Below are 57,671 nucleotides of genomic sequence, written 5' to 3'. Positions count from 1 at the left end.
GGAGCCACGCCGGGGCCATGGGCGATGGCAGGGCGCTCGGTCAGGGATGGGGCATACCGTTGGGGCGCGGCTCAGAGCTCGAAGTCGATGATGCCGCGGATGTTTTTACCCGCTTCGAGATCGCGATATCCCTGGTTGATGTCGTCGAGCCGGTAGCGGGTGGTGATCAATTCGTCGAGCTTGAGCGTGCCGGCGTCATACATGCGCAGCATCCTCACGATGTCGTATTGGGGATTTGACGACCCGAACAACGTGCCTTTGATCGTCTTCTCCATGAACACCATTTCCTGACCTGAGACGTGCACCGTGAGATTGGCGGCGTTCGAGACGCCTGTCACCACGACAGTCGAACCCTTGCCGATGATGCTGAACGCCGCGGAGATGGTTTCCTCATCCATGCGACCGATGAGCACCAGCGCCTGATCCGCGCCTTGACCCCAGGTCAGTTCGCTGACCTTGATCTGAGCTTCCTCCGCGGTTGCGAAGGTGTGAGTGGCGCCGAACTTGGATGCCGTCTCCCGCTTGAATGCAACAGGGTCCACGCACACGACGTACTTGGCCCCGGCAGCGATGGCCCCTTGCACGGCGTTGATGCCCAGGCCACCGACGCCGTAAATCACTGTGGTGTCACCGGGACGGACGTTGCCAGCGTTGACCGCGGTACCCCACCCCGTCGGCACACCGCAGCCGACGAGAACGGCACTTTGCAGGGGCAGCCAGTTGTCGACTTTGACCACCGAGAGTTGGGAGACAGTCGCGTACTCCGAGAAGGCGCCAAGCATGCAGAACGCACTGTAATCCGTGCCGTCCTTGTGCAGTCGAAATGTGCCGTCCGGCATGCAGCCTTCCAGGATGGTCATGCCGGCGTCACAGAGGTTCTGGCGTCCGGTGGAACAGTACCGACAGATTCCGCAACTGGGAATGAAGCTGCACACGACGTGGTCGCCGACGCCGACCTTGGTCACTCCTGGACCGACCTTTTCCACCACACCGGCGGCTTCATGTCCGCCCACCATGGGGTAGCGGACGTCGAGGTCGCCTTCGAGCATGTGCAGATCGGAGTGGCACAGGCCGGCGGCGGTGACCTTGAGCATGACCTCGCCCGGCCCCGGGTCGTCGACGTCAAGTTCCATGATCTCGAAGGGGGTGTGCGGTGCTTTGAGAACTGCTGCACGGGTTTTCATGGGGTTGCCTTTCTATTGTTGTTTGCTCTGACGTTTCAGTGGACGAACGTCCACACCGACTTGGTCTCCAGGAAGCCGTCCAGGCAGTCGGGGCCCAGGTCGCGTCCGTAGCCCGACTGTTTGAATCCGCCGAATGGGGCGGCCGGGTCGGTAAGTCCCCACCCGTTGACATAGACGGTGCCTGCGCTGAGTCGGCTGGCGGCCTTTTGTGCAGTGTTGATGTTGGTGGTCCAGACGCCGGCCGCCAGGCCGTACTCGCTGCCATTGGCACGTTCGATCGCCTCATCGAGGTCATCGAAGGGCAGGACTGTCACGACAGGGCCGAAAATCTCCTCGCGGACACACTCCATGTCGTCGCTGACGTTGTCGATGATGGTGGGCGGATAGAAGTGCCCGGTGAGTTGTCCGGGCACAGTCGCGGGTCGGTGGACCTTGGCGCCGGCGGCCTCTGCGCGCTCGACGTAGCCGCGGACGCGATCTAACTGGTCGGCGGTCACCAGTGGACCGAAGTCGACCGCGGGGTCAAGGCCGTGCCCGATGGTCAGGTCGGCGGCCAGGTCTCGCAGGCGGTTCACCACTTGCTCGTGGACGCTGCGCTGCACGAACAGGCGTGAGGGCGCGCTGCACGTCTGACCGGAGTGCCAGAAGATGCCGGCGGCGGACCCGTCGATGGCCTGGTCGAGGTCCGCGTCGGCGAAGATGATGTTGGCGCTCTTGCCGCCGAGTTCGAGGGTCACTCGCTTTACCTGATCAGCCGCCTGCGCGGCGATTCTCTTGCCCACCTTGGTCGACCCGGTAAAGGTGATCTTGGCGACGTCGGGGTGATCAACCAACGCCTGACCGGCGGCATCGCCAGTGCCGGGCACGACGTTGAGAACACCTGGCGGTAGGCCTGCCTCCGTGGCAAGCTCGGCCAGCCAGAGAGCAGAAAGCGGTGTCTCCTCGGAGGGTTTGAGCACCACGGTGCATCCCGCGGCCAACGCTGGCGCCAGTTTCCATCCGCACAGCAGCAGCGGGAAGTTCCACGCTGTGATTGCAGCTACAACACCGACAGGCTCGCGTTCCGTGCGAATGTGGATATCGGGGTGCGACACCGGAACTGTTGAACCCACAATCTTGGTGGGCCACCCGGCGAAGTAGTGAAACGCACGCGATGCGAACTCGACGTCGATCGCGCGGGCGGCGCTGCGGACCTTGCCTGCATCGAGGACTTCGAGTTCAGCGAAGTCCTCGGCGTGCTGGATGATCAGATCGCCGATGCGATGCAGGACGCGCCCCCGGTCCAGCGGGCTCATCTGTCGCCATGGCGATGTTGGGGCGAACGCCCGGCTGGCGGCCTGGACCGCGGCCGAAATATCGTCCACGCCCCCGCACGCCATGGTGGATATCCGGTTGCCTGTGGCCGGATCCAGGACCGCCATCGTCTGTCCGCTCAAGGCGCGGACGCGGGTCCCGTCGATGAACAAGTGCGGCTCGGTGTCGAGTCGGCCCTGTACGGCCGCCGAGTGAGCCGGTGCGAGGACTTGGGTCACGACAACTCCTTTGATACTTGATACATAATGGTGTGATGCACACTACACCCATGTGGGATTTGCGTCGAGAGGCGCGGACTGGATGGTCGGTCTAATACGTCTGCGCGACAAAGCAATAAGGTAAACACCCTTGCGGTAACTGCGTGCTGCGCCATATGCGTGGCCTTCCGCCCGGCGCGACCCAGCAGGGGCTACCATGCTGAATATTGATCAAATCTCACAGGGAGTGAATCAATGACCCGTTCGACAGACGGCACGCCGCCTCGTCAAGGTTCGCTCTTGAAGCCTGGAGCTGCATCTAACGCGGCGAAAGCCCGCGTTCCGCGCCGAAACATGAGCGGGGACGTGATCGATTTGATCCGTACCCTCATTTTCAACGGCACTTTGAGTCGCGGGCAGCGGTTGCCCCAGAACGATATTGCCGACGAACTGGGAGTGAGCCGACTTCCGGTTCGCGAGGCGCTGATTGCGCTGGAAAGTGAAGGGCTCATCGAGTCAGAACCCCATCGTGGTGCGTTCGTCGTCCCGATTCATCGCGAAGACATCGACGATCACTACAGGATTTACGGCATGGTTCAAGGGCTGGCGACACGACGAGCGGCACTGCGATTGACCCCCCCGACGCTGACCCGTCTTGAGGAGTTGCACCAGCAGATGCGTGATACCGAGGACGCCGAACTGGCACACGGTTTGAACTGGGAATTCCATTCCTTGATCAACCAGACTGGTGGCAGTCGCCGATTGCTGTCGGTGCTGCGCCAGATGGCGCGCAACCTTCCGCGTGAGGTGTACGAAGCGCCGCCGGCCGCGAGTCCCGAAGCAGTCCGCGGACACCAGCGGATACTGGACGCACTGCGTGACGGTGACGGTGACGCCGCCGACGACGCCTCTCGCCGCCATGTGCAAGCCGAAGGCGAGTACGTGATCGCCAAGCTGAAAGCCGACGGGGTCCTCGCTGACGAGGGCTATTGACCAGCAGATGCTTTCGGCGCTTGCGCAAGAACGGGACTGGGCGCGGACAAAGGGTTTCGCGGTGGCCAGCCACCCCATGGCCGGGCGCGCCGCGCCCACACAGAGGTTGGGCTGCGCCGGGCGTTCAATCAGTAGCTGCCGAGGTGGGCAACGGCGCCGCGCCGGGATGGGAAGCCGATTGATCGGTGGCCCCGCCATCATCGAAGAACTGTGCCGGACGGCGACTCAACAACGTTGTCGCCACCGCGCCTGCGACACACCAGATCGCAAGCCACGTGCAGATCGGCCAGGTCGCGCCGGTCCAGTCGAAGAACAAGGTTGCCGCGAACGGCGCCGTCCCACCGATGACACTCACTGACAACGCCTGGCTCAAGGCAACGCCACTAAGGCGAACATCGACGCGGAACCGCTCGGCCAGGAAAGCCGGCTGCGGCGCCTGCAGCGCCGCATGCGCCAGCCCCAACATCAGCGCGATGGCCAGAAACGCGCTCCCGCCGGACCGCATGTCGAGCAAGGCGAACATGGCATAGCCACCTACTGCCGCACAGGCACAGCCTACGAGAAGCACAGCTGCACGCGAGTATCGGTCACTGAGGTAACCCGCTACCGGAAGGGTCACCAGATACACCAACGAACCGCACAGCAGCGCGTTGAGCATCGTAGAGCGGCTCATCTCCAGAATGGACGTGCCATAGGACACCGTGTAGGCCGAGACCAGATAGAAAAGGATCCCGCCCGGGGCGATCACTGCTGCCGCCAACGCCACGTCGCGCCACTGATCGCGTAAAAGCGTACGAACAGGCCGCTTCTGTTGCCCCGAAGTGTCGCGTAGCGCAAGGAAGTCGGGCGTCTCCTCCACCCCAAGGCGCACGAACAAAGACACTACGAAGAGCACCGCGCTGAAAAGGAAAGGTAGGCGCCAGCCCCACGTTTCGAAATCGGTCCCCGAAATACGGTCACTGACGGCAACAGCTGCGGTGGACAGAAGCAATCCGCCCGGCACGCCCATCTGGACAGTGCTGCCATAGAAGCCCCGTCGGTGCGGAGGGGAATGCTCGACCAGCAACAGCGCCGCACCACCCCACTCACCACCCATGGCGATGCCCTGAACGAGTCTGAGCAAGACAAGTAATGCTGGTGCAGCCCAACCAATCTGATTGAACGTAGGTAGCGCACCGATCGCGACGGTGGCCGCCCCCATCAAAGCCAGGGATACCACCAGTGTCTTACGCCGTCCGATGCGGTCGCCCATGCCGCCGAATATCATGCTGCCCAGTGGACGTGCCAAGAAACCCACGGCGAAAGTCGCGAAGGATGCAAGAGTGCCCGCCAGTGGACTGTAGGAAGGGAAGAACAACGGCCCGAATACCAAGGCCGCGGCGGTGCCGTACAGGAAAAAGTCGTAGTACTCCAGTGCGGTCCCGGTGAAACCGGCCGCGACGACGCGCGTCATCTTCGTGCTCGATGAGTCGGCAGACATGCCGATACTGGCCTTCCGTCAGGTGCCTTTGGCGACCGAAAATACCGACGTTACGGGCACGGATGGTGGTCATTCCGGCGCCGCGATGTGGCCCGGACCACAGTAGTCTGACGTCATTCGGATCAAATATCAAGCTTTTGATTTCGTAGCCGTGCGTTGAGCGCCGGGACGAAGACCTGGTGGCTGCCGTGCGAAAATCGATGGATCAGCTGGTAAACCCGCCGCTGCGGGGTCTGCGAACTGAACTGAGGTCAGCCTGGAGCGATCGGATTACTTGAAGGGGGTTGACCAGCGGCGGCACCATTTGTACAGTAATGTATCAAATATCAATTAGGCTGACTCTGAGCGTTACCACGCGAGGTTGCAGCACCGAACACACGAGATCCGAGCCCCGGGGGTGAGCATGGGCGAAAAGCAACTTCGCAACGCGGCGTCTGTTGTCGGCGTCGGCACCACCGCATTTGGGAACCTGCCGGGTGTCAGTTCAGACGACTTAGGCTGCAACGCTTTGGCATCAGCGTTGACAGACGCTGGCCTGGAGGCTCGCGACGTCGACGGCCTGATCGCTATGCGCGTGAGTAGTTATGAATCAGTGGCCGCACGCATGGGCATCGAACCGCGATGGACAGCACAGCTACCAGCCGAAGGTCGCATGACCGGGGTGGCCATCCAGTTGGCCGTCGCTGCTATCGCCACAGGGTCGGCCTCGACAGTGGCGCTGGTCTATGGCAACAACGGCCGCAGCGGGGGGCACACCTACGGCGGTGGGGGACCGGCGGCCTCGGCAGCCGCGCAGGGATACGGCACCAACCCCTGTTTGACGTTGCCCTACGGCATCACCTCACCCGGCGCCTTCTACGCACTCATGTACCAGCGTTACTGCCAACGCCACTCAGTTGACCCTGACCAACTCGCAGCCGTGGCCCGGACATTTCGTGCCCACGCCGCATTGAACCCGGAAGCGGTTCTCACCGAGCCGATTTCGCTGACCGATTACCTGGATGCTCGTCAGATCGTCGCACCGTTGCGCATCTTTGACTACTGCCTGATCAACGACGGGGGAGTTGCCATGATCCTGACAAACAGGCAAAGAGCACGCGACTGCGCGCAGACACCGGTAGATGTTCTCGGTTTCGGTCAGCAAGGACAGGTGCGCGACTCTGACTTCCCGCCGGATGACTACTGGCGCGGCGCCATCGGTGCCGTGGGGCAGCGCGCCTACCAGATGGCCGACTGCGATCGCTCCGCTGTGGACGTACTGATGGCCTACGACAACTTCAGTCCGAACGTGCTGTTCACCCTCGAAGGCCTGGGATTCTGTGTACCCGGGCAAGCTCTTGAGTGGATCCAGAACGGCCGCATCGGCATCGGCGGCACACTGCCGGTGAATACCTCCGGGGGGCACCTGTCGGAAAGTTACATGCAAGGCTGGGCCCTCAACGTCGAGGCCGTCCGACAACTGCGCAACGGCTGCGGACAGCGCCAAGTCACGGGCGCACAGATCGCACAGTACGTCTGCGCTGCTCCTGTCGTGACCTCCATCATCTACGGAGCAGTGCGATGATGGCCCCGCGATCTTCGCTACACCAGCACTCAGAGGCGCTACACCACGGTGTGCTCCTGATAAGCAAATGTGCAGCGTGCCAACACCTCGAATTTCCCCCACGCGAGCGTTGCCGCACATGCGGAGATACCCAGCCACCGACGTGGGTGCCCAGCGCGGGCACCGGCCGGCTCTGGTCGTTCGCCGCCTTCCACAAGGAATACCTGGACGACTTTCATCTGCCGGCGCCCTACGTCGTCGCCATCGTCGCCCTGGATGAGGGTGTTCGGCTGTACGCCAACATCATCGACTCAACGATGACAGACCTTCAGGTGGACTCATCTGTGCGGTCCCGGTTCATCACCGACGCATCAGGCACCACTCACCTCACATTTATACAGTCGGATAAGGAAGTTCCATGACCGACAGCCTTCCCACCCGTGACGGGCCCCTCCAGGGGCTGCGTGTCATCGAAATCGCCGCGCTGGGGCCGGCACCTTTCGCAGCCATGATGCTCGCAGATTCCGGCGCCGAAGTCCTGCGGATCAATCGGCCCGGCCAGTCGACGGTAGCCGCGGGCATCCTCGGTCGAAGCAGGACAGCCTCACTCACACTGGACCTCAAGGACGCCGATGACCTGGCTACTGCGCACGAGGCGATCAAGCGAGCCGACGTCCTTATCGAAGGCTTCCGGCCAGGTGTCATGGAGCGACTCGGGCTAGGCCCCGATCCGTGCCTGGAGGCCAACCGCGGCCTGATCTACGCGCGCGTCACCGGCTGGGGTCAATCCGGCCCACTGGCGGCCGCTGCGGGCCACGACATCAACTACCTGGCGTTGACCGGCGCACTGCGCTCCATCGCCCGCCATGGCGAGACACCAATTCCCCCGCTGAACCTGGTTGGCGACTACGGGGGCGGAGGAATGCTGCTGCTCAACGGAATCCTCTCGGCTCTTTATGAGCGCCATCGAAGCGGCCGTGGGCAGGTCGTCGACGCTGCAATGATCGACGGTGCCACCTTGCTCATGTCCGGCATCTGGAACCGCCTGGGCACCGGAGAATGGGGTGGCGAACCCGGCACCAACAGCATCGACGGCGGATCGCACTTCTATAACGTCTACCGAACGGCCGACAATGAGTTCATGGCCGTCGGCAGCATCGAAGCCCCGTTCTACCGACGGTTGCTGCAGGGGCTCGGGTGTAACCCCGACACCATGCCTGACCAGCACGACCGGCAGTCCTGGCCGGCCATGAAGCGCAGATTCGCCGATATCTTCGCCACCCGCACACGCGCTCAATGGGTGGACGTCTTCGCTGAACTGGACGCCTGCGTGAGCCCCGTACTCAGCCTGCAGGAGGCTGCGCAGGACCCACACATGCGTGCCCGACAAACCGTGCTGGCCGGCGAACGGCTGGAACCGGCGCCCGCCCCGCGCTATAGCAGAACTCCGGCAGTGGCCTCTGACTCGGACGACGCCCCGGACCAGGCGCGCCGCACCATCGCACACTGGAACCCGACCGGCCCAACAGAGCACCAACGCACCCTCAACACCCGCCCTCTCCGGGGCCGTTCCCCGGTCTCGGTGCGATGCGGCGACGACGCCAGGACCCTGGCAGCCGGCATCGGCTTCACCGAGGGTCCCGTGTGGACTGCCGAAGCGCGACTGTTCGTCACCAGTTTGAGCAGAGGGGTCCTTTTCGAGGTCTACTTCGACGGGCGTGAGCCCACCGCTGTCGCCGAAACCGGTTCCGGGCCAAACGGCATGACCGTAGGCGAGGACGGCAGGCTATGGATCACCCAAAACGGCGGCACTGCTGTGCCTAGCCGTTCACAGCGTCACGTACCACCCTCGATTCAAGTCTGGGACCCTCGCCTGCACGACGCCCCCAAGGTCATGCACTGCGGCGATGTCCACGCACCGTCAGACTGCGCAGTCGGCCCCGACGGTGCTCTATGGTTCACCGACCCCACCGGGCACGGGTTCGGCCCAGACGCCCTGCCCGGACGGGTCTGGCGTTTCGAACCCGACACAGGTCACGCGTCGATCGTGCTCGATGATGTGTACTTCCCCAACGGCATCGCCTTTGGAACCGAAGCCAGCACTGTCTACATCAGCGAAACTGCTCGCGACCGGGTACGTCGTTACACCATCACTCCGCGCGGCGTGACACGAGACGTCACCGCACCGGAGCTGGCCGTGGCCACACCCGACGGGCTGGCAGTGGACGCCCTGGGCGGGATCTGGATAGCAGGCAGCAAGTCAGGCGCGGTGTCCCACTTCGACGCATCGGGTCGTCTGCTGCACAGGCTCGACATCGGTGCGAACACAATGCCCACCAGCGTGTGCTTCGCCGGCGCAGACCTGTCGACTCTGATCGTCACGGTCGCCAAGGGCGGTCGTGTCCTCGCGTTCCAGACCGACGTACCGGGATTGCCCGTGCCTGCAAGTACTGCACCTCTGACATCGGCGGCTATCGCACAACAGGAGGCACGATGACCACACCGCCTGCATCTGGCACCCTAGGTGACCTTTTGCGAGAGATGGCCCACCGCCATCCTGAACGCCCGGCAATATCATTCGAAGGACATGACCACTCCTTTGCTGAAGTGGACAGCACGGTCGACCGCTACGCCAAAGCCCTTCTCGCCAAGGGAATCCGGCGAGGAGACTCGGTGGCCGTGTTGGCAGGCAACCGCCCCAGCTGGCTTCACTCGGCACTGGCAGCCGCGCGCATCGGCGCGGTCACCGTACCGATCAATACCTGGTATCAGCAGGACGAACTGCAGTACGCGCTGCGCCATGGCGATGTCAAGGCCTTGCTGTTCCGCGACCGGCTGCGCGATGTGGATTACGCGCCGCTGGTGGCCAAAGCGATGACGTGGATGACCACGGACCTGCACCCTGACCCGACCAGCCCACGGCTACCGCTGCTGAGCCATGTTATCGAGCTCGGCGAACACCGCCTCACTGGCGCGACGCCGCTGACCGATTTCCTGAATGCCGGCACACAGATCACCGACGAGCAGCTGGCGGCGGCCACATCAATGGTTCAACCCGACGATCTGGCCTTCCTGATCTACACCAGCGGGAGCACAGCCAGACCAAAATGCGTGGCACTTGAACATCATCCGATGATTGTCAACACCTACAACATCGGTGAACGCCAGGCGCTGGACGCCGACGACCGCTCCTTTTTGGCAACGCCGCTGTTCTACGGACTCGGCGTGATCCAAGCGCTCGGGGCGACATGGACCCATGGTGCCTGCGTGGTGTTGATGGAAGCCTACGAACCGGGCCGAGCCCTGCAAATACTGGAACAAGAACGGTGCACCGCCTACTACGGGTTGGGGAACATGACACGCAGCCTGGTGGGTCACCCCGAGTGCAGAAACCGGGAGCTGTTCTTACGCAAGGGCGTACTGGGCTTGAGCACCGCCGATAGACAGCTGGCACGCACCGAACTGGGTATGGATCTAGGCACCAGCATCTACGGTCTGACCGAATCCTACGGGCTCTGCGCGCTCACCGACGCCCATGACGCAATCGAACTCAGCGACAACACCATCGGTACTGCTTTGCCCGGCTGGGACATCCGTATCGCCGACCCAGAGAATGATGCTTGGCTTCCCTCGGGCAGCGTGGGGCAAATCCTGATCCGAGGGCATGTCATGCGCGGCTACTACAAGGACCCCGACCGTACCGCGGCCGCCATGTCCGAAGACGGGTACTTCAAGACCGGTGATTTGGGCTGGCTCGACGATCGTGGCTATCTGCACTTCCACTCGCGACTTTCCGAGTTGATGAAGCCCGGCGGCATCAATGTCAGTCCGGTGGAGGTCGAGTTGTTGGCCGGGCAGGTCTCGGGGGTCCACGAAGTCCATGCAGTGGGGATTCCCGATCCCGTGCGCGGCGAAGCGATCGTCGTCTTTATCGACGCCGACCCCGACGAGGTCACACCCGAGGACGTCAGAACGCACATCCGCGAATGCGCCGCGAAATACAAGGCCCCTCACCATGTTTTGTATCGCTCCGGCACCGAACTGCCTCGCGTCGCCAGCGGCAAGGTGCCCAAGGCCGAGCTACGCGCCATTGCACTTGAAGAACTTGGGCTCGATGCGAACGGCATGCCCATCGACCTCCCGGCGACCTCCGGGGCAAACACAGGCAGCGAGGACCAATGAGTATCAGTGACATTACCGAAGAAGAGCAGTTCCTCGTGCGCGTCGTAGGGGACTTCATCGATCGTGACGTCAAGCCGACGGTCAATGAGATGGAACACCGCAACGAGTACCCCGAAAAGTTCATCGAACAGATGAAACAGATCGGGATCTATGGACTCGCCGTCCCCGAACGATTTGGCGGCACACCGGTATCGATGCCGTGCTACGTCCAGATCACTGAGCAACTTGCCCGTGGCTGGATGAGCCTGGCCGGCGCCATGGGCGGCCATACCGTCGTCGCCAAACTGCTGGCCGAGTTCGGCACCGAAGAACAACAGCAGCGATACCTGCCCCGGATGGCCACCGGTGAGCTGCGCGCGACCATGGCTTTGACCGAACCGGGCGGCGGGTCGGACTTGCAAGCCATGCACACCACGGCGCGCCGGTCCGGTGATCGCTACGTAGTCAACGGATCCAAGACCTGGATCAGCAACGCACGGCGATCTGGACTGATCGCGCTGATGGCCAAGACCGACCCCCACGCCGTTCCGGCACACCGTGGGATTTCAATCCTGTTGGTCGAACATGGCCCAGGGCTGACCGTGTCACGCGATCTTCCCAAGCTCGGATACAAAGGAGTGGAAAGCTGCGAAATCTCCTTCGACTCCTACGAAGTCAGCACCAATGCTGTTCTCGGCGGAGTCGAAGGCCACGGTTTCGCCCAGATGATGAAGGGTCTGGAAACCGGCCGTATCCAGGTCGCCGCGCGCGCTCTCGGGGTGGGACGCGCAGCCCTCGACGATGCACTGCGATACGCCCAAGAACGGGAGTCCTTCGGTAAGCCGATCTGGAAACACCAAGCCATCGGACATCAGCTCGCCGAGATGGCAACCAAGCTCACCGCGGCGCGACAACTGACATTGTTCGCCGCTGACCGCTATGACGCCGGCGCGCGCTGCGATCTTGAGGCCGGCATGGCCAAACTGTTCGCCTCAGAAACAGCGATGGAAGTCGCTCTGTCTGCCCTACGGATCCACGGCGGCTACGGCTACTCCACCGAATACGACATCGAGCGCTACTTCCGGGACGCTCCCCTGATGATCGTCGGGGAAGGCACCAACGAGATCCAAAAAAATGTCATTGCAGGCCAACTCGTGGAACGAGGAGGGATCTAGCCGATGAGCGACAGCAACCTGCCGCTGCGAGCCGATGTCATCAGCCTCGAACCTCCCGGGCTGCGCGGGCTGATATGCGGAGCCTGCGCTGAGCGGTCCTTTCCCGTGCGACAGCTATGCCCGCACTGTGGGTCGGAGTCGGTCGAGCAGATCCTCCTGTCGCAGTCAGGAACTGTGGTGAGCTGGACCGTCGTACATCAGGCGCCGCCACCGCTGGAAACGCCCTACACCCTGGTCACCGTCGATCTCGACGGTGTCCGCCTGCTCGGCGCGGCCACCACCGAGGTCAACATCGGCGCAACAGTGACCGTCGATCTGTTCCCGCTGAAGTCCGCACCGTCCGGTGAAGCGCTGTGGTGGTACCGGTTTCGATCAGAGAAGGAGAAGCGGTGACTGACGTCCATGTCGCCGGCGCCGGAATGGTGCGGTTCGGCAAATACCCGGCAGAAGTAACTCTGGAGAATCTCGCCACTGGTGCGGCGCGAGCGGCCATGGCAGACGCCGACGTGGGCGCTGGCGACATTCAGGCCGTCTATATGGGACACGTCTTCGGCGGCCCGGTGGCCGGACAGCGCACGGCAGTCCAGCTCGGCCTGGGAGGCCTGCCGGTGTCCAACCACGAGAACTACTGTGCCAGCGGCGCTACCGCCATCCGTGAGGCCTGGATTGCGATCAAGGCGGGCCTCTATGACACGGTCCTGGTCATCGGCGCCGAAAAGATGACTGACCGTGTTTCCGGGGGCGTCATGCCCGACCCCACCGACATCGATGCCATCAACGGGCTGGTGATGGCCGCCAACCATGGAATGAGCGCTCGGCGCTACATGAGCGACCACGGCGCCAGCCGCGAACAAATCGCCGCGGTCGCGGTGAAAAACCACGCCCACTCAGTGCATAACCCGTTCGCGCAGTACCAACACCCAATCAGCCTGCAGCAGGTCCTCGATGCCAGGATTATCGCCGAACCGCTCGGGCTGCTGGACTGCAGTCCGATCAGCGACGGTGCCGCCGCGGTGGTGCTCACCTCGACCACCGGATTAGCCAGTCGCGACCGCAGGTCTGCACCCCGCATCGCCGGGTGCGCTCTGGTCAGTGGCTCTGTTGTGCCCGCGCGAACCAGTATCAACGCCGAGGACGTCTCCCGCCGCGCGGCCCAGCAAGCGTGGGAAATATCCAGCGTCGGCCCAGAGGACATCGACATCGTCGAGATGCACGACTGCTTCACCATCGCCGAAATCGTTCGCCTTGAGGGTCTCGGGCTGGTGCCGCTCGGGCAGGGCGCCACCTGGACCGAACACGGCCACACCGCTATCGGAGGAAAAATGCCCGTTAATCCCAGCGGTGGGCTGCTCAGCCGTGGCCACCCGGTCGGGGCCACCGGTGTCGCGCAAGTCTGCGAGCTCACCTGGCAGTTGACCGATCGCGGGGGAGCACGCCAAGTGTCCGCGGCCAGTACCGCGCTTGCGTACTGCAAGGGCGGCACAGTCAGCGGCACCGACGGCGGTTCGGTGACCGTGGTGGTGATGACTCGATGACCGCGACTGCCATGGCCACCGTGGACTTGACCTCAGGCCCGCCAACCACGCAACCGCCGACTCCGACGCTTGTGCTGATCTATCGCGGCAGCGACAGACCCCACGGCATCAATCTCGAAACAAACGATACGGCGACTGTCGAGCCGTTGATGTCTGCATTTCACGCCGTCCAGCACCATTGGTCTTCGGTGATGGAGCACGCCGGTCGAATCATCGTCGTGGCCCCGGCGTCGACAGCGCTCGGCGATGCTGACAAGCCACTGGATGCAGCCGTAACCGGTGGGCTAATCAGTTTGATCCGTTCGCTGGCCATCGAGCTCGAGCGCCACCACGCCACCGCCAACACCATCCTGTTCGACACGGCACCAGACGAACCCGCGGTACAGGTGATGATCGCCGCGCTCACCCACGAGCAGGCACGGTCGATCACCGGTCAAGAAATCTTCGCAGGAGCTAGCCTCGGAAAGCTGCACCCATGACCACCATTACCAGTCACCCCGACGTGCGTTCCCGCCGTGCTCTGGTCACCGGAGCTGCCGGCGGAATCGGCCAGGGCATCGCCACGCACCTGGCCGAACTCGGCTACGCGCTGGCCTTGTCCGACGTCGCCGACGATGCTTTGCGCCTCGTCGCCGACCGCATCACCACTGACACCGGCACTCGTGTCGAGACGATGACCGCGAATCTGGCCGAGGCAGCCTCGGTGGGGCCGGCCGTCGATGCTGCCGCTGATCGGCTGGGAGGCCTTGATGTCGTCGTCAACTGCGCCGGTGTCCTCAAAGACGCGCGCGTGGCGAAAATGACCGCCGCCCAGTTCCGGCAGGTCCTGCAGATCAATCTCGTGGGCATGTTGAACACCACGGCCGCAGCGCTGCCCGCCCTGCGCGCGTCCGGCACAGGGCGCGTCGTCTCGCTCACCTCAAGGGCATGGCTCGGCAATTTCGGATCGGCCAACTACGCCGCGTCCAAAGGTGCGATCGCCGGCGTGAGCCGCAGCCTCGCCCTGCAGCTGGCCGCCGACGGCATCACAGTGAACTGCATCGCGCCTGGATTTATCGAAACCCCGATGTCGAAATCACTGCCTGACAACATCATCGAGCGGATCATGAAGTCGATTCCGGTGGGACGGGTCGGCCGGCCCGATGATGTGGCTCGCACGGTCGCCTACCTAGCCGGACCCGATGCCGGGTATGTGACCGGTCAGACCATCACCGTCTGTGGTGGTCGCAGCATCAGTGGATCACTGCGATGCATCGCCGAGTCGGTCGTGAGCCGCGAAAATGCGGTCCCGTGAAGACGCCACCTCGTCCCTGAGCTGCGCTACGTCCACGTCGACGAGCGCACGATTCCACTTCACGACCTGGCCCGCAACCAGTACAGCCTCCACATTGCGCGGGTCGGCGCCGAGAACAAGGGTGCCCACCGGATCGTTGAGCGGCATGTTGTTGACGTCTTCGGCCGCGACGATCAGGAGGTCGGCCTGCTTGCCAGGGGTCAAGGAACCGGCCACTTCCCCGAGGCCGTTGGCGTGTGCACCCTGCATGGTCGCGAAGTCCAGCACGTCGCGGGTGGTGATGCGTTGAGGTTCGGTGGCGCTGCCATACACCGCGTTGACAGCAAGCATTCGCTGGATCGCCAGGAGCGTGCGCATCTGGGTGAACATGTCACTGGGCAGAGCCACCTCGACATCGATGCTCAAAGCGGGCCGGATGCCCACACGCAAAGCCTCATCGACAGCGGGAATGGCCGACTCCAAACCGATCTGCGCGTCAGAGGTCGGTGCGAGCGATACTGTGGTTCCCGCCTCACCGATTGCGGACCACGCCTCCTCGCTCAAACCCGTGCAGTGGATCAAGGACAATCGATCGGTGAGAATGCCGGCGCCGCGCCAGTCCAGAATCGCCCGCGACGATCCTGCACCGAAAACAGCATCGATACTGACCCACAGGTCCAGATCGTCGGCAACCCGGGCAAGTTGCGCGCCGAAGGCGAGGTCAGGACCGGCGATCTCATCGGTGGCGAGGGCGGCAAGTCGCAGCGTCAGAAGTTGATCATCAGACGAGAAGTACTGCTCTCGCAAGCGTTTGACGTCGGCTGGCCACTGTCGGTCCCATTCTCCGAAGTGCGGTCCCATGGATGCGTGCACGGCCCGGATCCGGGCGTCGGTCAGGGCCGAGATAGCGGCATCAGAATGCTCGGCGGTCCGCGAATTGTGGGAAAAGTCGAGCATGCATGTAACGCCGCTGTCCAATGCAGTCAGGGCAGCCAGCTTGGTGCCGGTGTAGATATCGTCGGGTTCGTAGAGCGGGGCAAAGCCGCTCAGGGTGCTCGTGACGTATTCGCCCAGGTCGTTCACGTCGGGCATGAAGCGGCGAAGCTGGGTCTCCCAAGCGTGACGATGGGTGTCAACAAAGCCCGGGCATACCACTGCCGAGGAGGTGTCGATGACGACCGCATCAATGTCGGCGCCGCGGGAGCGTAGATCGTGACCGACGTCGATGATCTTGGAACCTTCGATGAGCACGTCGCCACGGAGAAAATCTCCGACGTCGGGGTCCATACTGACGACAGCCCCGCCGGTGAGCAAGATCCGCCGAAGCGGATCGTTCGCTGTGGCGGAAAGGGCGTCACCAATAGCTGATGCGTTCATGAATGTCAGTCCTTGTCTGCTCGAATGGAACTTCTGAGAGGTCGCCGGGCGATGTTGACAACGCTGCGCGAATTCAGCTGTTCTCCTCGCGGAACAGCACCAGATGCTCGTGGTAAAGGACACCGTCGCGAATGTCGCCCGTTGCCGTGAAGCCGGTGTCGTCGCGGTAGTCCAAGTGTGTCCCCGTCACCGTGTAGGTCCCGGTGTACGCACTAGCTTTGCCCCCGCGCGCCTCGTCGTATCGGCCGTTAGCAAGTAGCTCCTGGCGGATGTAACCGTCCGCAGTGACCCACATTCCGACGACGTCGGAAGGCGTGGTCGAGATGCCATCACTCATGGGGTCGTCCTATCTCGTGATCTTCTGTGTGGGGTTGCTAGAGACAACGCTACGAAGAATCAAGAAGCAGAGCCTGGGTGCGTGGCACCCACGTTCAGCGGGGCCCGATCGTGGCGGGCGCCGCAACAAATCAGTCAGTATTCTGGGGCGATGGCTGATGACAACCTGGGGGCTTTCTTGCGGGCCCGTCGCAATGCGGCTGCGGCGGATACCTATCCTTTCGCCACCTTGACGGCCCGTCGTGTCCCCGGCCTACGGCGCGAGGAGGTTGCGGAGTTGGCCGGGCTCAGCACCGACTACTACGTGCGACTGGAGCAGGGCCGTGAGAAGCATCCCTCCGAACAGGTTGTGGAAGCGTTAGCAACCGCACTCAAGCTGAACCAGCATCAAAGTGACCATCTGAGGCTTCTTGCCGGGCTTGCACCGCAAGCACTTCCGGCTGCAGAATCGGTGGATCCGACTCTTCGGCACATGCTGGATGCCTGGGACGGCGCGGCGGCCTTCATTTTGGACCCGATCCTGAATTTCACGTTGCTCAACCCGCTAGCAACGGCCCTATTCAGCTCATTCGCCGATCACAGGAACTTGGTTCGAAACGTCTTCCTGGACCCAGCGGGGAGACATTTTTTCGTCGACTGGAGACGTGCTGCCGAATCCTCTGTCGGATCGCTGCGCGCGACGATGCGCCAGCATCACAGCGCCCACGAACGCGACGCACTCATAGCGGAACTTTGCGCTGACGACGAGTTCGAGCGGATGTGGCAAAAGTACGACATCCGCCCGAAGACGCAAGAGACGAAGTTGCTCAGGCATGAGCGAGTGGGCGAGATTCTGATCAATTTTCACGCTTTCCAAGTGATGAGCGCGCCCGGGCAGCAGCTGGTCGTCTATCAACCCGAACCCGGCAGCGCGAGCGAGACGCGACTGCTAAGGCTGAGAGATGGGTCCCGTGAAGGCGACGCGAACCGCTCCGCCCGTGCAGAGGCTGAGGTGGCCTCTTGAGGCGGTTCAGCGCGGGCAACGCTCCTTGGACGCGCGTAAACTCGCCAGAATAAGGAGTGAGTCGTCGCTGAACGACCCCGGTGTCGGGACATATATCAACAACGCATTGCCAGGTTCGGCGGCGCTGCCAAGGATCACTTCATCGACCACAAGCGCACCCACGTCTCGGTGGCGGAAAACCCGCATTGAACGGTTGCGGGCGGTCCAATCCCGCTGAGTCCACATCATCCGAAAAGACCGACTGAGCCGCAGTAACTCGCTGACCAAACGGCTCGTGGCACCGTTGGTCGGTGCCTGCTGGTAGGCCTGACGCAGTCTCCCGATCGCGTCGCGCGCTTGGTCGCGCCAGGCGTCCGCGCACTGCACAGCAGCCGGGTCGAGAAACGTCATCCGCACCAAATTATCGCGAATGGTGAACTCTGAGAACAATTCACGCGCCATGTCATTGACTTCGAGAATATCGCCGATGCCGTTGACGATGATCGCGGGAGTGTTCGGCAGTCGATTGACCAAAGCGGCGATCGTGGTTGCGAACGCCGGTCGATCGAATGCGGAGCGCCCATAGGTCAGTTTCGCAGGGCCCATTGAGTCACCACTTGGTCAAGCAAAGCGAATGGCGATGCCTGGCTCGTCCAGGTCGACGACCGCAGTGCCCGGTTCCGCCGGCATCCCACAGCTAGGCGACAGCTATGCCGAGAGATCATTGCCATGGATCCACGATGCCTCGTCGAGAAGGTATGAACATGGCTGCAGCACACCCACCCTGGGCGCGGCCTGCCGTGTTATGTCTTTTCCGACCACTGACTACCGCAAACCTAAATTCGCACCGCAACGGTTGTTGCGCAAGGCCATCATCGGGTTGCAGCGAGACGCGACGGACTTTCCAATCCGTCACACCCGAGATTTACTACGACGAAGTCCCGGTTCTGTCGGACAGGTGCACTTGACAACCAAACGGTCGCAGCTACTCGCTGGAGTAGTCTGCGGTGGCCCAGCGGTCCGGTCGTACGGTAAAAAGCACGCTTGCAACGTCGCGCGTAGCAGCAATAAAGGCGCGTCCACCTTCGTCGCCGAGATAGCGGACGGCGATCGCCTCACGTACGTCATGAGGCGTTGGAACCGTACTGTCGACGACAGTGCCCTCCACGACCACGTACTGATACGGCGGCTCCTCACGTTGAACGACCAATGTCACCGACCCGGCCTGCTTGATCAGACGCGCCTTGCGAGATCCAGCCCCAGTGTTGATCCGGATGTAGCCGTCGTCGGTGTAGTCGTACCAGATCGGGACGCTCGCGGGGGGTCGTCCACCATCAGCTGCCACCGAGAGCACGCCAACATGCTTGTCTTGAAGGAACTTCCGTCGCTCTTGGTCAGTGAATGCCCGCATAATTGCACTCAACATCGAACTTTCTGATCGCTATTCCTCCTCCATTGCCTGCCTGATTGGGTTAGGTCCGTACATCTGTCCGATGTGAGTCGAACGCGTCTGGTATGGCCGGCCACCTCGGGGCGCATCGACCATCGGCCATCAATATGGCGTGCCGCGCATGTCCCTCCTCGCAGACCAGGCGCGACAACGCGGCCGGCGATCGGGGTCTGCTGCAAACCCGTTCGTCTACGTCTTCTCTTCTCCGCATTACCAAATTGCCAGGAAGCGAGGGACCTTGCCATGGACAGCTATTGCATAATCGAGACTTTCGCCAACGGCGGTCCGGGGTCGGCCACCCTGCCGCCGTGGTACCGAAGCTAGCATTCGCACGGGTCGTAGACATCTTCCGACACCGTCTCGGCAGCTGACCCGCCAGTGTCAAGGCAAGGAGATGGGGCCGTACGACCCCGCCATTATGGCAACTGACTGCCGCGGGTCGAGCCACCGGAGTTCCGGATCGCTGTCGCGATGAGATTGTGCACGAGGTCTGCTATGGCCGGATACGGCCCGGTGAAGCTGGCGTAGCGCGACTTGCAGGGACACATGCCTACGCATTGGAGGCGGTGTTAGCCGCCGCAGTGGCCCTCTAGGCAACCGAAATGAGTTTCGCGACTGAGCGCCACGCACCCCAGCGCGACTAGTTTCGTGCACCCGATGAGTGATACCCAGCTCGCAGAAGCAGCGCTGCCGGTTCTCCTAGCACGACGCTAACCAAGAACAACATTGATTCCCGGAACTCCGTACCGTGCCATGCCGCCCCGGTCGACGTTGCTCTGAGCCCCCCGCTGACTGATACGTGATGGGCCAACTCGTGCAAGAGCGTACTTTCACGGCCGAATTCTCTGCTCCTCAGCGGAATCGCAATTGTCGCGTCGCGTAGTTCGTAATGGGCCTTCGTTTGGCCGCGGCGCTCTCTCACGTGGACCGGACCGGCGTTGGGATACTTCTCGCGAATGTGCTCGATAGCCAGAACATCGTCAACGTACCGCTGCATCGAAGGTACGTCGGCGAAGAGCCTCTGCCTCGGAACGTGGAGTTGCGAACCGAAGAATTCTACGGTTCCGCCCCGGTCGAGTACCGCCGACCATTGATGCTCAGCGCCGTAGACGGCGGATGCGCTCATTTATGACGCCTGGCCGCGGTGAGGGACGAGACATTGCCCGGATCGGTGTCGGTTTCCTCGCTTGCCGCGCTGGCGACAACTGCATCCAGCCGGGCACGCGCAGCGGTGTACAAAGCTTGGAGTGCGGCAACTGTCCGTGCAAGGTCTCGGGCTGCACCTTCCCAATGGATGGCGCGCTCCTTCAAGTCCCGGTTCTCCTCCACGAGCTTCTCGACCTGGTCTTCGAGCGCTATCTCTCGGGAGGAGCGATGGTCTCGCGCTATCTGCTCCCGCTCGGCCACGCAGTCCAAGAACAGGTCCTTGAGGTCGATATGTCTATGTGTCAGAGCCGATCGCGTCACATCGGCCTCTCGACGGAGCGCGTCAATGACTAGACGGTCATCGGGCGCTACAACGCGCGGCTGTCGGGTGATCAGGAGGCGTCGCATGGCGTCAACGATCTTCTTGCGCTCGACATCGGCTTCGTCTGCGACCGACGGGATGGCGTCTCGACGAAGTGTCATTCTGATGCACGTTCCTTGCTCTCGCGGGTGGAAGGATCGAGACCAGATTCGGTGATCTGTTCCTCGTAGGCTTCGATGAGTCGATCGGCCCGGATGGTCTCCTCCGCGGTAGCGCCTTGCTTCGAATATTCCAGTTCCGCTTGGCGATACCGCAGCCCACGGATCGATTCAGTGGTGAGCGCTTTGTTGGGGCAGACCAGCTTGCAGCCGGCTACGTCGGGCCCTGCGCCTTCCTTCGTGCAAGCTGACCACGGCAGATGGAAGATGCAGTAGGCATGGGCACCACCAGACAGTGGTACCTCGTAAACAGTTTGTCCCACTGATTTGGTGATCCGCTTCCACTCTTTGCTGAGAACCGGCGTCATCAGGTTTGCGGGATCAACCAGCTCCAGTTCTGCAGCGGCAAGATCCGCCACACCGCGGGCACGAACACCTGCCGGGCCACCCAAGGCGCCCAGACGCGACTCATTAACCAAATGTGCCAGCGCCTTTTCGGTGCGCTCGGACGTACGCCGTCCCAGTTTTGATTGCGTGGCGAGGCCACCGTATCCCTCGGTGACACGTGTGTCGTAGGGGTCGCGAACTTGGTGTCCAGCCTGGTGCGCGCCCGCAAGTACGCCGCCGATCTCTTGCTGGGTGAGAACCTCCGAGGTGCGGCGAAGGACGCTGAGGGTCATGTAGTCTTCGGCGTCTTCAGGGAAAGAGTACTCCGTGGGCAGATTCAACTGCTTTGCAAGGCCTCGCATTCGAGATACAAACTTACGAAGGTTAAAAATTGAAGTGTCGGTGGTCAGCCGATCAAATGAGTTGTCTGCGGACGCCGATCCCAAAGTTATGAAAAGCCGTCCGTGCCGCCCATTAAGCCTCTCTAGCACGCCGACGGCGCTGGCACCCAGCTCGGTTATCGCCCAGGACCGAACGACTCCGTCCATCCGTTGCATTCCGTCAATGCCATCTTGCCCCTTAAACGTTCTCCCGTAGAGCAGGTGCCGTACCTGACCGTCGGGTGCTTCGATGCGCTCGATCACCGACTCCGTCGTCCCATCGTCTCGGACTGTCGTCAACTCCAGATTGAGTAGCTCCTCCGGTCGCATTGACGAATTCAAACCGAGAACGAACAGTGCGGCGCTTTGGAGATCGATCTCGTGAGGGAGGAGTCGATAGTAGTCGAGTCCATGTGGCTGCCAACACTTTCCGTGAATCGTTCCCTCGACCTCAGTCGGAATGGGACACCATGTGGAGTCGTTGGCTCTGAGCTCTGGGAAGCGGTTCAAGAGGTCCACAAGGCCACCGCCACGGAACCGGATGGGCCACTTGAGTAGAAAACACATGTAGGCCATGGCATGTCCACCGGATGATGAGTCAGTCCAGGGGAGTTCGTCTCCGTACTTGCTTCGCCACGCTTCGACGAACGGCTTCGACTGCTGCACTCGCATCGGCTGGTCCTGGACAGTGGCAGGCGTGTAGTCGTTGACCGCGTCCCGAGCTCGAAAAATGTCTTCCGCGAACTGTTCGATGAACGCGACACTCCAAAGCAGCATCGGGGTGAGGATGTTGTCAGGCATAGGCGGTGTCTTGTTATCTGATTCACCGCGGTCACCTAGAAAGACCGTGTCGTCCACCCACGATGGTGCGGCGAGTCGCTCCGATGGAGCGAGATCGGCTGTGAGGTCGTGGAGAAGTCGAATGTCCGTGTAGTGCGATCCAGCGGCTGCTCGACACATCCGATCGCCTAAGGTGCCGACGTACGCGTCAATCGTCGCGCTGACAATGCCTGACATCGAACGCACTTCAGGGGTTTCGGTCTCTACATAGTTCAGGAACCCTCTGATGCTAATGAGGAAGTTCACGACACTGCGTGGCGAGGGCCACTGCTTTGTACGTGTACTGCCACGTTGAACCGCGCGGTCTGGCTTCCCTTCGTTTACGAGCATCCACACCGCCTTCTTCGCGGTGAATCTGAACCGGGCCGGGACTGTCGCGAAGTTGCAGACAAGACCCCACCGTATGCGGGGCGGTGCCATCGCGGCCAGGTCCCAGACGTCCGCGGAGAAGCTCGGAATATGGGTGTCTTTGCGGATGATTCTCTTCGCGTTGACCACTACAGGAGCGTCATCGTGCCAGTACTCGGACGACGTCGCGGTGCGCGTTGGTAACGTCACAGTTCTCCCCGGTCGACAAAAACTGATTGCCACACTTTCGATTTCAGCTCCGGACTGATGTTGCTACGGGCTGTAGAGACGGCTTCCGGCTGCACCTCGCTCAAAATCGTGGTGAGCTGCTGCCACGGGACGAAGTACTCACGGCGCCAACGGTCGCGGTCATCGTCGTCCTGCCGTTTCATGTCGAGGAGATCGAGTAAAGCGACCAGGGGAGAAAGGTTGCTCGTGACGACGTAGGCGTTCCTGCAACCTAGACAGGATAGCCACGATTTGTTGCAGTATGTGCCTGTGTCTGGGTTGTGCATAATGTCCCGGCACCGCGTGCCCTTCGCAGCTGGCGCTGGGTCGAGCCCCTCCGACACGGCCTCTTGCTCCGTCAAGAGGCGGACCGCCATACTTTCTGCCGCATCGAGGGCCTTCCGTTGGGCAGAACGGTGAATGTCCTCTAACTCCTGGAGTCTCTGCGGATCTTTCAAGATGTACGCATCGATCCAGGTAAGTTGCCGATTATCTACGGGCTGCTGTGCAACGCGCGTCAGATAAGTGCGATGGAGGCGCCTGAGGTCAAGACACAACTCGCCAGGAAGCCAGTTAGGAGACTTGGGAATATGCGTGATCTGGTTCGCGAGGACGCCGCTCCGCCTCATGAAGAGGATTAAGCTGCTGCTAGACAGTTCTTTCCAGGAATGGTGGTCGGGCGCGTGATTGTCAATCAGCGCTTCCGGGTTGACGTGAGCGGAGTGCCGCGCAGGGGCTGTGCAGTCCATGACCAGCGTGAGGACCTTCCCTAACGGCGAAGTGGCCTCGACGTTTTCGGCCATCAACGCGGTGTCGCTGGCCCGCCGACGTTTCTCTCGCTCGGTGGTGAAGATGGTGATGCTTTCAGCGCCGGCTGACGCGGCGGTGCTCGGTAGGCTTCGTCTTGCTGTCGTCGACGAGTTCTCTCCGGTCGTGGCAATGATTGCGGCGTATGCAGCGATGCCTTCCTCGGTCGTGAGGAAGAGCAGTGACCTAGCCTCCTCCATCTGAACATTTGAGTACGAGTCGAGGAGTCCGAGTGCCCGTCCGTGCTCCCTGGCCAGACGACGGTGGGGTGCTCCTAGCAATCTGTGGAGTGCGTGCCAGCGAGCGCGTTCCGCGGGCGCAACCGATGCCATGTGTGTAAGTGCCAGTGCCCAATTGGGCTCGATCCGCTTCAACGCTGCGCGCAAAGTTCGCTTCGCTGCGGAACGGATCTGCTGAAGCTCCGAGACGGTGTAGTGCTCGGGCAGGGGTTGGTCCTGTGTCTCCAAGAAACGTTGGGCCAGCACCTGCCCGACTTCGTAGGGAAGTCCGCGATGTTGCAGAAGAATGGTGCGTACGGCGCCTAGCCTCGAATTGCGGCCCTTGGCAGCGGCTTTCGGGTACTTGTCGCGACTCCATGCGACAAAATCTGCCCAGTCATCGGCGGCTAGGTCATCCAAGCTGCCGATGCCGCGTTCAGCGGCCCACGTGAGGAAGCTGCGACTGCGTGAGGAGCCTGCTCGTGCACTCTCGATCGAACGCCACGATCCGGCGGGCCCTGTCACTTCGGCGATGCAACTGACCCATTGTCGGCGGATCTCCTCGGCGCCAGGCGAATTTGAGTAAGGCAACTTCATGTGCCGTACGCCGCTTTCATCCCAAACCGTGACGGTCAACCCGTCCGAGCTGATTCGGCTCCTCGTTTCCCCGTCAGGCAGCGACGCGAACTGTCCCCTAGACATCAAACATCCTGGCCGCTCAACGCCGGCAGGACGGTCTCGCGGCGGGCGTGCAGAGCTTCGTATATTTGCCTAAATGTCGGCTCGCGGAAGATGTTGATACCTCTCAGATCCTTCACCGCTAGGAGGTATGCGTCCATTGTGGTCGATAGATCGCGATGTCCGAGTTGCCATTGCACAGCCGTGTACGCATCCTCGTACCGACTTGGGCTGTAAGCGGCGGGCGGTGACCCGAGTTCCTCGTCAATCACTCTGTGCCACATGATCAGCCAGTTCAAAGCGAACGAGTAACGAAGAGTATTGGCTGTCGGGTAAGGGACGTTGCCTACGAAACCCGCGTCCGTGCATACTTCTTGCCACCTTTCTGTTGCTCGCTGGATGACCTTGGTCATGTTCTTTTCGTCGGCGGGTTGACCGCTTTCGGTGAGCCATAGCATCGCCGGCTCCCAGTCGCCGTCTATCTCGATCAATAGCCTGCGTCGAACAGGATCGAAGAGTTGGTCGTGACTAACCCAAGAACTACGGCCATCAATCTGGATTTCTAGCTTTCCGCGTTTGAACCGATGGTTCGTTATCCGGTGCCAGCTAGCGTCGTTGTATCTCCCTTGTCGCTGACCTAGCGCGACCGCCCGTCTACGTTCCTGCATGATGTGCCTTCTGAGCACACCGACGGTTGACCAAGGCATCACGATAGTTCGGGACCGTCCATTTTTGGTGATGGAACTGGGCACTCGCATTTCAGCGAATGCGCTGCTGCTGTCGCGCGGAAGTTCTAATGCCAGTAGTAGGCTGGTCTCGCCTTCTCGTGTTCCGCAAAAATAGAGCGTCTCCACAAACGTCGCATTGCGCTGAGTATTTCTGCCGCGAAAAGCTGGATCTTCGCCCGCTCCTATGAGCTTCTTACCTGAGTTAGTTGTGGCTACTGCGTAGCCCTTCAGCGCGACATCAGACCAGAGCCTGAAGGTTTCTGGCTCAATCCAGTCGACGCGTCGAATTCTAGCGTTCTTGCTTCTCCAGCCGCCTGCCTTAGCGGTTGTAGTGCGTTCGTCCTTGAACTTGAGTTCGGGGCCATAGTCGTCGATAGGGTTATGGGACGTATAATTTCGTTTCTGTGCCCACCTGAAAAATAGTGAGAGTGCGGCCACCTCCTTATTCCACGTCGATCCGGTAATTGGCTTGTCGTTTCTAATTGGATCGGTACGCCAGTCTTTCCACTCTTGGAGATCATTGGTGTCCATCTCATGCAACGCTTTGGGAAGATCCCGGCTTGCGAGCCATCGAATGACCGGCGGGTAAATGGTCGCGTATGTTGTGCGTGTGCCTTGCTTCAATCGTGGCCACCGAGAAGTACGCAAAAACTCGGTGAAGACTCGCTCCGTCCGGTATGTCTCGGGCGAGGTGCGCAGCCGGGCAAGGTCGATGACGATCGGAGTTCCGGGCTTGATGCCCGCCTGTCTTTCGAGGTCCTCGAGGGAACCGCACCATGTCAACTCGGGCAACAAGTCTGGGGGAGTGGAGCTGTTGCCGCCCGCAAGAACAGTCAGCCACCGCTTGTCGAGGACCTTCTTTTCCACTGCACACCGCCTATCGGAGGTAACTCGGCTGAACGTAACACCCACTATGTCCACAGAAGTGCTTCTGCACGAACTGGCTCACCACCTGGCCGGTACCGGCGCGCCCCACGGACGTGAGTATGTCGGCACGATGACCGAACTGGCAGGGTGTGTGATGGGACCGGAGGTCGCGCATGTGCTGCGGGTGATCTACGCGAAAGAGGGGGTGGCCGGATGACCGAGCCGGCGGCTGTCGACGCCATGCTGGACGAACTGCTGCACACCGAGGACGAGGCGCTGCGGGCCGCGCGGGAGTCCACCGGGCCCGCGGGTATGCCCGCCATCGAGGTGTCCGCCCAACACGGTCGGCTGTTGTCGCTGTACGCGCGCATCACCGGCGCCCGGCGGGTTCTCGAAATCGGCACGCTGGCCGGTTATTCGACCATCTGTCTGGCGCGCGGGGTGGGACCGCAGGGGCGCGTCGTCACGTGCGAATACGAGCCCCGCCACGCCGAGGTGGCCCGCCAGAACCTGGAGCGCGCCGGGGTGGCCGACCGCGTCGAGGTGATCGTTGGCGCCGCGCTCGACACGTTGGCGACACTGAGCGGTCCGTTCGACATGTTCTTCATCGACGCCGACAAGGAGAACAACCGCGCGTATGTCGAGGCGGCTGTCGCCTTGGCCGAGCCGGGGGCGTTGATCATCGTCGACAACATCGCGCGCGGCGGACGGGTGCTCGACCCCGCCCCCGATGATCACCAGGCGGCGGCGGTGCGCGCCATGTTGGCGATGATCGGGCAGCACCCACGTCTGGAGGCTGCGGCGATCCAGACCGTCGGCGCGAAGGGCTGGGACGGATTCGCGGTCGCGCTGGTGAACTGAGCACCGATCGCGGCACCGAACGGGCTCTTTCGATTGCGCGATTCGGATAGGTCGCGCCTGGGTATCTGATCGCCCGTGTGGACGGCGAAGAGGCAAGTCGCCGCGCCTGCAGACACGGTGTGGCGCATCCTCACCGATCTGCACGCGTGGCCGCAGTGGGGTCTGACCGTGTCCGGTGCCGAACTCGACGGCACCGCGTTCCTGCTCGGAGCGACGGGCCGGGTGTGGACACCGGTGGGTATTCCGCTGCCCTTCGTCATCACCGAGTTCGATCCCGAACACCTCTGGGGCTGGGATGTCGCCGGCGTACCCGCCACCAGGCACGGCGTCGAGGAACGTGCTGACGGTTGCCTGGTCTGGATGAGCGCGCCGCTGTGGGCGCCCGCATACCTGCCGGTGCTGGAAATCGCGGTGCGCCGCATCGAACGCATGGCGACCGCCGCGGGTCCCGACTGACCGTGCCCGGCCGCTTCGACGCGCCGGTGATCGGCGCCGTGGCGTTCGCGGTCAACGTCATGGGCATCGGACGGCCGTCGCTGTGGATCGATGAGGCCGCGACGGTCTCGGCGTCCACCCGATCGGTCGCCGAACTGTGGGCGCTGACCGACAATGTCGATGCCGTGCACGGCGCCTACTACCTGCTGCTGCACCTGTGGTCGATGCTGACGCCGGCCGGCGAGTTCTGGCTGCGGTTGCCCAGCGCACTGCTGGTCGGTGTCGCGGCCGCCGGGGTGGTGATGCTCGGACGCCGGCTCTCGACGCGCTCGGTGGGCATCGCCGCCGGCCTGGTCTTCGCGGTGTTGCCGCGCACCACCTGGGCGGCGGCCGAGGCCCGCCCATACGCCCTGTCGATGGCCTGCGCGGTGTGGCTGACGGTGCTGTTGACGGTCGCGCTGCATCGTCGCAAAGGGTGGATCTGGGTCGGGTACGGCGTCGCATTGGCGGCCGCCGCCGTGACGAATGTGATGGTGCTGCTGCTGATCTCCGCGCACGCCGTCGCGGTCACGACCGCACCACGTCGCGCGATGACGGCATGGCTGGCGTCCACGACGGCCGCGCTGGCGGCGGTGCTGCCGTTGCTGATGACGCTGTACCGACAGCGCACCCAGGTGGAGTGGATCTGGCCGCTCAGCCCGGCGACGGCCGGACAGATCTTCGCCGAGCAGTACTTCCCGTCGGTGTACTCGGACGGTCTGCGCGCGGTCGGCCCGGACCAGCAGCAGTTCACCGGTGAACAACTCGCGGTGGCCGCACAGTCGTGGCTGCGGGTGGTACCGCTGATCAGCATCATCGTCGTGCTCACCGTCGCCGCGGTGTGGAAGTGTCGCCGCCGGACCGTCGACGCGCCGTCGGGTTCCCGGCTGCTGGTCACCGTGTGCGCGACCTGGATCCTGCTGCCCACCGCGCTGCTGGTCGGATACACCGCACTCGTGCAACCCATCTATCAGCCGCACTATCTGAGCTTCACCACCCCGGCGGCCGCACTGCTGATCGGGTGCGGCGTTGTCGTGGTGGGTGGCAGCGTCCGCGGTATCGCCGCATTGCTGGCTCTCATCGCGGTGGCCGCCCTGCCGAATTACCTGGCCCAGCGCTCGCCCTACGCCAAATACGGCTCGGACTACAGCCAACTCGCCGGCCTGCTCGCCGACCGCGGTGAACCCGGGCAGTGCCTGCACCTCGACGGCACGCTTGGCGAATCGGCGGTGCACGGCATCGAAGGAGCGCGACTGCTGCGCGGTGACGGGTTGGTCGACACCACGGTCGATGAGACTGCGCTGCAACGTGATTCGTTGTTCGCCTCCCGACTGGCCGGCGCGCAGGCCGCCGTCGATTGCGATGTGCTGTGGGTTCTCACCCCCGACGATCGCACCGTCGTCGAGCCCGGCTACCGGCTCGATGGGCGGTGGCAGTTCAACCAGAATCAGGTACTGCGGACGGTCCGGGATCGATGATGCTGCAGACTCTTTCGCGCTGGGCCTTGCTGGCACCGCGCCGTGTGCTGGTGATCGTCGCGCTGCTGGCATCGGCGGCCGCGGTAGTCGGAGTGCCGGTGGCGGGCCATCTGAGCGCCGGCGGCTTCCAGGATCCGGCGGCCGAATCATCGCGCGCGAACCGCGTCCTGTCCGAGGACTTCGGGCGCAGCGATGTCCAACTCGTCCTGGTGCTCGGCCACCCCGCGGGCGCCCGCAGCGCGCCGACCGCCGCGGCCGGCCGGCAGATCGTGAAGCTGTTGCAGGACAACGAGAACGTGATCGGTGTGCTCTCCCCGTGGGCGTCGCCGCCGCCGGTCGCGGAGTCCCTCTACGCGGCCGACGGCCGGACCGCGCTGATCATCGCCGACCTGCGCGGCGGGGAGAGCCGGGCACCGGCATATGGCAAGGAACTGGTCGCCGCCGTCGACGCCGAGATCCTGCCCGGACATCCCGGCGTGACGGTCACGCCGGGCGGATCGGCGATGGTGTTCGCGCAGATCACCGACCAGACGCTGCGCGACGTGTTGATCATGGAGTCCATCGCCGTGCCGCTGAGCCTGCTGGTGCTCGTCTGGGTGTTCGGCGGATTGGCCGCGGCCACGCTGCCGTTGGTGGTCGCCGCCGCCGCCATCGCGGGTTCCCTGGCGGTGTTGCGCCTGATCACGCTGTGGACCGAGGTGTCGATCTTCGCGTTGAGCCTGTCCACCGCGCTGGGATTTGCCCTGGCGGTGGACTACACGTTGCTGATCCTCAGCCGCTATCGCGACGAGATCGACGGCGGGGCCGCCCGTGATCAGGCGGTGCGCACCACGATGGCCACGGCCGGTCGGACGATCGTGTTCTCGGCACTCATCGTCACACTGTCGATGTCCGCGATGGTGGTCTTCCCGATGCCCTTCCTGCGGTCCTTCGCCTACGCCGGCACGGCGACCGTGGCGCTGTGCGCGCTGGCCGCGCTGGTGCTCACCCCGACCGGCATCGTGCTGCTCGGCGCACGTGTCGGCGGAACCGGTGGCCGGCACCGCACCCGGCGCGCGCGGCACAACTTCTGGTACCGCAGCACCGCGTTCGTCGTCCGGCATGCCGTGGCGCTCGGCCTGGCGGGCTCGGCGCTGCTGATCGTGCTGGGTGCGCCGTTCCTGGACGCCCGGTGGGGGAATCCCGATGATCGTGCGCTGCCGGCGTCGGCATCCGCGCATCAGGTGGGTGATGTGCTGCGTGCGGAGTTTCCCGGCCGTTCGGGTACCGAGAGCATCATCGTCGTCCCCGACGCCGCGGGCCTGACGGCGGCGGACTGGGCGGCGCACCGGGCGGCGGTGGCCGGCGTGGACGGGGTGCTGGCGGTGTCGGGGCCCATCGGATCCCCGGCGGGCAGCGCGTTCCTGACCGTGGCCGGGGAGGCGCCGCTGTACTCGCAGGCGTCCGAGCGCCAGCTCGACGAGTTACGCGCGTTGCCGGGGCCGGCCGGGCGCGGGGTGGACATCACCGGTGCCGCCGCGGTGAACCGGGACGGCGTGCAGGCCATCGCCGACCGGCTGCCCGTGGTGCTGGGCCTGATGGCCGCGGTGATCGTCGTCGTGCTGTTCGCGTTGACCGGCAGCGTGGTGCTGCCGCTCAAGGCGCTGGTGCTCAACATGCTGTCGCTGAGCGCCGCGTTCGGTGCGTTGGTGTGGATCTTCCAGGAGGGGCATCTCGGCGCCCTCGGCACCACCGCGACCGGCACGCTGGTGGCCACCATCCCGGTGTTGTTGTTCTGCATCGCGTTCGGTCTGTCGATGGACTACGAGGTGTTCCTGCTGGCCCGGATCCGCGAGTATTGGCGGACCACGCGCGATCAGGACCGCAGCGTGATTCTCGGCCTGGCCCACACCGGCCGGGTGGTGACCGCCGCGGCGTTGATCATGTCCATCTCCTTTGCGGGCCTGGTCGCCGCGCAGGTGTCGTTCATGCGGATGTTCGGGGTGGGTCTGGTGCTGGCGGTGCTGGTCGACGCCACATTGGTGCGGATGGTCCTGCTGCCGGCGTTCATGCATCTGCTCGGCCGCTGGAACTGGTGGCCGGACCGAAATCGTTCAACATCTGAACCAATCTGAGATCCGGCGGGCTCCGAATGCCAATTGACGAGGTCGACAATGTGCAAGGAGGAGTCCGGCGATGGCCACGATCCTGGCCTACACGGCACCGGCGCTGGGACATCTGTATCCGTTCTGTGCGCTGCTGACCGAGCTCGCGAAACGCGGCCATGAGGTGCACCTGCAGACCCTGGCCGCCGGGGTGCCGTTGTGCCGCCGGCTCGGCTTCCACGCCATGGCGGTCGACCCGCGCATCGAGACACTGCAGCATGACGACACCGTCACCGGGGTGCTGCGGGCCGCCACCGACACCGTCCGGCTGTTGACCCGACGCGCGGTGTTCGAGGTCGCCGATATCGGCGACGGGATCGCCGAGGCCGCGCCGGATGTGGTCATCGTCGACTCGAACTGCTGGGGTGCGATATCGGCCATGGAGGCCGCGGACCTGCCGTGGGTGGTCTTCTCACCGTTCACGCCCTATCTGCGTGCGCCCGGCCTGCCACCCTTCGGGGCGGGTGCCCGGCCCCGGTCCGGACCGCTGGGTCGGGTCCGCGACTGGGGCATCGGACTGGTCACCCGCCGGGTTTTCGACCGACCGTTCCGTCGCGGGCTGGCACCGCTACGCGCCGCGCTGGACGTGCCGCAGGTGCGGACCGCCGATGCGCTGCTGCGCCGTGCCCCCGCAGTGCTGGTCGCGACCGGTAAGCCCCTGGAGTATCCGATCACCGAGTGGGGTCCGTCGGTCGAGTTCGTCGGGCCCGCCGCATTCGACCCGCCCGCCGTGCAGCACCCGGAATGGTTGGACGATATCGAGCGGCCCATCGTGCTGGTCACCACGTCCTCGCTGCCGCAGGCAGATGAGCGGCTGGTCCGCACCGCGATCGCCGCGCTCGACGGGTCCGGGCTGCACGTGGTCGCCACCTCGCCGGCCCGACCCATCCCGGCCGCCGCCGGGGGTGCGGGGGCGACGCTGGCCCAGTTCGTGCCGCACGGGCTGCTGCTGGACCGCGCGGTGTGCGTCATCACCCACGGCGGCATGGGAGTCACCCAGAAGGCGCTGGCCCGCGGCATCCCGGTCTGCGTGGTGCCCTTCGGCCGGGATCAGTTCGAGGTGGCCCGCCGGGTCGAGGTGGCGCGCTGCGGTGTCCGGCTGCCGGCCCGCAAGCTCACCGCCGATACGTTGCGTGCCGCCGTCGCTGCCGCGATGTCGATGACCGACGGGGCCGCAGCAGTGGCACGGGGGTTCGCGACCACCGGTGGTGTGTGCCGCGGCGCCGATATCGTCGAACGTGAACTGTGCCGGCGCGCCGCCTCCGGCTGACCGCCGGTCAGGTGGAAACCGTTGCCGTGCCCGCGAACTCGTCGACGGTGGCCAGGCTGTAGGCGCCGGCATCGGTGCCGAGTCCCTGCGCCACCTGCGCTGCGGTCGCGCAACCGAGGCGGGCGGAGTCCTGCAGTGAACGCCCCAGTGCGCGGCCCAGGATGAAGCCCGCCGAGAAGGCATCACCGCAGCCGGTGGTGTCGATGACATCGATGGCGTAGGCGGGGATCTCGAAGACCTCATCGGCGGTGACGACCAGCGCCCCGTCGCCGCCGCGTGTCACCGCGACACAGCGCACACCCATCTCGATCAGGGTGTGCGCCCCGGACACCAGATCCTTCGCACCGGTGAAGCCCAGAACCTGCTCGTCATTGGGTAGCAGGTAGTCGGTGTGCGGCAGGGCATCGGAAATCCACTGCAGCAGACCGGGATCACCGCCGGCCAGGATGTCGATGGAGGTGCTGATGCCCGCAGAGCGGGCCCGCCCCAACAGTTCCGCAGCGGCCGGACCGCCGATGAACTCCGGGCCGCCCACGTGCAGATGTGTGCAACCGTCGAGGTCGACGGCGGCGTTCCCGAACGCGGCGTTGCTGCCCACGCAATGCCAGGCGGGCCGGTCTCCGTTGGGCCGCAACGGTATGACCGACGCGGAGGTCTGCGTCGCACCGGTACGGACCAGGCCCTCGGTGTCAATCCCCTCACGGTCGAGCGCGGCGATCAGCGAGTCGGCCAACGGGTCATCACCGGTGGTGCCGTAGGAGCGCACCCGGGCGCCGAGCCTGCTCAGCACCACCGCGGTACCCCCGGCGGTGCCGGCCGGTGACATCCGGATGGTCTGCACCAGCTGGCCGTCGGAACCTCCGGGCAGCGAATCGATTCCGACCACATGGATATCGAGGACGTGCACGCCGACCGCGGCGACGCAGACCTCGGAGGCATCTGTCATGGCTCGTTCTCCCGGGGTTGTCCATAACGTAGCGTCAGCGCTTGCAGGACGACGGCCTGCTGCTGCGCCTCGGTCAACGGTTGTGGCTCGGTGACCTGTGCCACCTGTAACAGCAGCGCCGCCAGCCACTCGACCAGCATTGCGTTCTCGACCGCCTTGTCCAGGCCGGCCCCGATCGCGACCGAGCCGTGATTGGCCATCAGCGCGGCCTGTCGTCCCTGCAGCGCCTCGACCACCGCCGCGGCCAGTTCGGGCGTCCCGAACGTGTGATACGGCGCGATGCGCAGTTCACCGCCCAGCAGCATCTGCTGATAGTGCAGCACCGGCATCGACGAGAAGCGTTCGGTGGCACAGGCGACCGCCGTCGCGTGGGGAGCATGGGTGTGTACGACGGCGTGCGCGTCGCCGGCCTGGTAGACCGCAAGGTGCAGGCCGAGTTCGGAGGTCGGGGTGAACCGGCCGCGCAGCACCCTGCCGTCCAGCGCGACCTCGACGATATCGTCGGGTTCGCAGCGAGCCAGCGCAATGCCGCTGGCGGTCACGAAGATCCGGTCGTCCGCGCGCACCGACACGTTGCCGGCGGTGCCGATCAGCAGACCTTCATCGGCGAGGCGGCGCGCCGCCGCGGCGAGTTGTTCTGCGGGATCAGTCATGCGCAGTGTCGTCCCGGCGGCTAGGTGCAGACCGCCCCGACCGCCGCCGACTGCACCAACTTGGTGTACTTGGCCAGCACGCCGGTGGTGTAACGCGGCGGCAACGGCTCGAAACCTGCCTTGCGCGAATTCAATTCGGCCTCGTCGACCAGCAGGTCCAACGTGCCGTTGGCGACATCGAGGCGGATGCGGTCACCGTCGCGCACAAACGCGATGGGTCCACCGTCGACGGCCTCGGGGGCGATGTGTCCGACACACAGCCCCGTGGTGCCGCCCGAGAACCGGCCGTCGGTCATCAGCAGCACATCCTTGCCCAGTCCGGCACCCTTGATGGCGCCGGTGATCGCCAGCATCTCGCGCATACCGGGGCCGCCCTTGGGACCCTCGTAACGGATGACGACGACATCGCCATGGGTGATGGTGCCGTCCTCCAGAGCGTCGAGTGCGGCCCGCTCCCGCTCGAAAACCCGTGCCGTGCCCTCGAACACATCGGAGTCGAAGCCGGCGGACTTCACCACCGCGCCCTCCGGCGCCAGCGAGCCGTGCAGGATGGTGATGCCGCCGGTGGGGTGGATCGGATTGTCCATCGCGCGCAGCACCTTGCCGTCCGGATCCGGCGGCTCGATGTGGGCGAGATTCTCGGCCATCGTCTTGCCGGTCACGGTCAGGCAGTCCCCGTGCAGCAGACCGGCATCCAGCAGTGCCTTCATCACCACCGGCACCCCACCGATCTCGTCGACATGCTTCATCACATGCCGGCCGAACGGTTTGACGTCGGCCAGGTGCGGCACCCGGTTGCCGACCCGGGTGAAATCGGCGAGTGTCAACTCGACCTCGGCCTCGCGCGCAATGGCCAGCAGATGCAGCACCGCATTGGTCGACCCACCGAACGCCATGACCACCGCGATGGCGTTCTCGAAAGCCTGCTTGGTCAGGATGTCGCGGGCGGTGATCCCGCGGCGCAGCAACTCCACCACGGCCTCACCGGATTTGGCGGCGTACTCGTCGCGGCGCTTGTCGATGGCGACCGGGGAGGCGCTGCCCGGCAGCGACAATCCCAGCGCCTCGGCCGCGGAGGCCATGGTGTTGGCGGTGTACATACCGCCGCAGGCACCTTCGCCGGGACAGATGGCGCGCTCGATGATGTCGACGTCCTCGCGGGACATCAGCCCGCGGGCGCATGCCCCGACCGCCTCGAAGGCGTCGATGATGGTGACTTCCTTCTCGGTGCCGTCGGTCAGCTTGGCGGTGCCCGGCATGATCGAACCGTTGTAGAAGAACACGCTCGCCAGATCGAGGCGGGCGGCGGCCATCAGCATGCCGGGGATCGACTTGTCGCAACCGGCCAGCAGCACGGTGCCGTCCAGCCGCTCGGCCTGCACGACGGTTTCGACGCTGTCGGCGATCACCTCCCGCGAGACCAGCGAGAAGTGCATGCCCTCGTGACCCATCGAGATGCCGTCGGAAACCGAGATGGTGCCGAACTCCAGCGGGTAGCCACCGCCGGCGTGCACGCCGCCCTTGACCGCCTGGGCCAGCCGCTGCAGCGACATGTTGCACGGCGTGATCTCGTTCCACGACGAGCCGACGCCGATCTGCGGTTTGGCCCAGTCGTCGTCACCCATCCCGACGGCTCGCAGCATGCCGCGGGCCGCGGTTTTCTCCAGGCCGTCGGTGACGTCGCGACTGCGGGGCTTGATATCGACGCCGGGAAGAGAATCAGGGGCTGAGGGCATGAACGTAAGTATGCCTTCGTGTGCCGGCCCGTCACAGCCGATTGTTCATACCCCTGCGGGGTACCGGGTAGCCTGGTCGTATGAGGCGTGCGGGTCCGATCGTTGCGGTGCTGGTGGCCGCCACGATATCGGCGTGCGGCGCGCCCGACCCCGCGCCGGAGACGGCGACCGCCGCCGCCGAGACGTCGGAGACCGCGGCGTTGACCCCGGGGGTCAACGCCACCGACCGCGCCTTCGCCAACGCCATGCTGGCCCAGCGGCCGCATGTCGAGCAGATGATTGCCCTGGCGCGCAGCAACTCCGGCGACCCGCGGTTGATCGCGCTCGCGGATGTCCTGGCCGTCAGCGAGAAGCAGCAGAGCGACACGGTGAACGCGTTGCTGGTGCAGTGGAGCGACGGGCAGGAGGGCGGTCAGGGTCCGCCGCCGGACGGGCCCACCCTGTTCGACAAGGGCGCCGTCGAACGGCTCGGGTCGCTGTCGGGTCCCGAGTTCGACAGACTGTGGTTGCAGGCCATGCTCAACCATCACCAGGCGGTGATGATCATGGCGTCCTCCGAGATCAGGGAAGGTGAAGACGTCAACGCCAAGACCCTGGCGCAGGCGATCATCAGTACCCGCCAGGAGGAGACCGGACACATGCAGCGATTGTTGGGAGGCGGATAGCGGATGAGTGAAGCAGAACACGGCTATTCGCCGCAGAAGGACAACTACGCCAAGCGGTTGCGCCGCATCGAGGGGCAGGTCCGCGGGATCGCCAAGATGATCGATGACGACAAGTACTGCATCGACATCCTCACCCAGATCAGCGCCGTGAACAGTGCTCTGCAGTCGGTGGCCCTCGGGCTGCTCGACGAACACCTGGGCCACTGCGTCACCCAGGCGGTCTCCGCGGGCGGTGATGAGGCCGATGCCAAGCTGGCCGAGGCCTCGGCCGCGATCGCCCGGCTGGTTCGGTCCTAGGCCCCGGCATCCTCGATCGCCGCCTCCAGGCGTGCGACCTTGCCGTCCAGTTCGCCGTCGCGGCCCGGCCGGATATCGGCCTTGAGCACCAACGAGATCCGGGATCCGAACGGCTGCACGGCCTCGGTCGCCCGCTTGATGACGTCGAAGACCTCATCCCAGGAGCCCTCCAGCTCGGTGAACATGCTGGAGGTGCGGTTCGGCAGACCGGACGCGCGTACCACCTTGACCGCGGCGGCGACGGCGTCGCTCACCGAGCCGTCCTCGCGGCCGGTGCCCGAGGGGCTGATGCTGAAGGCGACGATCATGTCGTCCATTGCAGCACGACGGCCTTGACGGTACTGGTATCGGCGGCGGTCGCGGTCCTCCGGTGTTGCTCGAAGCTGTAACGGCCGGGCTCACACCGGCGATGAACATCGCAGGTCAGTGGCGCAGGTCGGGCGGCGATGAGGGGTCCGCCCGGCCTCGTCCACGTTAGCCGGTCGACGCGCTGTGCCAGACTGGTCTGCAGATATGCCAGTGGAGGTGACATATGTCGCAGCGGACGAGACGGAAACTCGCCAGCGCGATCCTGGCGGCCGCAACGGTCGTCACAGCAGTTGTCGGTAGCCCGTCGGCCCTGGCGGAGCCCCTTCCGCCGCCCCCGCCGGCGCCGGCCTTCCCCAACCCGTTCGCACCGCCTGCGCCGCCTGCGCCGCCCGCGGTGCCGACCGAGGCCGATCCGTTCGTCCCGGTGGGTGGTCCCGGCGCTCAGCCGCTGCCGATCCCCGAGGGAACGCCGCCCGGGCAGAACCCGAACCCGTTCCGCGGGATGCCGCCGTTCGTCCCGCCGTCGTTCAACCCGGTGAACGGGTCGATCGCGGGCGCGGCCAAGCCGATCTACATCAACTTCCAGCGGCCCATCGCCGACCGGCAGATGGCCCAGGACGCCGTCCACATCACGTCGAACCCGCCGGTGCCCGGCCGGTTCTACTGGGTCACCGACACCCAGCTGCGGTGGCGCCCGCAGGACTTCTGGCCGGCCGGTGCCGTGGTGTCCATCGACGCCGCGGGCACAAAATCGACGTTCACCGTCCCCGAGCAACTGGTCGCGACCGTCGACGATGCCACCAAGACGATGACCGTGGTGCGCAACGGCGAGGTCGAGAAGGAATTCCCGGTCTCGATGGGCAAGGCCGGCAACGACACCAAGAACGGCACCTACTACGTGCTGGAGAAGTTCGCCGACATGGTGATGGACTCCTCCACCTATGGGGTCCCGGTCGACTCGGCCGACGGTTACCGCACTCCGGTGAAGCACGCCGTGCGCATCGACAACAGTGGCATCTTCGTACACGGTGCGCCGTGGTCGGTGGACGCCCAGGGCAACTCGAACGTCAGCCACGGCTGCATCAACCTCGCGCCCGAGGATGCGAAGTGGTTCTTCGACAACTTCGGCTCCGGTGACGCCGTCGTCATCAAGAACACCGACGGTGGCCTCTACGACCAGCCCGACGGCGCGTCGGACTGGCAGATGTTCTAGCGGCTCAGGCGACACACAGAACTGCCCACTTTCGCGATGAAAGTGGGCAGTTCTGTGTCTGCGTCCGCTCAGGACGACAGTGCGATCTATCTGGTTTCAGTCTCGACGCTGCCGGTAGGCCACACTGACGTGGCGTAGGAGAAATCGCCGTCAGACCTACGCCACTTCAGCCGGGCTGCCGACATGGACAACCAGACTGAAGTCACGCACAGCGGCCGACCGGTCAGTTCCAGATCCGCACCCGGTGTTCCGGATCCAGGTACAGCTCATCCTCGGGGGTCACCTCGAACGCCTCGTGGAAACTGTCGAGATTGCGGATGACACCGTTGCAGCGGAACTCCGGCGGCGAATGCGGGTCGGTGGCCAGCCGGCGGATGGCCTCGGCGTCACGGGATTTGGTCCGCCAGACCTGCGCCCAGCCGAACAGCACCCGCTGCACCCCGGTCAGCCCGTCGATCACCGGGGCCTCCTTGCCGTCCAGCGACAGCTCGTAGGCCAGCAGCGCGATCGAGAGCCCGCCGAGGTCGCCGATGTTCTCACCGACGGTGAAGGCGCCGTTGACATGGTGTGCGGCATCCAGATTCCGCGGTGAAAAGGCCTCGTACTGTTCGATCAAGGCCGCGGTGCGGTGCCCGAATTCGGTGCGGTCGGCATCGGTCCACCAGTCGACGAGGTTGCCGTCACCGTCGTACTTGGCACCCTGATCGTCGAATCCGTGCCCGATCTCGTGCCCGATCACCGCACCGATACCGCCGTAGTTGGCCGCGTCGTCGGCGCCGGCGTCGAAGAACGGTGGCTGCAGGATCGCGGCCGGGAACACGATCTCGTTCATGCCCGGGTTGTAGTACGCGTTGACCGTCTGCGGGGTCATGAACCACTCGTCGCGGTCCACCGGCCCGCCCAGCTTGGCCAGGTCGCGGTCGTACTCCACGGCGTAGCCGCGGCGGTAGTTGCCGTACAGGTCGGCGCGGTCGATCACCAATGCCGAATAGTCGCGCCACTTGGCCGGATAACCGATCTTGGGGGTGAACTTGTCCAGCTTCTCCAGCGCGCGGTCGCGGGTCTCGGGCGTCATCCACGGCAGGTTGGTGATGCTGACGCGGTAGGCCTCGCGCAGATTGGCCACCAGTTCGTCCATCCGGGACTTGGCCTCCGGCGGGAAATGCCGCTGCACGTACAGCTTTCCGACGGCATCACCCATCAGGCTCTCGACCAGCCCGACGCCGCGCTTCCAGCGGTCCCGGATGGCCTCGGTGCCCGATAGGGTCCGGCCGTAGAAGGCGAAGTTCTCGGCCACCAGTTCATCGGTCAGCAGGGAGGCACGCGCGCTGATCAGCCGCCAGCTCAGCCACTGCTTCCACAGCTCGAGATCCTCACCGGCCCACAGCGCGGCGAAGGCGATCAGGTAATCGGGCTGGCGCACCACCACCTCGTCGGGGGCAGCCCCCAGCGCGCCCACCCAGCCGGACCAGTCGAACCCCGGTGCTTCATCGGGCAATTCGTCGAAGGTCCGCAGGTTGTAGGTCAGGTCGGCATCGCGGCGCTTGACGACGTCCCAGTGCGCGGCGGCCAGCTTGGTCTCCAGCGCCACGATGCGCTCGGCGGTGGCGGCATGCTCGCCCGCGCCGTACACCAGGGTCAGCATGCGGGCGATGTGCCCGGGGTAGGCGGCCAGGATCGCTTCGTGCGACGGTTCGCGGTAATAGGACTCGTCGGGCAGACCGAGGCCGGACTGCGACACGTGCAGCAGATAGCGGGTGGAGTCCTTGGAGTCGGTGTCGACGTACACACCGGCCCCGCCACCGACCCCGGTGCGCTGCAGCGTGCCCACGACGGCGGCCAGCGCGTCGCGATCGGGTGCCGCGGCGATGGTGTCCAGTTCGGCGAGCAACGGTGCCACCCCGACGCGGGCGACGGTGTCCTCGTCCATGAAGCTGGCGTACAGGTCACCGATGCGCCGCTCGTCGGTGCCGGCGGGGGCATCGGTGGCAGCCGCGTCGGTGATGATGTCGCGTACCTGCTCCTCGGCACGGTCGGCAAGGGTGCGGAACGCACCGTCGGTGGCCCGGTCGGCGGGGATCTCGTAGTCGGTCAGCCAGCGCCCGTTGACGTGGCCGAACAGATCGTCCTGGGGGCGCACGTCGGAGTCGACGTATTGCAGATCGATGCCGGAACGGAGGTCTTCGGCGGAGATGTCTAACGTCACCTCATTCATGGTGCCAGAGCACACCGGTAGCCTCACGGCCATGCCCGATGAGCAAACCAGGGTGCTGTCCCGCTACGGCGTCGCCGCCATCGTGTTCGGCGTGATCGCACTGGCCGCGACGGTGCTGGGGACGATGATCTGGACCGCACACCGCGGTGAGGTGGCCGAGCGGAGCCATCAGACCGAGGTTCTGCAGGCCGCCGCGGACTGGACCGGTCTGCTGATCAACATGAACGCCGACAACGCCGGCGAGAATCTGCAACAGCTGCGTGACGGCACGGTCGGCCAGCTCAACGTCGAATTCGACAACACCATGGCGCCGTTCACCGACCTGGTCGGCAAGCTGCAGTCCCAGACCGTGGGCCAGGTCGAATCGGTGTCCATCGAACGGATGCACCGCGCCGCCGACGGTGGCGGCGCCGAGGCCGGGCCGCAGGCCGAGTTGGCGACGGTGGCCTCGCGCACCGATACGGTCCTGGTGGTCGCCACCTCGATCAGCCAGAACGCCGGTGCCGAACCGACGACGGTGCGCTGGAATCTGCGGCTGGGCGTCTCCGAAGTGGACGGTGCCCTGTTGATCTCGCAGATGGAGTCGATCCGATGATCAACCGGCTACGGGTGCTCGGTGTCGACGTGCTGGCCCCTGCGCTGGCGATCCTGGCGCTGCTGTTCATCGGGTTTGCCCTGGACTGGCCACGCTGGTGGGTGGCGGCGTGTAGCGCGCTGTGCCTGCTGGTGGTGCAGGGCGTGGTGGTCAACGCGGTGCTGTTCCGTCGGGACGGGGTGACCGTGGGCACCGATGACGACGGTCCGGTGCTGCGGTTCGGTGTGGTCGCGACGGCGGCGGTGCTGGCCGCGGCGGCGGTGTTCGTCGGCTACACCCGGTGGACGGTGCCCGACCGCGATCTCAACCGGGACAGCGCCGAGGTCGTCGGCATCGCCAGCAGTGTCGCCGAAGCCTCGGCCACCTTCAGCCCGAGCAGTCCCAACGCCGCGATCGAACGCGCCGCGGGGTTGATGTCACCGCAGCGCGCCGAGGCCTACCGGACCGAATTCCAGGCCGTGGCAAAGGATCTGACCAGTCGCAACATCTCCGGGCAGGCGCAGACGGTATCGGCCGGGGTGGAGGCCATCGGTCCGGCCGTGGCCAGCGTCGCCGTCGTCATGCGGGGCACCCAGCACGCACCGGGCAAACCGGCCGATGTGGCGGTGCTGGCACTACGGGTGACCCTGGCCAAGGAGGGCGGCAAGTGGCTGGTGACCGACGTGACGCCGATCAACGCGCGCTGATCGCTCAGCCGGCACCGGCGGCGCGCTGAGCGCGGATCCTGGCGAACCGATCGGAAAGCCTGCGCATCCGGATCATCAACGTCGCCGGCGGGGTGCCGGTGGCCTCCAGCCAGCCGGTGAACTCGTCGGCGGGAACCCCGATCCGCGAGGCGAATTCCGGCACACCCAGTCCGGAGCGGTCCAGCAGCTCGTGCACATGGCGGGCCACCTCGGCGCGCTCGTTGGCCTCCAGGTGCTCGCGGGCCTTGTCGAGTACCTCGCCGAGCGCCTTGGAAACCCCGTACGGGCGGGCGGTGTCGAGCACCTCTTCGACCTGACGTGCGGTGCGGCCGAAGGGGTCTCGCTTGATCGCCGCCGCGATGCGCTGCCACACCGTCAGGTCGTCGTTCTCCAGCGCGGCACGTATCGCCGATGTCGGCCAGAATTCGACGGGCCGATCGTCGGCCGCCTGATTGGACGCGCTTGCGGGCTGTGCCGCCACCGTCACCTCGCCTCCTCCAGCATCGCCACCGCCACCGACAGGCAGCGCTGCCGGACCGCATCCCATTCGGCGTCGGTCGGACCCGGTTGGTCCGGGTCGTCCGACGGTTGCGGGTCGGCCAGGCGTCGCACCAGCTGGGTGGCGACCCACTGCTTGCGTGGGCGTTGTCCACAGTAGTACCGGTCCATACCGGTCAGGACGCGCGCCGCGGTGTCGGTCTCCATCGAGTCGACGAGCCGCGCGAACTCGGTGTAGTCGCGGGTGCTGTTGCGGCACATCAGCAGATAGCTCTTCAGGCGCAGCGTCTCAGCCCCGGTGGGGATGAGCAGCCGGTCACCGGTCGGCAACTGCACGTTGGTGGCCTCCATCGGTCCGCGTCGCTGCACCGGGAGTTCCTCGGATTCAGAAGCGGTGGCCAACGCGTCGAGGGCGACGTTGATGCGGCCGCGCCACACCGTGACCGGGTGTACGGGGCGGGTGATCGAACCCGTCGACGTCATGGTGCTGATCCGGCCGGTCAGCCGGCGGTCGGGTTCGGGTCCGCACCCGGTGTAGGCCAGCGGGTCGGCGACGACGACGGTCTGCGGGGCCAGTCGCTTGAGCTTGGCGGCGGACTTGACCACCACCCGCAGATCCGACCCGGAAGCCGCCGACGCGGTTTCGGGCACCAGGACCAGATCGCCGATATCGACCTTGGGCAACGGCTTCTCGAAATCCACCGACGGCAGGATGCGGTCCAGCCAGCGCGGCAGCCACCAGTTCCATTCGTCGAACATGGCCATCAGGGCGGGCACCAGCACCAGCCGCACGATGGTGGCGTCCACCGCGATGGCCGTCGCACAGGCCACGCCGATCTGGGCCACCAGCGGCATGCCGGCGAACGCGAACCCGATGAACACCGCGATCATGATCAGTGCGGCGCTGGTGATGGTGCGTGCACTGGTGGAGATGCCGTAGGCGACCGCGTCACGGGTGTTGTTGGTGATCAAAAAGCGTTCCCGGATGCGGGTCAGCAGGAAGATCTCGTAATCCATGGACAGGCCGAAGGTCATCGCGAGCACCAGCGGCGGCACCGTGCTGTCCAGCGACTCCAGCGGGGCGAAGCCCAGCTCCTCCAGCCAGCCCCATTCGAAGACGACGACGAGGCTGCCGTAGGCGGCGGCCACCGACAGCACCGTCATCAGCACGCCCTTGAACGCCAGGAACACCGAGCGGATCGCGATCAGCAGCATGACGAACGCGATCACGGCGACGAACACGAACACCCAGGGCTGGGCCGCGGACACCTCGTCGTCGAAATCCTTGATCAGCGCGGTCGGGCCACCGACATCGATCTCGGCGTCACCGACATCGAGCTTGGGCAGTTCGGCGCGCATCCAGTCGATCGCATCGCGGGCCCGGAAATCCTCGGGATCGACCGACAGCACGGCCGACAGCAGGGCGCTGTCGTTGTCCTCGCCGACCACCGGTGGCGTCACGGAGGCCACATCGGGGCCCTCGGCCATCCGGCGTTCGATGGTGTCCAGCGCGGCCTGGGCCTGCGGCCCGTCGGCCTGCCCGCCGGGGAAGGTCACCATCACCCGCACCGGGCCGAGCGCCCCCGGTCCCAGCGCCTCCGCGGCCGCGTTCACCCCGCCGCGGATCTCATGGGTCGGATCGAACTGGCGCAGCATGCTGTTGCCCAGTGTCATCGCGAAGGCCGGGGCGGCCATGACCAGCAGCACCACCGCCGCGATCGACGCCGACACCCAGGGGCGGCGCATGACGGCGCCGATCCAGCGGGTCCAGAACCGGGACTGGGTGGTGTCGGGGCGGCGGGACCAGTGCAGCAGCCGGGACCGTTTGGCCGCCGAGCGGCCGAAGGTGGCCAGCACCGCCGGGATGAGCGTGGTGGAGGTCAACACCGCGACCGCGACGGCCAGGATGGCCCCGGTCGCCATGGACCGCAGGATCGGGGTGTTGATCAGGTAGATGCCGGTGACCGAGGCGATCACGGTCAGGCCGGACAACACCACCGCCAGACCGGAGGTGGCCATGGCCGCGTCGATCGCCTGGGCAGAGTCACGGCCGGCCCGCAGTTCCTCGCGGTAGCGCATCAGGATGAACAGCGAATAGTCGACGGCCACCGCGATACCGAACATCGACACCGTCGACGTGGCGAACACCGACATGGCCATCACATGGGACAACAGGAAGACCACGCCCATGGTGACCACGACGGTGCAGATGCCGAGCATGAGTGGCATGGCCGCGGCCGCCAGCGAGCCGAACACCGCCAGCAGGATGATCAGGACGACCGGGACGTTCCACTTCTCGGCCTGCACGATGTCGTGTTTGGTGGCCTGCTGGGCCGCTGCGCCGAGGGCGCCCTGCCCGATGACGTAGAGGCGGACCTTGCCGTTCTCCGATTCGCCGGCATCCTCGCCCTCGATGCCGACCTTTTCGCGCAGTTGCTTGGCGATGTCGACGGCACCGCTGTTGTCGAAGCCGAGTTGTAGCTGGACGACGTACGGCCGGTCCGGCGCCGGAGGTGGCTGGCGGGGGTTGGGGATCTCCTCGACCGAGGGCACCTCCCCGGCGATGCGCTGCAACTGCGCGACGGCGGCATTCATGTCCTCGAAGGAGGCGTCGGCACGCGGCACGGCCACCAACGCCAGCGGCGAGGCACCCTGATCGGGGAATTGCTCTTCGAGCTGGTATTGGAGTTCCAGTGACTGGGATCCCGCCACTTCGAACCCTCCGCCGGTCAGCCGGTCGGAGTGGTTCAGTGCGAGGTAGACGGCGGGCACGAGTAGCAGCACCCACACGACAAACACCGCCCAGCGATATCTGCGCAGGCTGCTGCTCAAGCGCATCATGAACTGCTGGATGGCGCCCCTGGCCTTTCTCCCCGGCTGCTGGTATGCGAGAGCGTACCGCAGCAGCCTGAGACCTGACCGGCGCGCGATCGCGGTTGTGACCAGCTTGCGATGTTCCGCGTACCCGGTCACCTGGGAGTTTGCTGTGTCGATTGGTCCGGGTGCGTGCCGTTTGGCATGATGGCGGCTGGTCGTTTCTGGGTCGGGGAGACGTGCCTTGCCGATCGCGCTGTTCGCGAGCCGCAGAGCTGTGCGCCACCCGAAGGAGTTATCCGATGAGTTCTGTCCCCAGCGGTATCACCGCCAAGCGTCGTGGACTGTTCGCCGCATTCGCTGGCTGCCTGGTCGGCGGCGCCGCCGTGGTGTTGGTGTCGACTCCGTCGGCGGTCGCCGAGACCGACCCGTGTGAGGCCAGCGAGATCGCCAAGACCATCGGCTCGGTGGCGACCTCGATGGGCAACTACCTCGATACCCACCCCGACACCAATCAGGCGCTGACCGCCATCGCCGCGCAGCCGGCGGGCCCGCAGTCGCTGGCTGCGGCGAAGGCCTACTTCGATGCCAAGCCGGGAGCCGCCCGGGACATCCAGCGTCTGCAGGCACCGCTGGTGCGGTTGTCCACCGAGTGTCAATTGCCGATCTCGCTGCCGCAGGTGCTCGGCCTGATGCAAGCCGTGCAGACCCCGGCCGCCGGACTTCCGGCCGTCGCCGAGGTGGCGGCCCCGGTCGTTGCGGGCACCGGTCCGCGGCCCGGCCCCGCATAATCCAAGGGTGCGCACCACCGCCGAACACTCGGACAACACCGGCCGAACCGTCTTGATGGTCGACGACGATCCGGATGTACGGACGTCGGTCGCCCGCGGGCTGCGGCATTCCGGGTTCGACGTCCGGGTGGCCTCCAACGGGCGCGAGGCGCTTCGGCTGTTGGCCAGCGAGGCGCACGACGCTCTGGTGCTCGATGTGCAGATGCCCGAACTGGACGGGGTGGCCGTGGTGACGGCGTTACGCGCGCTGGGCAACGAGATCCCGATCTGTGTGCTGTCGGCTCGCGACACGGTCAACGACCGCATCGCCGGGCTGGAGGCCGGGGCCGACGACTACCTGACGAAACCCTTCGACCTCGGTGAGCTGGTGGCCCGGCTGCACGCGTTGCTGCGCCGGGCGAATCATGCCGAACGCGAATCGGACGTGATGAATGTCGGTCCGCTGACCATCGACACCGCGCGCCGGCTGGTCTACGTCGACGGGGAACGGGCCGACCTGACCAAGCGGGAGTTCGATCTGCTGGCGGTGCTGGCCGAGAACGCCGGGGTGGTGCTGTCGCGGCAGCGGCTGCTCGAGCTGGTCTGGGGATATGACTTCGACGTCGACACCAACGTCGCCGATGTCTTCATCTCGTATCTGCGCCGCAAGCTGGAACGCGAGGACCGCCCGCGGGTGATCCACACGGTGCGCGGGATCGGCTATGTGCTGCGCGAGGAGGCGTAGTCGGTGTGGCGGCTGTCTCTGCGTACCCGGGTGGCCATCGCCTCGGCGGTGGCCGCCGCTGCGGTGGTCGCGGGTTTCACCGTTCTGACATCGGTGGTGCTGGCCAACAACGATGCGGCGCAACTGGATCGGCGGCTGGACTCGATCGTCGAGGCCAGTATGTTCCCCGAGCAGCTGTCTGATCCGCGACGCGGTGTGCTGACCACCGGGCGTTCGCGCTCGACCGGCCAGGTGGTGTTCCAGCGGGGATTCCAGTTGCCGGCGCTGCCGCCCGGTACGGAGACCGTCGAGGTCAACGGTGTGGAGTACCGGGTGCGCACCATCCCGATGAACCAGCAGGGTGGCGGCATCCTGTTGTCGTTGGGCATCCGCGCCGACAGCATTCTGTTGAGCCGGGCCCGGATTCCGATCTATCTCGCCGTCGGCGTGTTGACCGTGCTGGTGGCCGGCGGATTCGGCTGGCTGCTGGCCGGCCCGGCCGTGCGGCCGCTGCGCCGGCTGACCGAGCAGACCAAGTCGCTGGACAGCGGCGGGGTGCCGAATGTCAAGGGCGCCAGGGAAGCCGAGGAACTCTCCGACGCGATGGCCGGGATGCTAAGCCGATTGGCCGCCGCGCAGCAGGCGACCACCCGATCACTGCAGGCGGCACAGGATTTCGCCGCCAACGCCGCGCACGAGCTGCGTACCCCGTTGACCGCCATGCGCGCCGACCTGGACACCCTGCGCATCCATGATCTGCCCACCGAGGAACGCGATGAGGTGGTCGCCGACCTGCTGCGGGCTCAGCGCCGCGTGGAGGCCATCATCACCGCGCTGGGACAGCTGGCGTCCGGACAGCTGGCCAAGGCCGAGGATCGCGAACTGATCGACGTGACAGACCTATTGGATCGGGTGGCCCGCGAGAATGCCCGGGTGGACCCGTCGATCGACATCACCGTCGCCGCCGATGACAACCTCGGCTCGGTGTGGGGCTGGCCCGGCGGGCTGCGGCTGGCAGTGGACAACTTGGTGCGCAATGCCGCGACCCACGGTGGGGCGACCCGCATCGTGCTCACCGGTACCCGGGCCTCGCATGATCGGGGGCTGCTGCAGATCGTCGTCGACGACAACGGGCGCGGACTGCCCGCCGACGAACGCGCCGCCGTGCTGGGCCGGTTCGCCCGCGGGAGCACCGCCGTGCCGGGTGGTTCCGGGCTGGGGCTGGCATTGGTCACTCAGCAGGCGACGTTGCACGGTGGGCGGCTGGAACTCGACGACAGCCCGCTGGGTGGGTTCCGGGCCACGCTGACGATCGCCGAGCGGGCGCCGGATGGGATCGGGTAGGGGTCCGGGGGACGGTTCGGTCTACAAGGGGCTTGTTCCGGCGATCTGGCGTGCGCTGCCATGGGAACCAACGCTCTCAGTCTCCCGGCCTGAGTGTCACCGGTGTCCTGATGCAGAACTGTTCACGATAGTCGTGGGTTGTGCCGCTACCACCACACCCAGATCCACCACGGTGGCTGGCAGGTCTACCTCGGCCCCGACCGCCACCCCTGGTTCATCCCACCACACGACCCGACCGGACCCGAACCAGCGCACCTGCGCTCGCATGCCCGACGCACCATGACCGACCTACCGGCCGCCGCATAACCCAAAGCCCTAGTGCGCCTTGAAAACTACACAGTGAACCCCGCGACGGCGGCCGGCTCAGCTCGGGCACAGAGTGGCGCGTGCGCTCAGGTCACCGGCGGCGCTCCACCGCCGCAGCGATCGCGCGCCAGCCCAGTAGCAGTGCGGCCGTCGTCAGCGAGGCCACCACGATGAAGCTGGGTGCGGTGCCGGCCGCGGTGGCCTTGCGCAGCAGCATTCCGATGATCACGGTGAATGCCCAGACGATCAGCCCGGTGGGGTAGAGGCTGATGGGTCGCCGCCAGGCTCGAGCCGCCAGCCAGCCGGCGACGGTGCCGGTGATGAAGGGCCACGCGGTCTCGGCAATACCTGCGACGGTCAGTCCCTCGTCGTGACTGCGCCTGCCGATCGTGCAGAACACCACCACGCACACCAGATCCGTCAGCAGCGCGGTTGCGGGTCTGGCCGACGGGCGGCTGGTCTGCTCACTCACCGGGATACTCCATCACATCGGAAACCAATGGTGTGACTCGGGTTTCGTCGCGTGGTGCGAATCCGGGGACGGTCGGCGCCGGCTTACCGGCCAGCACGGTGTCCATCGCATCACCGTCCGGGCCGATGCGGTCATCGGTGCGTGCGGTGAGCCGGAAGCTCTCGAAGACGAACGGCAGACCGTCGGCCTTGAGCGGGTCGGCGGCATCCATGACGTGAAAATGTAGATGCGGGGCATCGGAATTGCCGCTGTTGCCGAGCTGGCCCAACACCTGCCCGCCGGTCAGCCGGTCGCCGGGCTTCACCGCCACCGAGCCGGTCTTCAGGTGCGCGTAGAACGCGAAGTTGCCACCACCGATGTCCTGCACCACGTGATTTCCGCCGTACTCGTCGAGCCGCAAGCCGGTCGGGGCGGTGCCGGGGATCTGCTCGGGCAGCCCATCGAGCACCGCGACCACCGGGCCGTCGGCGACCGCGCGGATATCGGTGCCGAAGTAGGCGTAGTTCGCCAGATCGGCGACATCCCCGGTGAACAGCTTGCCGTCGGGACGCAGCTGCACATAGTCGATGGCGTAGCGTTCGGCACCCCAGAGCTCACCATCGATGGGGTTGATGGCCAACCGATGCGGGGTCATCCCGCAGCAGCTGTTGGCATCCCACCATTGTGGTCCGCGCAGCGGCGGTGCGATGACGATCGGCTCGCGGGTCTGCACGGCCACCTGCGCGACGGTCTCGGTCACCTGTGGCGGCAGCAGTGGCGGCATCGGCTTCGTCAGAGTCACCTGTACCTGGTGGCTGAGTTCCGCTGGCGCCGCGCCGTTCTCGGAACTGACATCGAGCCAGACCAGGGCCGACTGCGACGGTCCGAGCCGCCCGGTCGGGTTGCTGGTGCCGAGGATGCGGGTGCGTTCGGCGAGGTCGGCGCCGCTGAGGGTCAACAACGGCTCACCGCTGTCGCCGGTACGAACCTGGAGCGAATCCACGGTCACGTCCTGGTCCATGGCGTTGGTCAGCAAGAGTTCGTAGGCCAGATGGGTGCGGCCGTCGGTGGCCGGTACGGGGATCGGTGCCGACACCACCCGGGCCAGCAGCGGAGTGGCCACGGGCGCGTCGGGGGCCTGGCTCGGCGATGTCGTCGGGGCGGTGCTGCTCGGCGGCGGAGCTGCGGTGGTGTTCGGTGGGGTCTCGGTGGCGGTGCCGGGCTCCTCGGTGGTCGGTGAACACCCCGCCACGACGAGTAAGGCACCGAAAAGCACTGCGGGAACGGTTCTTCTACGGTTCACGGTGCTCCTTGTCATCGGGGGAGTCATCGGGTGCGTCATCGAGGGAGTCCGGGTCGATGTCCATCTCGGTGCGGAACATGAAGAAGAACACCACCCAGCCGATCGTCGAGATGAATATCCAGCTGACCAGCCGATAGATGAGCATCGCCGAGATCGCGGCGGCCAGTGTCATCCCGCTGGACACCAGTCCCGGCACCAGCACCGCCTCCACCACCAGCAGCCCACCCGGCATCAGCGGAATCGAACCGACCGCCCGGGCCGCCGCATAGGCCACCGTCAGCGCGGCCAGCGACGGGTGACCGCCGGCGGCGTACGCGGCGAACGCCAGACAGGCCACATCGGCGATCCAGTTGAACAGCGACCAGCCGAACGCATTACCCAACGCCCGACGGCTCAGCCGCACCGACTCCAGCTGGCGCAGCAGCTCGCGCCACTTGTCCAACCAGGTGTCGGATGGCTTGCCGCGCAACGCGTTGAACCATCCCAACAGGCGCACGCCGATACCGTCGATCTGCTGCGGATTGGCCGCCACCGACTGGGCCAGTACCAGCAACAGGAAGAAGCCGCCGAGGGTGAAGATCAGCGACAGCGGATTGCGGCTGGCGCCCAACAGGAAGGCGCCACCGAGACCGAGCAGCGCCAGCCCGACCGCCTGCAGCACCCCCGACATCACCAGCTGCCAGGACGCCACCACCGGTGAGGCGCCCCAGATCCGCTGCTGCCGATAGACGAACGTGGCCGAGAGCACCGGGCCGCCGGGCAGCGTGGTCGACAACGCGTTACCGGCGTAGAACGCCGCCTCGGACCGCCACTGCCGCACCTGCACACCGGCCGACCGCAGCAGGGTCCGCTGGATCTGGGCGAAACTGTGCATGGAGGCCATCGCGGCGACGACAGCGGCCAGCACCCACCACAGATCGGCCGACAGCAGGCTCTTCCACGCCTTGGCCAGCTGGTCCCACACCAGCACCAGCTCGACCGTCAGCACGATCACCGCGACCGCGATGACCGCCCACCGCACCCACCAGTACTTGCCGCGGGTGCGGGCGACCTGGCGATCGGCGTCGCTCATCGGCGCGTCGTGCGACACGCCCTACAGGGTAGCCCGCGGCATTGCGCATGACCTGCGGATACACCCGGCGCGCCGCGCGTACGCTACCGCCATGACGGTAGACCCGATCGCCGATCAGTCGGTACATCCCCTGGTCCGCAAGGCCGCGGCCTGGGCCTGGCGGTTGCTGGTGATCGGATCCGCGGTGATGGCGCTGCTCTGGGTCATCAGCCACATGTTGCTGATCGTCGTGCCGGTGGCGCTGGCGGCCATGTTTGCCGCGCTGCTGCTACCGGCTGTCGACTTCATGGCCGATCGCCGCGCGCCACGCGGCTGGGCGGTGGCGGTGGTGCTGCTCAGCGCGATCGCCATCGTCGGTGGCATCCTCAGCTTCGTCATCAGCCAATTCATCACCGGCGCACCGGCTTTGGTGGAACAGGTGGCCGCCAGCGTGGACGGGGTGCGGACCTGGCTGATCAACGGGCCGCTGCATCTGAGCCGAGATCAGATCGACCACGCCGGCGACGCGCTGATCCGCACCCTGCAGGAGAACCAGGCGCGGGTCACCAGCGGCGCGCTGTCGACGGCGGCCACCGTCACCGAGATCGTCACCGGTGCGCTGCTGGTGCTGTTCACCCTGATCTTCCTGCTACAGGGCGGTCGCCAGATCTTCGCGTACGTGACCAAGATCTTCCCCACCTCGGTGCGGGAACGGGTCCGCGACGCCGGCCGCGCCGGCTTCGGATCGCTGACCGGCTACGTCCGGGCCACCTGTCTGGTGGCCCTGGTCGACGCCGTGGGCATCGGCACCGGCCTGGCCATCATGGGCATCCCGTTGGCCCTGCCGCTGGCCTCGCTGGTGTTCCTCGGTGCCTTCGTCCCGCTGATCGGCGCCGTGCTCACCGGCGGCGTCGCGGTGATCGTCGCACTGATCGCCAAGGGCTGGGTGTACGCGCTGATCACCCTGGGCCTCATCCTGGCCGTGCAACAGCTGGAATCCCATGTGCTGCAACCGCTGGTGATGGGTCGGGCGGTATCGGTGCACCCGCTCGCGGTGGTGCTCGCCATCGCCGCGGGCGGGGTGCTCGCCGGCATCCTGGGCGCTCTGCTGGCGGTTCCGGTGCTGGCCGTGCTCAACAGCGCCATCCGCGTCCTGCTCGCCGAGGATCCGGAAGCCGAGCAGGAGCAGGTGGTCGCCGAGTTGGAGCCCGACGGCCTTACAGACGACCCTCCCGACGCAGCAGATCCGCCGCGCTGACCCCACCGCCACGCCGCGTCGGCGTGTCATCGGCATCACGGGTGCCGCGGGTGTCGATCTTCTCGGTCGACTCCGGATCACCCGAACCGCGTTGAGCCGGAATGGCCGTCGTCTGCTCGGCGTCCTCGGCTTGCGGCGCCTGCGGACCCGGGCCTGCATTGGGGACCGGGCCGCTCGGAGCGGCGTTGCCACGCAACTCGCCGAGCCACGACTCGATCTCACGCTTCTCGCGTGCCGGGTTCTGCTCGGCCCGCGGACGTCGCTCGGTCGGCGTGTTGACCGCGTTGATCGCCGTCGTGGCAGCCGAATCCGGTTGCGCTGCAAAACGGGTCGTCGGCGGCTCCGGAGCGGGCGGTGGGGTCGGAATGCGGCTGGTGCCGGCCGTCGACGGACCGGTCGGTCGCACCGGCGGCAACCCGCGGGGCGGCCCCCCACGACTCGGCGGCGGCAGCATCGGATGACCCGGATCGTGCTGGGGACGCGCCGGCGCACCCGCCCCGACCAGCGCGGCCTCATCGGCCGGTTCCTCGTCGGACTCGCGCAGATCGGGCCGCTTGCGTTCGTCGGGCAGGTTGGTCTCACCGAGGCCGATGCGTTCCTGCAGACGGCGCATCCAGCGCGGTGCCCACCAGCAGTCGTCGCCGAGCAGCTTCATGATCGCGGGCACCAGGAACATCCGGATGATGGTCGCGTCGAGCAGCAGCGCGATCAACAGGCCGAACGCCAGATACTTCATCATCACCAGGTCGGAGAACACGAACGCGCCCGCCACCACGGCCAGCACCAGTGCCGCACCGGTGATCAGACGACCGGTGGTCGCGGTGCCGATACGGATGGCCTCGGCGGTCGACATGCCACGCTCGCGGGCCTCCACCATGCGGGAGACCAGGAACACCTCGTAGTCGGTGGACAGGCCCCAGATCACCGCGATGATCAGACCGATCATCGGCGCCATCAGCGGCTGCGGCGTGTAGTTCATCAGCCCGGACCCGTGCCCGTCGACGAACATCCACGTCAGGATGCCCATCGTCGACCCGAGTGTCAGCGCACTCATCAGCGCGGCCTTGATGGGCAGCACCACCGACCCGAACGCCAGGAACATCAGGATCGTCGTCGTGACGATCAGCACCACCGCCATCAGCGGCAGCCGGTCGAACAAGCTGTTGATGCTGTCCTGCTCCAGCGCGGGAGTACCACCGACGGCGATTTCGATCCCTCGTGGTGGCTGGATCTCGCGCAGCTCCTCCATCTTCTGGGAGGCGTCGTTGCGGTCGACCAGACCGTTCTGCAGCACCCGCACCGACGGGTCCTTGGTGCCGGTGTCCTGGGCGGACCGCTCCTGCCACATCTTGCTCGGATCGTTGTCCGGGTCGATGAAACCGCTGACACCCATGGCCTTGGCGCGCACCTCGGCCAGCTGCTGATCGGTGATCGGTTCACCGTCCTCGCGCTGGATGACCAGCGTCAACGGCTCGGTGCGGAAACCCGGGAAGCTGCGGTCGAAGTCCTCCTGAGCCTGGCGGACGCCGTTGTCCGGCGGCAGATACTTCTCGCTGATACCGCCGAGGGCCAACTGCCCCAGCGGCAGGACCAGCAGGATCATGAAAATCAGGATCGGCGCGGCGAAGGCGATCGGGCGCTTCATCACGACGTTGACGAGCTTGCCCCAGAAGCCCTTCTCGACCTCGGCGCGCGTCTTGGTCTTCTGCGTCTTCTCGGCGAGCCACTCCACCCACCACACGATGGGACCGCGGGCCAGCGGCACGTAGCGGGCCAGGGCCAGGCCGCCGGCGACGACCGCCACGAAGATGATCACGCCGAGGATGACCCAGTACAGACCGCCGCCGAGCGAGTCCTTGTTGGAGACGGTGAAATACGTCAGCCAGCCGAGCAGGCCCACATAGCCCAGCGCCAGGCCGATGATCGTCAGCGGCAGACCCTGCTCGCCGGACTCCCGGATGCGCTTGCGTGCCAGATGGCCCAGTGCGATACCGACCGGCGGCACCAGCACACCCGCCGGGATCGAGGCGATGGCGAGCGTGTTGGTGCGGGTGTTGGCCGGGTCGGAGGAGACGTCGTTCTGGATGAATTTCAGCAGCCAGCGCACGCCCAGCGCGTCGACGCGGGGGCCGAGGATGGCCAGGGCGGCCGGCAGCACGCTGACCGACAGGATGGCCGCGAGCATGACCGACGCGATGATCGCGTAGGTGATCGACTTGAGGAAGCCCTGCGGGAACAGCAGCAGCGGCACCGAGGACGCCACCAGGATCACCGCGGAGAACATCACCGTGCGACCCGAGGTCATCACGGTGCGACGCACCGCGGCCTCGGTGTCATACCCCTCGGCGAGCTCCTCGCGGAACCGGCTCACCATGAACAGGCCGTAGTCGATGGCGATACCGAGCCCCATCAGGGTCACGACCGGCTGGGCGAAGAAGTGCACCGGCATGAACTCGGCGAACACCCGCATGATGCCGAGCGCACCGGCGATGGTCAGACCGCCGATGATGCCCGGCAGGGCCGCGGCGATGACACCGCCGAACACGAAGAACAGCACCACGCAGACCAGCGGGATGGCGGCCACCTCGGCACGCTTCTGGTCCTCGCCGATGGTGCCGGTCAGTTCGCTGGCCAGTGGCTGCAGGCCTGCCAGCTGGATCTTGCCGTCGTTGATCTGGGCCAGCTGCGACTCGATGGCCTGGTAGTTCTTCAGGATCTCGTCGTCGTTCTCGCCCTTGAGCGGGACGCTGACGAAGGTCTTGGACAGGTCCTCGGTCTTCATCTGCTGGACGGTCTCGGCCTCGGCATCGGGTGCGCGCAGCCAGCCGACCCAGGTGACGATCCGGTCCTCGTTGTCGGCGACCAGGTCGTTCAGTTCCCCGGTGACCTTCTCCATCCACTCCGGGTTGTCGACCTTCTCACCGTCGGGCGGCGTGAGGATCGCCACGACGTGACTGGTGCGGTCGCGGCCGTACACCTCGTCACCGAGCAGCGATGCGCGCACCGACTCACTGGTCTCATCGTAGAAACCGCTCTGGGTGACGTGCTGGCCGAGGCTCGCGCCGTACAGACCGCCACCAAGGCACAGTGCGACCATGACACCGATCACTATGTATCGGTACTGGTACACCGTTCGACCCCACCAGGCGAACACGTCAGCTCCTTAAATTCTTCTTCATGATCGGTAGTTGCTGCGCGCGCATTGTCGCTTCAATTGTTCAAACGCGCGAGGTCAGCAACGCGGACAGCGGCCGGAAGGGCTGCAACCACGCGCCCTGCTCGGGCAGCGAATCCAGTCCGATTCGCGGTAGCGGCTCCCGGAAGACGCCAGGGATGTCTTCCAGGTCGACGAACTCCAAGGTATCCGACGCTAACGCCCAACTGGCATGTTCGCGAAATCCGAGCACCTGCACCGGAACGCCGTCGTGGGCGATCTCCTCCAGCGGTGTCCGGAACGCCTGACCGTCGGCGGACGCCACCACCACACCGGCCAGACCTTCGCTGCGCCGCAGCGCGATATGGGCCAGCATGTCGCTGTCCACATCGCTGTCCTCGTCGACCTTCGGTTTGGCGAAGACGGCGAAGCCCACGTTGCGCAGTGCCTCCACCCAGGGCCGCACGACATCGGCGCTACCTGGGGCGATATTGGTGAAGACGGTCGCCTCGGGCTCCAGGGTGGGCAGCGCGCCGGTCTCGGCATCACGGCGGCTGGACAGCTCGGCGGTGCGCGACAACAACCAGCGGCCCAACGCGTCGAAGCGCGGCCGGTGCGCGGCGGTCGGCCGGCCGCCCAGGATCGAGCCGAGGCCCATGTCCAGGTTGGGTGCGTCCCACACCAGCAGCACGCGCTGGATGCCCGGCTGCGGCGGTTCCTGCGCCGGCGTCTCGGGGATCTCGGAGTTCGTCGTCACACTCATATCCGCTCCCACAGCAACTCCGTCACGATCGGCCCGGCCAGCGCCTTGCGTTCGTACTTCGTCTCGGGGCGGGCCACCGAGATCGGCAGGGCGTCCTCGACGGAAACCCGGCGCAACCGCGGCTCGGCGTCGCCCACCTCGGCGATGTGCTCGGCGTAACCCATGTGATCGGTGGCCGCGTGCAGGATCCCGCCCGGGCGCAGCCGGTCGGCGATCAGCGCCATCGTGGCCGGTTGCAGCAGCCGACGCTTGTGGTGGCGGGCCTTGGGCCACGGATCGGGGAAAAAGACCCGCACCCCGGTCAGGGCGTCGCCGGGCAGCAGGTGCTCCAGGACGTCGACACCGTCACCGCGGATCAGGCGGATGTTGGTGATGCCGTCGCGATCGATGGCCGACAACAACTGGGCCAGACCCCGCTTGTAGACCTCCACGGCGATGACGTCGATATCGGGTTCCGCCTGGGCCATCGCGGCGGTGGAGGTGCCGGTGCCGCAGCCGATCTCCAGCACCAGCGGGGCCTGCCGGCCGAACCACTGGGCGGGGTCGATCCGGGCCGGGTGGCCGTCGGGGTCGAGGGCCTCGGTGCCCAGCTGGGGCCACCGCCGCTCCCAGATCTGCTGTTGGTTACCGCTCAATTGGGAGCGGCGGGCGCGGAAACTCGTCACGCGGCGCTGGTGATGGGCGGGCACGTCCGGAGCGGGGTCGGTCCCCCCGGCATCCTCCCGCTGGGCATACATCGGTCCATCGTCGCGCATCGGAGGTGGGGTACCCGCATCGCGGTACAGATTGATACCCAACAGTTGTCTTTGCCGGCCTGCGGCGAAAATCACCGCGTCGGCACCCACCGGGGCGATGTCACGATGGATATCCGGGTGTGGTGGCGACGGGGGCGCAGCGAGGTGGGGGAGTTCGCGGGGGAATCGGCGCGATTGGTCGCGGACTTCGTCGACGAGCTCTGCGGCCTCGCCGACACCCGGCCGCGGCTGCGTCCCGTCATCGCGACGCTGACCAGGCCGGCCAGGGTGGCGGTGACCGGGCGACCCGGTGTGGGCCTGCGCACCGTGACACGCGCGCTGTCGGTGGCCGGACTGGACGTCGTCGGCGGCGCCGAGGACGCCGATGTGGTGGTGCTGGTGATCGTCGAGGCCGTCAAGCCCGAGGAGCGTCGGATATATACGGACAGCACCGGCCCGTTGCTGATCCTGCTGAACAGGGCCGATCTGCTGGCCGACCCGCACGCCCGGGCCACCGAGATCGGCGCGGCCACCGGATTGCCGACCGTGCCGATGACCGCGTTGCCCGACGGCGTCGACGACGTGGTGCGGGCACTCGCGGCGGTCGGTGCGCCGTCGCGCTACCGGCGGCTGCGGGCGGCGCTGACCCGGCTGCGCGCGCTGGCCGCGACCGACCAGGAATTGGCCGAGACATTGGCCGGTGATACCGCCGTGCTGGCGATGATGGCGGCGGCGGACGACGTCGTCCGCGCGGCCGGGCGGCCGCCCGACAGCGGCCCCCGACCCCGACGGGCGGTGGGCGGGCAGCGCGATGGTGGCGGGCCGGGCGGCGCCCACATAGGAAGAGCGGGG

At 65.6% G+C, this 57,671-nt stretch carries 51 protein-coding genes and 3 pseudogenes; 29 read left to right on the top strand and 25 right to left on the bottom strand.

Features of this window, described 5'->3' with window-relative positions; all coding sequences use genetic code 11:
- Positions 1-71: 71 nt before the first annotated feature.
- Positions 72-1,184 (bottom strand): NDMA-dependent alcohol dehydrogenase, encoded by a 1,113-nt coding sequence (locus ACWDUN_RS27190; RefSeq protein WP_449933604.1) that lies wholly within the window; start codon positions 1,182-1,184, stop codon positions 72-74.
- Between the two features lie 35 nt (positions 1,185-1,219).
- Entirely contained in the window at positions 1,220-2,716 is a 1,497-nt protein-coding gene (locus ACWDUN_RS27185) for an aldehyde dehydrogenase family protein (RefSeq protein WP_449933603.1), read from the bottom strand.
- A gap of 345 nt (positions 2,717-3,061) precedes the next feature.
- On the opposite strand from ACWDUN_RS27185, the gene ACWDUN_RS27180 reads away from it, so the two are divergent.
- Positions 3,062-3,688, top strand: coding sequence for a GntR family transcriptional regulator (locus ACWDUN_RS27180; protein ID WP_449933602.1), 627 nt, complete (start codon positions 3,062-3,064; stop codon positions 3,686-3,688).
- A 124-nt stretch (positions 3,689-3,812) separates the two neighbouring features.
- Here ACWDUN_RS27180 and ACWDUN_RS27175 read toward each other — a convergent pair whose 3' ends face one another.
- Positions 3,813-5,141, bottom strand: coding sequence for an MFS transporter (locus tag ACWDUN_RS27175; RefSeq protein WP_449933600.1), 1,329 nt, complete (start codon positions 5,139-5,141; stop codon positions 3,813-3,815).
- Between the two features lie 430 nt (positions 5,142-5,571).
- Between ACWDUN_RS27175 and ACWDUN_RS27170 the strand changes: the two genes are divergently transcribed.
- The 10 genes and pseudogenes from ACWDUN_RS27170 to ACWDUN_RS27125 all read left to right on the top strand — a co-directional run bounded on the left by ACWDUN_RS27170 (position 5,572) and on the right by ACWDUN_RS27125 (position 14,876).
- Positions 5,572-6,732: a thiolase family protein gene (locus ACWDUN_RS27170; RefSeq protein ID WP_449933598.1), complete on the top strand. Its 1,161-nt coding sequence runs from the start codon at positions 5,572-5,574 to the stop codon at positions 6,730-6,732.
- Positions 6,729-6,854, top strand: a pseudogene (locus ACWDUN_RS27165) (zinc ribbon domain-containing protein); the annotation flags it as partial. The gene ACWDUN_RS27170 and the pseudogene ACWDUN_RS27165, both read left to right, overlap by 4 nt.
- Positions 6,855-6,878: 24 nt before the next feature.
- Positions 6,879-7,133, top strand: coding sequence for a Zn-ribbon domain-containing OB-fold protein (locus tag ACWDUN_RS27160; protein ID WP_449933651.1), 255 nt, complete (start codon positions 6,879-6,881; stop codon positions 7,131-7,133).
- A complete protein-coding gene (locus ACWDUN_RS27155; protein WP_449933597.1) occupies positions 7,130-9,208 on the top strand; it encodes a CoA transferase in 2,079 nt (692 codons plus the stop codon). Before ACWDUN_RS27160 ends, ACWDUN_RS27155 begins: the two co-directional genes overlap by 4 nt.
- A complete protein-coding gene (locus tag ACWDUN_RS27150) occupies positions 9,205-10,893 on the top strand; it encodes a class I adenylate-forming enzyme family protein (protein WP_449933595.1) in 1,689 nt (562 codons plus the stop codon). Before ACWDUN_RS27155 ends, ACWDUN_RS27150 begins: the two co-directional genes overlap by 4 nt.
- Positions 10,890-12,047, top strand: a complete 1,158-nt coding sequence (locus ACWDUN_RS27145; RefSeq protein ID WP_449933594.1) for an acyl-CoA dehydrogenase family protein — start codon at positions 10,890-10,892, stop codon at positions 12,045-12,047. The genes ACWDUN_RS27150 and ACWDUN_RS27145 overlap by 4 nt, the downstream gene beginning before the upstream one ends.
- A 3-nt stretch (positions 12,048-12,050) precedes the next feature.
- Positions 12,051-12,440, top strand: coding sequence for a Zn-ribbon domain-containing OB-fold protein (locus ACWDUN_RS27140; protein ID WP_449933593.1), 390 nt, complete (start codon positions 12,051-12,053; stop codon positions 12,438-12,440).
- Positions 12,437-13,582 carry a thiolase family protein gene (locus tag ACWDUN_RS27135; protein ID WP_449933591.1) on the top strand — a complete coding sequence of 382 codons (1,146 nt, stop codon included), beginning with the start codon at positions 12,437-12,439 and terminating at the stop codon, positions 13,580-13,582. Before ACWDUN_RS27140 ends, ACWDUN_RS27135 begins: the two co-directional genes overlap by 4 nt.
- Complete coding sequence (locus ACWDUN_RS27130) at positions 13,579-14,061, top strand: hypothetical protein (protein WP_449933589.1); 483 nt, start codon at positions 13,579-13,581, stop codon at positions 14,059-14,061. The genes ACWDUN_RS27135 and ACWDUN_RS27130 overlap by 4 nt, the downstream gene beginning before the upstream one ends.
- Entirely contained in the window at positions 14,058-14,876 is an 819-nt protein-coding gene (locus ACWDUN_RS27125; RefSeq protein ID WP_449933587.1) for an SDR family NAD(P)-dependent oxidoreductase, read from the top strand. The genes ACWDUN_RS27130 and ACWDUN_RS27125 overlap by 4 nt, the downstream gene beginning before the upstream one ends.
- Here the strand turns inward: ACWDUN_RS27125 and ACWDUN_RS27120 are convergent.
- Complete coding sequence (locus ACWDUN_RS27120) at positions 14,823-16,232, bottom strand: amidohydrolase family protein (RefSeq protein ID WP_449933585.1); 1,410 nt, start codon at positions 16,230-16,232, stop codon at positions 14,823-14,825. The two genes, ACWDUN_RS27125 and ACWDUN_RS27120, sit on opposite strands and share 54 nt — an antisense overlap.
- A gap of 73 nt (positions 16,233-16,305) precedes the next feature.
- Positions 16,306-16,569 (bottom strand): Atu4866 domain-containing protein, encoded by a 264-nt coding sequence (locus ACWDUN_RS27115; protein ID WP_449933583.1) that lies wholly within the window; start codon positions 16,567-16,569, stop codon positions 16,306-16,308.
- Between the two features lie 150 nt (positions 16,570-16,719).
- Here ACWDUN_RS27115 and ACWDUN_RS27110 point away from each other — a divergent pair, with 150 nt between their 5' ends.
- Positions 16,720-17,571, top strand: coding sequence for a helix-turn-helix transcriptional regulator (locus tag ACWDUN_RS27110; protein WP_449933582.1), 852 nt, complete (start codon positions 16,720-16,722; stop codon positions 17,569-17,571).
- Positions 17,572-17,577: 6 nt separating this feature from the next.
- On the opposite strand, the gene ACWDUN_RS27105 is transcribed toward ACWDUN_RS27110, so the two are convergent.
- The 7 genes from ACWDUN_RS27105 to ACWDUN_RS27075 form a co-directional block, all read right to left on the bottom strand.
- Positions 17,578-18,156 carry an MmyB family transcriptional regulator gene (locus tag ACWDUN_RS27105; RefSeq protein ID WP_449933580.1) on the bottom strand — a complete coding sequence of 193 codons (579 nt, stop codon included), beginning with the start codon at positions 18,154-18,156 and terminating at the stop codon, positions 17,578-17,580.
- A gap of 379 nt (positions 18,157-18,535) precedes the next feature.
- Complete coding sequence (locus ACWDUN_RS27100; RefSeq protein WP_449933579.1) at positions 18,536-18,961, bottom strand: pyridoxamine 5'-phosphate oxidase family protein; 426 nt, start codon at positions 18,959-18,961, stop codon at positions 18,536-18,538.
- A 679-nt stretch (positions 18,962-19,640) separates the two neighbouring features.
- Positions 19,641-20,126 carry a TIGR04338 family metallohydrolase gene (locus ACWDUN_RS27095; RefSeq protein WP_449933577.1) on the bottom strand — a complete coding sequence of 162 codons (486 nt, stop codon included), beginning with the start codon at positions 20,124-20,126 and terminating at the stop codon, positions 19,641-19,643.
- Positions 20,123-20,629: a hypothetical protein gene (locus ACWDUN_RS27090; protein ID WP_449933576.1), complete on the bottom strand. Its 507-nt coding sequence runs from the start codon at positions 20,627-20,629 to the stop codon at positions 20,123-20,125. Before ACWDUN_RS27090 ends, ACWDUN_RS27095 begins: the two co-directional genes overlap by 4 nt.
- Positions 20,626-22,731, bottom strand: a complete 2,106-nt coding sequence (locus ACWDUN_RS27085; protein ID WP_449933575.1) for a hypothetical protein — start codon at positions 22,729-22,731, stop codon at positions 20,626-20,628. The genes ACWDUN_RS27090 and ACWDUN_RS27085 overlap by 4 nt, the downstream gene beginning before the upstream one ends.
- A gap of 56 nt (positions 22,732-22,787) precedes the next feature.
- Positions 22,788-24,431, bottom strand: a complete 1,644-nt coding sequence (locus ACWDUN_RS27080; RefSeq protein WP_449933573.1) for a hypothetical protein — start codon at positions 24,429-24,431, stop codon at positions 22,788-22,790.
- A 104-nt stretch (positions 24,432-24,535) separates the two neighbouring features.
- Positions 24,536-26,107, bottom strand: coding sequence for a hypothetical protein (locus ACWDUN_RS27075; protein WP_449933572.1), 1,572 nt, complete (start codon positions 26,105-26,107; stop codon positions 24,536-24,538).
- Between the two features lie 58 nt (positions 26,108-26,165).
- On the opposite strand from ACWDUN_RS27075, the pseudogene ACWDUN_RS27070 reads away from it, so the two are divergent.
- From ACWDUN_RS27070 to ACWDUN_RS27045, 6 genes and pseudogenes are all read left to right on the top strand, one after another.
- Positions 26,166-26,324, top strand: a pseudogene (locus tag ACWDUN_RS27070) (TIGR04338 family metallohydrolase); the annotation flags it as partial.
- Positions 26,321-26,968, top strand: coding sequence for an O-methyltransferase (locus ACWDUN_RS27065; protein WP_449933570.1), 648 nt, complete (start codon positions 26,321-26,323; stop codon positions 26,966-26,968). The pseudogene ACWDUN_RS27070 and the gene ACWDUN_RS27065, both read left to right, overlap by 4 nt.
- A gap of 75 nt (positions 26,969-27,043) precedes the next feature.
- Positions 27,044-27,424 (top strand): SRPBCC family protein, encoded by a 381-nt coding sequence (locus tag ACWDUN_RS27060; RefSeq protein WP_449933568.1) that lies wholly within the window; start codon positions 27,044-27,046, stop codon positions 27,422-27,424.
- 2 nt (positions 27,425-27,426) lie between these two features.
- Entirely contained in the window at positions 27,427-28,920 is a 1,494-nt protein-coding gene (locus ACWDUN_RS27055) for a glycosyltransferase family 39 protein (protein ID WP_449933567.1), read from the top strand.
- Positions 28,920-31,034, top strand: a complete 2,115-nt coding sequence (locus ACWDUN_RS27050; protein ID WP_449933650.1) for an MMPL family transporter — start codon at positions 28,920-28,922, stop codon at positions 31,032-31,034. The genes ACWDUN_RS27055 and ACWDUN_RS27050 overlap by 1 nt, the downstream gene beginning before the upstream one ends.
- Positions 31,035-31,095: 61 nt before the next feature.
- Positions 31,096-32,334 carry a glycosyltransferase gene (locus tag ACWDUN_RS27045; protein WP_449933565.1) on the top strand — a complete coding sequence of 413 codons (1,239 nt, stop codon included), beginning with the start codon at positions 31,096-31,098 and terminating at the stop codon, positions 32,332-32,334.
- Positions 32,335-32,341: 7 nt separating this feature from the next.
- Here the strand turns inward: ACWDUN_RS27045 and ACWDUN_RS27040 are convergent, their stop codons facing one another.
- Genes ACWDUN_RS27040 through ilvD form a run of 3 tightly spaced genes read right to left on the bottom strand, consistent with a single transcriptional unit; the run spans position 32,342 to position 35,669 of the window.
- On the bottom strand, positions 32,342-33,280 hold the full coding sequence (locus tag ACWDUN_RS27040) for a carbohydrate kinase family protein (protein ID WP_449933563.1): 939 nt from the start codon (positions 33,278-33,280) through the stop codon (positions 32,342-32,344).
- Positions 33,277-33,933 (bottom strand): class II aldolase/adducin family protein, encoded by a 657-nt coding sequence (locus tag ACWDUN_RS27035; protein WP_449933561.1) that lies wholly within the window; start codon positions 33,931-33,933, stop codon positions 33,277-33,279. The genes ACWDUN_RS27040 and ACWDUN_RS27035 overlap by 4 nt, the downstream gene beginning before the upstream one ends.
- A gap of 20 nt (positions 33,934-33,953) precedes the next feature.
- Complete coding sequence (gene ilvD / locus ACWDUN_RS27030) at positions 33,954-35,669, bottom strand: dihydroxy-acid dehydratase (RefSeq protein WP_449933559.1); 1,716 nt, start codon at positions 35,667-35,669, stop codon at positions 33,954-33,956.
- Positions 35,670-35,749: 80 nt separating this feature from the next.
- Here ilvD and ACWDUN_RS27025 point away from each other — a divergent pair, with 80 nt between their 5' ends.
- Positions 35,750-36,334, top strand: a complete 585-nt coding sequence (locus ACWDUN_RS27025) for a DUF305 domain-containing protein (protein ID WP_449933558.1) — start codon at positions 35,750-35,752, stop codon at positions 36,332-36,334.
- Between the two features lie 3 nt (positions 36,335-36,337).
- On the top strand, positions 36,338-36,631 hold the full coding sequence (gene ricR / locus ACWDUN_RS27020; RefSeq protein WP_449933557.1) for a copper-sensing transcriptional repressor RicR: 294 nt from the start codon (positions 36,338-36,340) through the stop codon (positions 36,629-36,631).
- Here ricR and ACWDUN_RS27015 read toward each other — a convergent pair.
- Positions 36,628-36,939, bottom strand: coding sequence for a thiamine-binding protein (locus tag ACWDUN_RS27015; protein ID WP_449933648.1), 312 nt, complete (start codon positions 36,937-36,939; stop codon positions 36,628-36,630). The genes ricR and ACWDUN_RS27015 overlap by 4 nt on opposite strands.
- Before the next feature lie 224 nt (positions 36,940-37,163).
- On the opposite strand from ACWDUN_RS27015, the gene ACWDUN_RS27010 reads away from it, so the two are divergent.
- Positions 37,164-38,153, top strand: coding sequence for a L,D-transpeptidase (locus ACWDUN_RS27010; RefSeq protein ID WP_449933555.1), 990 nt, complete (start codon positions 37,164-37,166; stop codon positions 38,151-38,153).
- 223 nt (positions 38,154-38,376) lie between these two features.
- On the opposite strand, the gene ACWDUN_RS27005 is transcribed toward ACWDUN_RS27010, so the two are convergent.
- Positions 38,377-40,368 carry a M13 family metallopeptidase gene (locus ACWDUN_RS27005; RefSeq protein WP_449933553.1) on the bottom strand — a complete coding sequence of 664 codons (1,992 nt, stop codon included), beginning with the start codon at positions 40,366-40,368 and terminating at the stop codon, positions 38,377-38,379.
- A gap of 31 nt (positions 40,369-40,399) precedes the next feature.
- Here ACWDUN_RS27005 and ACWDUN_RS27000 point away from each other — a divergent pair, with 31 nt between their 5' ends.
- Positions 40,400-40,963 (top strand): hypothetical protein, encoded by a 564-nt coding sequence (locus tag ACWDUN_RS27000; RefSeq protein WP_449933551.1) that lies wholly within the window; start codon positions 40,400-40,402, stop codon positions 40,961-40,963.
- Positions 40,960-41,649 (top strand): hypothetical protein, encoded by a 690-nt coding sequence (locus ACWDUN_RS26995; protein WP_449933549.1) that lies wholly within the window; start codon positions 40,960-40,962, stop codon positions 41,647-41,649. Before ACWDUN_RS27000 ends, ACWDUN_RS26995 begins: the two co-directional genes overlap by 4 nt.
- Before the next feature lie 4 nt (positions 41,650-41,653).
- Here ACWDUN_RS26995 and ACWDUN_RS26990 read toward each other — a convergent pair whose 3' ends face one another.
- Positions 41,654-42,136, bottom strand: coding sequence for an XRE family transcriptional regulator (locus ACWDUN_RS26990; protein WP_449933547.1), 483 nt, complete (start codon positions 42,134-42,136; stop codon positions 41,654-41,656).
- Complete coding sequence (locus ACWDUN_RS26985) at positions 42,133-44,988, bottom strand: MMPL family transporter (RefSeq protein WP_449933545.1); 2,856 nt, start codon at positions 44,986-44,988, stop codon at positions 42,133-42,135. The genes ACWDUN_RS26990 and ACWDUN_RS26985 overlap by 4 nt, the downstream gene beginning before the upstream one ends.
- Positions 44,989-45,263: 275 nt before the next feature.
- Between ACWDUN_RS26985 and ACWDUN_RS26980 the strand changes: the two genes are divergently transcribed.
- The 4 genes from ACWDUN_RS26980 (at position 45,264) to ACWDUN_RS26965 (ending at position 48,105) form a co-directional block, all read left to right on the top strand.
- Entirely contained in the window at positions 45,264-45,752 is a 489-nt protein-coding gene (locus tag ACWDUN_RS26980) for a hemophore (RefSeq protein WP_449933544.1), read from the top strand.
- Between the two features lie 55 nt (positions 45,753-45,807).
- The gene (locus ACWDUN_RS26975; RefSeq protein ID WP_449933646.1) at positions 45,808-46,476 is read left to right on the top strand and encodes a response regulator transcription factor; all 669 of its coding nucleotides are present in this window, start codon (positions 45,808-45,810) and stop codon (positions 46,474-46,476) included.
- Positions 46,477-46,479: 3 nt separating this feature from the next.
- The gene (locus tag ACWDUN_RS26970; RefSeq protein WP_449933542.1) at positions 46,480-47,799 is read left to right on the top strand and encodes a sensor histidine kinase; all 1,320 of its coding nucleotides are present in this window, start codon (positions 46,480-46,482) and stop codon (positions 47,797-47,799) included.
- A gap of 138 nt (positions 47,800-47,937) precedes the next feature.
- Positions 47,938-48,105 carry a hypothetical protein gene (locus tag ACWDUN_RS26965; protein WP_449933540.1) on the top strand — a complete coding sequence of 56 codons (168 nt, stop codon included), beginning with the start codon at positions 47,938-47,940 and terminating at the stop codon, positions 48,103-48,105.
- A 91-nt stretch (positions 48,106-48,196) separates the two neighbouring features.
- On the opposite strand, the gene ACWDUN_RS26960 is transcribed toward ACWDUN_RS26965, so the two are convergent.
- The 3 genes from ACWDUN_RS26960 to ACWDUN_RS26950 form a co-directional block, all read right to left on the bottom strand.
- On the bottom strand, positions 48,197-48,577 hold the full coding sequence (locus tag ACWDUN_RS26960) for a DUF3054 domain-containing protein (protein ID WP_449933539.1): 381 nt from the start codon (positions 48,575-48,577) through the stop codon (positions 48,197-48,199).
- Positions 48,570-49,679: a M23 family metallopeptidase gene (locus ACWDUN_RS26955; RefSeq protein WP_449933644.1), complete on the bottom strand. Its 1,110-nt coding sequence runs from the start codon at positions 49,677-49,679 to the stop codon at positions 48,570-48,572. Before ACWDUN_RS26955 ends, ACWDUN_RS26960 begins: the two co-directional genes overlap by 8 nt.
- Before the next feature lie 169 nt (positions 49,680-49,848).
- Positions 49,849-50,931 carry a lysylphosphatidylglycerol synthase transmembrane domain-containing protein gene (locus ACWDUN_RS26950; RefSeq protein WP_449933643.1) on the bottom strand — a complete coding sequence of 361 codons (1,083 nt, stop codon included), beginning with the start codon at positions 50,929-50,931 and terminating at the stop codon, positions 49,849-49,851.
- Between the two features lie 91 nt (positions 50,932-51,022).
- Between ACWDUN_RS26950 and ACWDUN_RS26945 the strand changes: the two genes are divergently transcribed.
- Complete coding sequence (locus ACWDUN_RS26945; protein WP_449933537.1) at positions 51,023-52,168, top strand: AI-2E family transporter; 1,146 nt, start codon at positions 51,023-51,025, stop codon at positions 52,166-52,168.
- Here the strand turns inward: ACWDUN_RS26945 and ACWDUN_RS26940 are convergent.
- From ACWDUN_RS26940 to trmB, 3 genes are all read right to left on the bottom strand, one after another.
- Entirely contained in the window at positions 52,128-55,322 is a 3,195-nt protein-coding gene (locus ACWDUN_RS26940; protein ID WP_449933535.1) for an MMPL family transporter, read from the bottom strand. The genes ACWDUN_RS26945 and ACWDUN_RS26940 overlap by 41 nt on opposite strands.
- A gap of 64 nt (positions 55,323-55,386) precedes the next feature.
- A complete protein-coding gene (locus tag ACWDUN_RS26935) occupies positions 55,387-56,085 on the bottom strand; it encodes an NYN domain-containing protein (RefSeq protein WP_449933534.1) in 699 nt (232 codons plus the stop codon).
- Positions 56,082-56,840, bottom strand: a complete 759-nt coding sequence (trmB, locus tag ACWDUN_RS26930) for a tRNA (guanosine(46)-N7)-methyltransferase TrmB (protein WP_449933641.1) — start codon at positions 56,838-56,840, stop codon at positions 56,082-56,084. Before trmB ends, ACWDUN_RS26935 begins: the two co-directional genes overlap by 4 nt.
- A gap of 105 nt (positions 56,841-56,945) precedes the next feature.
- Here trmB and ACWDUN_RS26925 point away from each other — a divergent pair.
- Positions 56,946-57,671: pseudogene (locus tag ACWDUN_RS26925) on the top strand (hypothetical protein); the annotation flags it as partial.

The sequence above is a fragment of the Mycobacterium sp. NPDC003323 genome, assembly GCF_053589535.1.
Note: the sequence above shows the minus strand (reverse complement) of the source record. Positions and strands in the feature narration are given on the sequence as shown.

Bases quoted from the DNA above. Each gene is read 5' to 3' on its own strand.
- ACWDUN_RS27110 (WP_449933582.1), top strand. From the start codon at position 16,720: ATGGCTGATGACAACCTGGGGGCTTTCTTGCGGGCCCGTCGCAATGCG.
- ACWDUN_RS27090 (WP_449933576.1), bottom strand. From the start codon at position 20,629: ATGACACTTCGTCGAGACGCCATCCCGTCGGTCGCAGACGAAGCCGAT.
- ACWDUN_RS27155 (WP_449933597.1), top strand. From the start codon at position 7,130: ATGACCGACAGCCTTCCCACCCGTGACGGGCCCCTCCAGGGGCTGCGT.
- ACWDUN_RS27065 (WP_449933570.1), top strand. From the start codon at position 26,321: ATGACCGAGCCGGCGGCTGTCGACGCCATGCTGGACGAACTGCTGCAC.
- ACWDUN_RS27100 (WP_449933579.1), bottom strand. From the start codon at position 18,961: ATGCGGGCATTCACTGACCAAGAGCGACGGAAGTTCCTTCAAGACAAG.
- ACWDUN_RS27010 (WP_449933555.1), top strand. From the start codon at position 37,164: ATGTCGCAGCGGACGAGACGGAAACTCGCCAGCGCGATCCTGGCGGCC.
- ACWDUN_RS26950 (WP_449933643.1), bottom strand. From the start codon at position 50,931: ATGAGCGACGCCGATCGCCAGGTCGCCCGCACCCGCGGCAAGTACTGG.
- ACWDUN_RS27130 (WP_449933589.1), top strand. From the start codon at position 13,579: ATGACCGCGACTGCCATGGCCACCGTGGACTTGACCTCAGGCCCGCCA.
- ACWDUN_RS27125 (WP_449933587.1), top strand. From the start codon at position 14,058: ATGACCACCATTACCAGTCACCCCGACGTGCGTTCCCGCCGTGCTCTG.
- ACWDUN_RS26975 (WP_449933646.1), top strand. From the start codon at position 45,808: ATGGTCGACGACGATCCGGATGTACGGACGTCGGTCGCCCGCGGGCTG.
- ACWDUN_RS27115 (WP_449933583.1), bottom strand. From the start codon at position 16,569: ATGAGTGATGGCATCTCGACCACGCCTTCCGACGTCGTCGGAATGTGG.
- ACWDUN_RS26935 (WP_449933534.1), bottom strand. From the start codon at position 56,085: ATGAGTGTGACGACGAACTCCGAGATCCCCGAGACGCCGGCGCAGGAA.
- ACWDUN_RS27045 (WP_449933565.1), top strand. From the start codon at position 31,096: ATGGCCACGATCCTGGCCTACACGGCACCGGCGCTGGGACATCTGTAT.
- ACWDUN_RS26945 (WP_449933537.1), top strand. From the start codon at position 51,023: ATGACGGTAGACCCGATCGCCGATCAGTCGGTACATCCCCTGGTCCGC.
- ACWDUN_RS26995 (WP_449933549.1), top strand. From the start codon at position 40,960: ATGATCAACCGGCTACGGGTGCTCGGTGTCGACGTGCTGGCCCCTGCG.
- ACWDUN_RS27035 (WP_449933561.1), bottom strand. From the start codon at position 33,933: ATGACTGATCCCGCAGAACAACTCGCCGCGGCGGCGCGCCGCCTCGCC.
- ACWDUN_RS27040 (WP_449933563.1), bottom strand. From the start codon at position 33,280: ATGACAGATGCCTCCGAGGTCTGCGTCGCCGCGGTCGGCGTGCACGTC.
- trmB (WP_449933641.1), bottom strand. From the start codon at position 56,840: ATGCGCGACGATGGACCGATGTATGCCCAGCGGGAGGATGCCGGGGGG.
- ACWDUN_RS26985 (WP_449933545.1), bottom strand. From the start codon at position 44,988: ATGATGCGCTTGAGCAGCAGCCTGCGCAGATATCGCTGGGCGGTGTTT.
- ACWDUN_RS27140 (WP_449933593.1), top strand. From the start codon at position 12,051: ATGAGCGACAGCAACCTGCCGCTGCGAGCCGATGTCATCAGCCTCGAA.
- ACWDUN_RS27005 (WP_449933553.1), bottom strand. From the start codon at position 40,368: ATGAATGAGGTGACGTTAGACATCTCCGCCGAAGACCTCCGTTCCGGC.
- ACWDUN_RS27015 (WP_449933648.1), bottom strand. From the start codon at position 36,939: ATGATCGTCGCCTTCAGCATCAGCCCCTCGGGCACCGGCCGCGAGGAC.
- ilvD (WP_449933559.1), bottom strand. From the start codon at position 35,669: ATGCCCTCAGCCCCTGATTCTCTTCCCGGCGTCGATATCAAGCCCCGC.
- ACWDUN_RS27145 (WP_449933594.1), top strand. From the start codon at position 10,890: ATGAGTATCAGTGACATTACCGAAGAAGAGCAGTTCCTCGTGCGCGTC.
- ACWDUN_RS27080 (WP_449933573.1), bottom strand. From the start codon at position 24,431: ATGAAGTTGCCTTACTCAAATTCGCCTGGCGCCGAGGAGATCCGCCGA.
- ACWDUN_RS27105 (WP_449933580.1), bottom strand. From the start codon at position 18,156: ATGGGCCCTGCGAAACTGACCTATGGGCGCTCCGCATTCGATCGACCG.
- ACWDUN_RS27025 (WP_449933558.1), top strand. From the start codon at position 35,750: ATGAGGCGTGCGGGTCCGATCGTTGCGGTGCTGGTGGCCGCCACGATA.
- ACWDUN_RS27095 (WP_449933577.1), bottom strand. From the start codon at position 20,126: ATGAGCGCATCCGCCGTCTACGGCGCTGAGCATCAATGGTCGGCGGTA.
- ACWDUN_RS27120 (WP_449933585.1), bottom strand. From the start codon at position 16,232: ATGAACGCATCAGCTATTGGTGACGCCCTTTCCGCCACAGCGAACGAT.
- ACWDUN_RS27190 (WP_449933604.1), bottom strand. From the start codon at position 1,184: ATGAAAACCCGTGCAGCAGTTCTCAAAGCACCGCACACCCCCTTCGAG.
- ACWDUN_RS27175 (WP_449933600.1), bottom strand. From the start codon at position 5,141: ATGACGCGCGTCGTCGCGGCCGGTTTCACCGGGACCGCACTGGAGTAC.
- ACWDUN_RS27150 (WP_449933595.1), top strand. From the start codon at position 9,205: ATGACCACACCGCCTGCATCTGGCACCCTAGGTGACCTTTTGCGAGAG.
- ACWDUN_RS27170 (WP_449933598.1), top strand. From the start codon at position 5,572: ATGGGCGAAAAGCAACTTCGCAACGCGGCGTCTGTTGTCGGCGTCGGC.
- ACWDUN_RS27000 (WP_449933551.1), top strand. From the start codon at position 40,400: ATGCCCGATGAGCAAACCAGGGTGCTGTCCCGCTACGGCGTCGCCGCC.
- ricR (WP_449933557.1), top strand. From the start codon at position 36,338: ATGAGTGAAGCAGAACACGGCTATTCGCCGCAGAAGGACAACTACGCC.
- ACWDUN_RS27050 (WP_449933650.1), top strand. From the start codon at position 28,920: ATGCTGCAGACTCTTTCGCGCTGGGCCTTGCTGGCACCGCGCCGTGTG.
- ACWDUN_RS26980 (WP_449933544.1), top strand. From the start codon at position 45,264: ATGAGTTCTGTCCCCAGCGGTATCACCGCCAAGCGTCGTGGACTGTTC.